The organism is Alkalimonas collagenimarina, assembly GCF_030717845.1.
In the GTDB taxonomy this organism is placed as follows: Bacteria; Pseudomonadota; Gammaproteobacteria; order Enterobacterales; family Alteromonadaceae; genus Alkalimonas; species Alkalimonas collagenimarina.
Window position 1 is genome coordinate 1 of record NZ_JAUZVZ010000025.1, and the last position, 57,671, is coordinate 57,671.

Sequence of the window (57,671 nt, forward strand, 5' to 3'; positions counted from 1 at the left end):
TTTGAGCGGTTTTTTGTATCACAGCGAAGGTGAGACTACGATTAAAAGTCTGCACTGCCAGGTGTTCTGGGGAAGGCAATCACATCGCGGACGTTACCGATACCTGTGACATAACTGACCAGTCGCTCAAAGCCTAAACCAAAGCCGGAGTGGGGCACCGTACCAAAACGACGCAAGTCGCGATACCAGCCATAATCTTCTTTATCCAAGCCCATATCGAGTAAACGCTGGTCCAGATTGTCCAGTCGTTCCTCGCGCTGGCTTCCGCCGATAATTTCACCGATCCCAGGAGCCAATACGTCCATGGCTGCCACAGTTTTGCCATCGTCATTCAGTCGCATGTAAAAGGCCTTGATGTCCTTCGGGTAATTTTGCAATATCACCGGTGCACCTACATGCTCTTCGGCTAAATAACGTTCATGCTCTGATTGCAAATCAATACCCCACTCAACAGGGTAGTTGAAGGTTTTTCCGCTGCTTTTCAAAATCTCGATGGCATCGGTGTAGTCCATTCGCACGAAGCTTGAATCAATCATTTTTTGCAGGCGTTGTATTGCATCTTGATCAACCCGCTCAGCAAAAAAGGCCATATCGTCGGCACGCTCGGTAAGTACCGCTTGAAATACATATTTCAGCATATCTTCTGCCAACTGAGCGATATCAGCTAAATCGGCAAAAGCCACTTCAGGCTCTATCATCCAGAATTCAGCCAAATGACGACTGGTATTGGAGTTTTCTGCACGGAAGGTAGGGCCAAAGGTATAGACCTTCGATAAAGCACAGCAAAAGCTTTCGACATTCAGCTGGCCTGAAACCGTTAAAAAGGTTTCTTTGGCAAAGAAATCTTGCGAGTAATCGACCTTGCCTTGTTCAGTACGTGGCAGGTTTTCCAGATCCAGCGTACTGACCCGAAACATTTCTCCAGCGCCCTCAGAATCTGAAGCGGTAATAATCGGGGTGCTGATCCAGTTAAAGCCGCGCTCATGAAAGAAGCGATGAATAGCTTGAGCCAGACAGTTGCGTACACGAGTGACTGCACCATTGATGTTGGTTCGCGGTCGCAGATGAGCAAATTCGCGCAGATATTCCATCGAGTGGCGCTTGGGTGCCATAGGGTAGGTATCAGGATTTTCAACCCAGCCAACTACTTCAACCTCTGTTGCCTGAATCTCAAATTGCTGGCCTTTGCCTTCAGAGCGGGCAATGGTACCAGTTACAATTACCGAGCAAGCAGTGGTCAGGCGTTTGACTTCATTCTCATAATTAGACAACTCAGCCGGAACCACGGCTTGGACCGCATCAAAACAACTGCCGTCATGAACAGCAACAAAAGAAATACCGGCTTTGGAGTCACGCTTGGTGCGAACCCAGCCTTTGACCGTAACCGTTTCACCTTCGGCGTAACGACCGGCAAGAACATCATGTATAACAGCATGTGACATGCTAATGGCTCCGTTTTAAATCTGGAAAACTTGGCGAATGGATCAAGAGATGTAATGATACTGACGCAGGCGATGAACACAAGTAAAAACTTCAAAGGAATAGCGCTTTGACAGAACATGGTGCTTTTAAAAATGATCGCAGACATGGACCAGATTTAATCCGCCAATTGTTTAGCTGGATGGCAATTCTTGCGTGGCTGGTTTTTATTGTTGCTATTGTGCTTATTCATTATGCCCGACCTGAGCTGGATACTGGTTTGGTAAGGTATTGGCAATTAGACATCAGGCAAGATTGGCATCCACAACTTACCCTTTGGTTGCACTACCTGCTATGGGTTACGGCAGGACTTAGTGGCGTTAGCTTGGTGTTTAACCGATTGAGAGCTCGACGCAAAGAAGATCGGCTGCACTTTAATCTGGTGCTATTGTTATTGACGTCTATTGCCTTGGTACTCTATTTGATGCGCCTTTAACTGCCATTGTTTGATACTTATCTGTTTCCAGTGCTCAGGCCGCACCCACGGCTAAACGCATTGCCGCGGTTAGCTTGGTAAGCTGTTCTGAGCTGATGGTAAAGGGAGGCATGATATAAATTAAGTGATTAAATGGCCGGATCCAAACGCCTTGCTCGACAAACAACTGTTGCAATGCTGCGACCTGAACCGGTTCCGTCATTTCAATAACGCCGATGGCTCCAAGCACTCGTACATCACTTACGCCCTGGCCCAGCCTGCAAGGCGCTAATTCATGCGTTAATTGAGCCTCAATGGCTGCTACCTGCTCGGGCCAGTGATTTTGCCGGATCAACCGTACGCTGGCGTTGGCCACTGCACAGGCCAATGGGTTGGCCATAAACGTTGGGCCATGCATCAAGCCGCCAGCCTCGCTTTGACTGACACCAATCGCCAGCTTATCACTGCATAAGGTGGCAGCCATGGTCATATAGCCACCAGTTAAGGCTTTACCCAAGCACATAATATCGGGGGCAACGTCTGCATGTTCACAGGCGAATAACTTGCCGGTACGTCCGAAACCAGTGGCAATTTCATCTGCAATTAACAGCACATCGTATTCATCGCATAACTGACGGCAGGCCTTTAGATATTCAGGGTGGTAAAAGCGCATACCACCATAACCTTGTACCACAGGCTCGATGATCAAAGCGGCAATCTTCGTGTGGCGCTCTTGCAGCAGTTGTCGCAGTGGTTCAATGCTGTTGGCCTGATAAGGCTGATGAAAGGGGCAATCCGGTGCGGGTAAAAAATGATGCTGTGGCAGTAAGCGCTGAAACATGCTGTGCATGCTATCGACCGGGTCACACACCGCCATGGTGGCAAAGGTATCGCCATGATAGCCCTTGCGTACACTGATCAGTTCGGTTTTATCTGCTTGTCCTACACCCTGCCAATACTGCAGTGCTATTTTAAGCGCCACTTCAACCGCAATGGAGCCGCTATCTGCCAGAAATACTTTACTCAGTGATGCTGGCGTGATGTCAATTAGTTGCTTACAGAGCTCAATAGCCTGAGGATGGGTAATACCGCCAAACATCACATGGGCCATGTGCTGCAATTGTTCGGTAACAGCCTTGTCCAGTTCAGGATGGCGATAACCATGGACGGCTGACCACCAGGATGCAGTGCCATCGACCAAACGCTGTCCGTTCTCCAGAATCAATTCGCAGCCTTCAGCTGCCACCACCGGGTACACCGGCAATGGGTTTAGCATCGAAGTGTATGGATGCCAGATATGCTCTCTATCAAACGCTAAATCGATGCTCATAAATTAACCGCTAGTAAAGTTAAAGGTGGAATACAGATTGACAAGTCAGCACTGGCGGCTAGACTAGCGAAAAATAGCTTTTATCACAACTCAAATGGGAATACCGATGTCCTCTTCAATTCGTCACAACTGGACGCTGGATCAAGTCAACGCTTTATTTACGTTACCTTTTAATGATTTGGTTTTTCAGGCGCAAACGGTTCATCGCCAGCATTTCACGCCGAATGAGGTGCAAGTGAGTACCTTATTATCCATTAAAACAGGTGCTTGTGCCGAAGACTGTAAGTATTGCCCGCAAAGTGGCCACTACAACACCGGCCTTGAACGTGAACGCTTAATTGAAGTGGAAAAGGTACTGACTCAAGCTAAAGCCGCCAAAGACAAGGGTGCTACTCGTTTTTGCATGGGCGCGGCCTGGAGCAATCCGAAACAGCGGGATATGCCATATCTGATTGAGATGGTCCGTGGTGTTAAGGCCATGGGCTTAGAAACCTGCATGACTTTAGGCATGATCGATACCGAACAAGCTGAAACTCTGGCTGATGCTGGCTTAGACTACTACAACCATAATCTGGATACCTCACCAGAATTTTATGGTGAAATCATTACTACCCGTACCTATCAAGACCGCTTAGATACCCTGCAACATGTGCGGGATGCAGGCATGAAAGTATGCTGTGGTGGCATTCTTGGCATGGGAGAGAGTGCCAATGATCGTTCTGCCTTGCTGATGCAATTGGCCAATTTGCCTGAGCACCCAGAAAGTGTACCCATCAACATGTTGGTAAAAGTGCAGGGCACACCATTAGAAAATGTTGAAGATATGGACCCGTTTGAGTTTATTCGCGCTATTGCCGTGGCTCGTATCATGATGCCAGCCAGTCATGTTCGCTTATCAGCGGGACGTTCGCGTATGAATGAGCAGATGCAGGCACTATGTTTTATGGCTGGCGCGAACTCTATTTTTTATGGCGATAAGCTACTTACTACGGACAACCCGGAAGCTGATGCAGATATGCAATTGTTTGCCAAACTGGGTATCAAACCAGAGCAACGTCATGATGTATCGGATGAAGCGCACGAGCTGGCCTTGGCTGATGCCATTAAAGATCAGCAAGAAACTCCTTTGTATCACGCTGCGAACTAAACGATGCAACTGGCCCGATTGCGGCAGGCATTAACGGATCGTGCCGATCAGCAGTTATTGCGCCATACGGTATGCATCGAACCTTTAGCGGAAGGTCGCTTACGAGCTGATGGCAAAGAGTATCTCAACTTCTCAGGCAATGATTACCTTGGTCTTGCTGCTGAGCCTGATGTGCTAAAAGCCAGTGAAGAGGGGCTTCGCCGTTTTGGTTTAGGCAGTACCGGTTCGCCGCTTGTGACCGGGTATCATTATGCGCATCAGGCACTAACAGAGGCGCTCTGTGATTGGCTTGGCTTTGATCAGGTGTTGCTGTTTTCGTCTGGTTTTGCTGCGAATCACGCCATGATCCAAACTCTGGCAGATGCCGACGATACTCTGTTGCTGGATAAACTGAGCCATGCGTCCTTGATTGATGGGGCTCAACAGCGGTCCGGATCGTTTAAACGTTTTTTGCATAATGATTTGGTGTCATTGCAAAGCATTATTGAGCAGCTTCCCGTGGGCAAAAGCATGGTGGTGACAGAAGGTGTCTTTAGCATGGATGGAGACAGCCCGGATTTGGTCGCTGTGAGTCGGTTGTGCCAGCAAGCTCAGGCTCCGCTATTGCTGGATGATGCCCATGGTCTAGGTGTTTGTGGTGAGCGGGGGCGGGGAAGTTGGCAACAGCAAGGGCTTGAGCCTAAGCAGTTGCATGCCTTGATGGCCAATTTTGGTAAAGCGCTGGGGGGCTCTGGTGCCTTTATCGCGGGTTCAAACACCGTTATCGATTACTTGCGACAGTTCGCCCGTCATTATATTTACAGTACGGCATTATCACCAGCACTCTGCTGGGGGGTGTTGGCAGCGATTCGTTGTTGTCAGGCAGATCACTGGCGCCGTGATAAGTTGCAGCACAATATTGCATCCTTTCGTCAATGGGCAAGTGAAGCCGAATTACCGGTAATGACTTCGGCAACTGCGATTCAACCCTTGCTGATTGGTGATACCGTGAAGACGGTGCAATTAAGTCAACAACTAAAGAGCCGTGGTATCTGGTTGACGCCAATACGCCCACCAACGGTTCCCCACGGTAAAGCCCGGTTGCGTATCGCTTTGAGCAGTTCGCATCAGCCAGAGGATATCCTCTTTTTAGTCCAATCGTTGAAGGAGCTGTATTGATGTCTGCTCAATTTCAGGCTGTGGCTGATCATTTTAGCAAAGCCTCAGATAGCTATTTTGCAGCCGCTCGATTACAACAGCAAACTGGTTACGCGGCACTGGAACTATTACCTGACTATCTGGCTGGACAGTTGCTTGATCTGGGCTGTGGTCCTGGCTGGTTGCACCCTGAGCTGACGATACGCTGCCAATCGCTGCTGGCCGTTGATCTGAGTCAAGGTATGCTCGACAAAGCGAAACAACAACAGCTGGCTGCTCATTATATCCGAGCAGATGCAGCGGAATTGCCTTTGGCAGATGCCAGCGTCGACGGTGTATTTTCAAACCTAATGTTGCAGTGGTGCCCTCAGCCTGACCAGGTTAGTCGTGAATTGGCCCGGGTGTGCAAACCCGGAGCCAGTCTGGTCCTCACCACCTTACTTGATGGAACCTTACGCGAGTTGAAACAGGCTTTTCAGCAGTTAGATGCCCGACCACATGTGAATGATTTTTTACCGGCCGATGTGCTACTTGAACGTTTGAAGTCCGCTAGTCCTGATATTGAGTGGCACTTACAAACTCACAGCATGCCATTGCCCTATCCAGATGTGTTGGCTCTGGCTCGTGAATTGAAATCACTGGGTGCCAACTATGTGGTGGGTAAAACGTCAAAAGGACTGACAGGGAAACAATACTGGCAACGCTTGAATGCAGCCTATCCGCTGCATGATACCCATGAGCAGGTACTAGCCAGCTATGAGGTTGGTGTATTGACAGGAACCCGACGCTGATGCACAGCTTTTTTGTGACGGGAACCGATACAGATGCAGGGAAAACCTTTGTAAGTACTGCGTTGTTGCATGGTCTGGCGCAAGCTGGCAAGCACTGTATAGCAGCAAAGCCAATTGCGGCAGGGGTTGAAGCGGACGGTAAAAATCAGGATGCAGTCATTTTACAGCAAGCTGCAAATCTGGTGTTACCTTATGAACTGGTTAACCCGATTTTATTTGCTGAACCGGTAGCACCACATTTGGCCGCGGCCCGTCACCAGAGAGTGATTGATGAGCAACTATTGGATCAAAATCTTCAACAGCTGCAGAGCTATAAGGCAGATTATCTGTTAGTGGAAGGAGCTGGTGGCTGGTTATTGCCCATCTCATCTGAGCGCTATCTGGCTGATTGGGTGATCAAGCAGCAGCTACCCGTTCTGCTGGTGGTAGGGGTCAAGCTTGGCTGTTTAAATCACGCCATGTTAACGGTACGAGAAATTAAACGAAGTGGGGTGCCTTTGTTGGGGTGGGTGGGCAATTGTGTCGACCCAGACATGGCTTTGCTGCAAGAAAATATTGATGATTTGCAGCAACGTATTGCTGCCCCATGCCTTGGTGTTGTGCCTTATTGCATCGATGGCGAGATCCCTGAGTCGATCAATCTGAAGTTGGCGTCTGCTGTTCTCCAATTGAGTCAAGCAACTTGATGGTTCTATAATCAGTGCTAACTCTATCTACCAGGCTATTATCCCGAGCCACTAACACTGCCCACTCATGATGTAAGTTTTGCTTACACATTAAATTGAGCTTGTTCATTGATAATTAAGCTTGAGCCCATATAGTATGCACTAGGTAAGTCCATAAGTTCCTTAAAGAGGTCTGATATGAAAAGAGTGCTGTTGTTTCTAGCGACCAACTTAGCGGTATTGGTGGTATTAAGTATTGCACTAAGTGTTATTTTCTCGGTATTTGGCATTGATAGCTCCAGTATTGGTGGCTTGTTGGTGTTTGCTGCCATTTTTGGCTTTGGCGGTTCTTTTATTTCACTGGCGATGTCCAAGTGGATGGCCAAGCGCTCGACCCGCGCGGTGGTGATAGAGCAGCCAAAGAATGCCACTGAAAAGTGGTTGATGGATACGGTTGCCCGCCAAGCTCGTAAAGCTGGCATAGGTATGCCGGAAGTGGCTATTTACGACTCTCCGGAAATGAATGCCTTTGCAACTGGCATGAAGCGCAATGATGCGTTAGTCGCTGTAAGTACTGGTTTGCTGCGAAATATGCGCGAAGATGAAGTTGAAGCTGTGTTGGCACACGAGGTGTCACACATCGCTAATGGCGATATGGTGACGTTGACGCTGATTCAAGGCGTAGTGAATACTTTTGTAATCTTTCTGGCACGTTTCATTGCTGGCATTATCCGCCAAAATAATCAGCAGCTAGGTACTTTGGCCTATTTTGGCATCGTCATTGTGCTTGAAATTGTTTTTGGTTTTCTTGCCAGTATTATCGTGATGTGGTTTTCACGTCAGCGTGAATACCGGGCCGATGCAGGTGCGGCAAGATTGGAAGGCCCGAACAAGATGGTTGCTGCATTGCAGCGGTTACAGCACAATCATGAAAGCCGGCTGGAAGGCAATATGATGGCTTTTGGTATCGCAGGTGGCGGTAAAAAGTCTGAGCTGTTTATGACGCATCCACCACTTGAGAAGCGCATTGCGGCTTTGCAGAATAGTCGTGAGTTTTAAATTACTGAAGTGACAGTAAAAAGCTGTCAGTTGAGCTTAAAAACGCCAGTTGTCTGGCGTTTTTTTATGGCTGAAAACCATCCGGTAACTGCAAACGCTTCCATGTTTTATGCTTTGTTTTCAGTCGATGAAAAAGCTCTGTGCGTGCCTGTTGGTCACTGGCAAAGACCCATTGCTGGTATAACTGATTGGTGCTATTAAGCTCACTGGCCAGTGCTGGGTTCGACTGAGCCAACCGAGCCAAGGCTTGGCTGACAGGCATACCCTCAGGTTTATAGCGCAAGGCAGGAATAAAACGCAGCATGAGTTGATAGCTTCCTGTTTTTGTTTTCAGTCGGTAGAGGTACCATAACCCGGCCATGCACAATAGAGCTAGCAAACCAGCCACTACATAGAGCCCTGTACGACCATAGTCACGCCATGCGTTATACAGCGATTGCCATAACGCGGTTTGGCGTTGTTGATTAAAGCCAAGCACCCATACCGACCAGTAGTAATCAAGATGCAGTAACTGCAATCGCACCTGATTCAATAATGGAACTGAAGCCAACCATGGCGATGACAATGACAACCTATCGGCATCACTCAATGACTCATCAAGGCCAGATAAAACTCGTTCAGGCGCGATAGCTGCAGTAGGATCCAGCTGATGCCATTGCTCTTCTACCAAATACTCGACCCAGGCGTGGGCATCACGTTGGCGTACCAATAAGTAGTTTTGCTCTGGATACCATAAACCACCTTGGTAGCCTCCAACCACTCTAGCCGGAATGCCAGCTTGTCGCAGCAAAAGCGCCGTGGCTGAGGCATAGTGGCCACAAAAACCGGATCGTGTATTGAATAAGAAGTCGTCAACACTCTGAGCGCCAAGCCGTGGTGGGTTTAATGTGTAGTAAAAGGCTTGTTGGCGAAAATGGTCGAGCACCGCCTCAGCAAAATGGTGTGGCTCTGGGTACCGCTGACTAAGCTGTTGAGCAAAACGGTAGCTTTGTGGGTTATGCTCGCCAATCACTTGATTCAACTCAGATTCCCTCTGATCGGTGCTCATGACCCCTCTTAGTTGACTGCTAAGCCGATAGCTGATGCGTTGTGTGACCGGACGTTTTGCTTGCACCAGCCCAGCGGGTAAGGACTCTATAGAGCTATCTACCTGAGTGGGCGTTGCCAGACTAAATAAACTTTGCTGATAACTGGCTTCAGCAATGATTTGGTAACTTATGCTCTCTACAGCTGATGTCGCAGGATCGGATTGGCGAAGTGAGCGCTTAGAGAAGTCACGTTCCACGGACCAACGTCTTCCATCAAATTGTTCAAATACTTTTGCCCGCCAATATCGCTGAGACTGTGGTGGCGGAACACCGTTATCAAAGCTGACTCTGAATGCGGTTGCGTCGCTTTGCACCAGCTGTTCAATGCTACCCGGTTCAATGTCGTTGGCAAGGCCACTAATGGCTTGTTGGGACGAGGGCAGTTGCCATAGTGGGGAAAGTCGTGGAAATAACAGGAATAATCCAAGCCAAACGGGAATGATCCAGAGTAAATAGGGCGTCGTTCGGCTTAATCGTTTCCATGGCACAGGCTCAGGGCTGAACAATAAATAATGCAAGTGCAGATTCGCTGCAACTGTGCTTAAAATAACGAAGGCAAGCGTCATCGACTGATGAAATAAAAAACTGCAACCAATAATGAAGTAATGCACCCACACCAGTTGTTGCGCCTCACCATGATGGCGTAAGGCCAATAAACGCAATAAAGCAGACAGCAACAGAATATGCATTAAAAAATGCATGGCACCAAATTGACGGATGGATAGCACAAATAAGGTTGCCGTGAGGGCGGCAACAATGTTGGCAGTTTTTAGGCTTAGTTTTGGTACTTTGTCAAAGGATTGCAATGCCGCAAAGCTGATGAAACCAAGCAACAGCAGGAAACTCCATAATGATAAGGCTGGCCATAGCAGAAGCAACAGCGCAAGCTGAAGTAGTGCAGCATGACGTTGGAAATGCAGGTTTAGCATAAGGCTAACCTTTGCAAGCATTGCTGCAAATGCAGTGCACCAGATCCCAGCGCGATCTGGCTGCCTGGGGTCTTCAGGCCATAGCTGATACCAGCTTGCTCTAAGTGCAGCATTTGATGGCAGGCTTCAGATAACGCTTGTTCCAGAGCCGGGCCTTTTAGCTCAGGGATGACAACCCAACGTGGATCCGGGGTGATCTGCTGTTCTGCGGCTCTTACTACAGGAGCATGAGGTTGCCGGGCCAGCCGTTTCCAATACAAATGTCGAACGCTATCGCCACTTTGGTATAGTTTTAACTGATCAGGTAATTGAGGCTGCTGTTGACCATCTTGCTCAGCCTCAATTTGATTTGCTTGTTGGCGAGGTTCGAGTGGCGTGGGGAAAACCCAGTATTCTCCTTGGCTTGGCAAATAGCTCCAGCAACGTATTAAGCCAAATGGAAAATAGCTGATTAATTGAATTCGTGGTAAAGGGAAGCAGCCACGTCTTACTACGGGTAGGGTAAGCTGGCATTTTTCTGAAGTGCCATTAAAGGTGACTTTTTGCTGCTCGCAGATAAAATCCAATGCAACCACAGGATGGGAGCTGCTGCATTTCAATTGGAGTTGGAGTGGCGTACCACAAAACGTACTTTGTTTGCTTGTTAATTGAACGCTTAGCCCGGATAGGTTTTTCCAAGCGAGCCAGATGGTCACTAAGAAAATTGAAAGCAACAGGTAAGCTAGCAACAGTACGAGATTATTCTGATAGTTGGTTCCAAGCAAATACAGCAACAGCAATAACAACAGAAACCAAAAGCCATATCGGCTAGGGAATACCAATAGGGTGCTGTGATTAAATTGATAGCATTCTGGCTTAGGATGGCGCTTTAGCAGCCAACGATCGAGCCGTTGCCAGAATCTGGTTTTCATTTGAGTTTTTAACCAGTTCAAAGCTGACAAGGTGTTTCCTTGAGTAGTAACGCACTCCAGCGAGCATCTGCGGCATGCGACTTAGGCGCCAAGCGATGTTCTGCCACACTGGGGAATACCGCTTGCACATCTTCAGCAGTCACATAATTTCGTTGATGCAATAAGGCCCATGATTTTGCTGCTTGCAGCAGCGCTTTAGCGGCACGCGGTGATAAAGGCAGCATATCGGGGTGTTGTCGGCTATGGCCGACCAGATCGAGAATATAATGTAATAATGGCTCTGCAGCTGTCACGTTAGGCACTTGTTGTTGTAAATGCATTAATTGCTCAATACTTAAAGTGTCACTTAATAACTCTAAACGAGATTGACCACGATCAGAGTCCAGTAACTCAAATTCTGCAGCTCGGCTGGGGAAGCCGAGAGATACACGCATTAAAAACCGATCCAATTGGGATTCAGGTAACGCTGACGTGCCTGATTGATCCAATGGGTTTTGGGTAGCGATGACAAAAAACGGCTTTGGAAGTGCGTGTGTCTCCCCATCGATCGAGACTTGCTGTTCTTCCATTGCTTCGAGCAAGGCACTTTGCGTTTTAGGGCTGGCGCGATTGATTTCATCTGCCAGCAATAAGTGGCTGAAAACAGGGCCAGGTTTGAAACTGAATTGATGTGATCGTGTATCGTAGATGGTCATCCCCAGCAAATCACCAGGCAATAAATCACTGGTAAACTGCACTCGTCGGTACGACAAGCTCAAGCTATTGGCAAGGGCATGGGCCAGTGTGGTTTTCCCCATACCTGGCAAATCTTCCAGTAGAAGATGACCTTTGGCCAGTAAACAACAAAGTGCTAGTTTAATTTGTTGTGGTTTGCCAAGGATGACTTGATTTAAGTGGGTTTCAATCGCGTTGAACTGCTGCAGCACGGTGATATCCTGTAAAGTGGGGCTGTATGTAAGATAGCAAGTTACGAACAAATAAAAAAGGCGACCCGTAGGTCGCCTCTTCAAAGCACCTGGCACATTAGAATTGTGCAACGACCTCTGCCGAGCAGATATCGGTGCCTTCAGCGCATAATTGATACACCACCATATCAGCGCTAGTATTAAAGCGATCACGGTAACGACCATTGTTATCGATGGTAGCTACTTTGACACCATCACGGTACAGATCAAGTTGGCTTTCAGCCCCTGACCAACGCAAATCGACAATACTGGAGCCTGTACGTGCTTGTTGTGCCCGCTGGACCCATAAGTCAATAGAGCTGACCGCATCCGATACTGTGACCGTTTTCGCGACCGTATCCGATAGGCCTGTACTGTCTTCAACCGTCAGGCTTACATTGTAGCTACCCGCAGCATTGTAACTATGACTTGGGCTTTGCTCAGTAGAGCTTATACCATCACCGAAATTCCAGCTCCAGCTAACAATGTCATCGTCATCATCAGTCGACATATCAGTGAAGTTCACCAGCAAACCGGAGGCACTGTAGCTAAAGTCAGCTTCAGGTGCTGAAGGGTCAGGATCAACAATATCGCCATCAGACAAGGCCGTAATAGTGAGATCCCAACTATTCAGGGTTCCGGTATCTAGTGCGGCATTATCCGAAACAAATAGAGTCCAGTCGCCTTGCATAGCTTCGCCGTTAAAGCTGTCTAGTGTCCAGCTTTCAATCAAATCGTCAGCACTGCCACCGGTCCGGTTATGCAAGACATGTTCGGTGCCTTCAGGTGAAGTCAGTGAAACAATGAGATCGCCACGCCAAGTGTGGGTAATATTCACGCCGACTTCAACACCAAAAACATGGCCATCTTGGCCAACCGAAATGATGCTCTCAATGCCTGAACTATCATTATCAGGAATGGCAACTGGGGTGGTATTTTCATACGGGAAATCGACTAAGCCTTGTGGAATGACGGTCAGACCAGCGGTGACTTCACGGACCAACTCACCAGATGCTGAATCTGTAGCATTAACCACCATTTGGTATGTACCCCATGGGGTTTCAGCATCGCTGTCTATCAGCAAACTAATCACATCACCAGGAAAGGCAACGGTGCTTGATAGCGTGGCGCCAGCAAATTCAGGCGTGCTGTCAAGGCTGAGGGTAATTTCATCGTTCCAGCCAGCAACTGAACTGAACTCCAGTGTATACTCGGTTTGTTCACCAGCGATGATTTGTTGATTGCGTGGGTCCAGGCTCATTCTGAAACCAGGAGCCGGGTCAGCTTCTTCCAACGCAGTCGCGACATTCAGGCGCTTCCCTGATACGGTCATGCCTTCCAGGCCATCTAAAGGATCACCTGACTCCATCAGAATGTCTTTCATTTCTAACGCTGGAATGCTGGGATCTAAAGACCAGACCAGTGCAGCGGCACCCGCAACATGTGGGGCGGCCATTGAGGTGCCTGAAAAGGTAGAATAGCCGGCACCAGGCACTGTGGATAAAATGGCTGAACCAGGGGCTCCGAGATCAACACTAACGAGGCCATAGTTCGAGAAACCTGACATGTTGTCGTTACGATCGGTTGAAGCTACAGAGACAATGATATCTGAATCATAAGCCGCAGGGTACATAGGTGCTACATCGGCGTTGTTCCCATCATTACCGGATGCTGCAATGAAGAGAATCCCTGCATCACCACCATCTTCAATGGCTAGTTTTAATGCCTCAGAAAATCCGCCTCCGCCCCAGGAGTTATTGGTGGCTTTGACATCAACACCATGGTTTGTTTTTAGGTCAGTAAAATAGCTGATACATTCAATGGCGCCAGCGGTTGAACCGCCAGTTGGACCCAAAAACTGGCAAGGGATCAATGTGACATTCCAGCTAACACCAGTAACACCAATACCATTATTACCTGAAGCACCAATAGTACCGGCAACATGGGTACCATGGCTGCCACTATCCATTGGATCACCATCAGGATTCAGTGTTGACCAACCAAATTGATGACCTGGGTAGCTGCCATCATTTTCCCAACGGTTGGCAATAAGATCCGGATGGTTGTAATCCATTCCCGAATCAATCACACCAATGACAATATCGTGGCTACCGGTAGTAACTTGCCATGCATCCAACGCACTGATATCGGCACCGACGGTGCCACCACTTTGTCCTGTATTACTTAAGCCCCACAACTCATTAAAACGAGGATCATCAGGTTGTGTTAATGGCTGTACCAGATAGTTGGGTTCAGCGATTTCAATAGCGGGATGTTGCGCAAGTTTTTTGATCATATGATCACGATGGACGCCTGATGGCAATTTGACTTTGGCGATTCGACCATCAGCGATATGCTGCATACGAATATCCCGGCCTTCAGCATCTAGTTCGCGCAAAGATACACCAGCACGCTGCATAACGCTCATACGCTCGGCTTTACCAACCCCGGGTTTAAATACGACCAGAATAGAATCATCAGCAGCTTGTTGCGGTGCAGCTAGCACCGAGCCAGCTACCAGAGCTGCTGAAACCGCGATTGCCAGTTTTTTTAATTGTCGCATATATGAATACCTTATTTTTATACTGTAAATTAATTGCGCATTGTGCGCGCTGTTGATCAATAGCATAAATAAAGTTTTCAATGTGATAACAATTAACCAAATAGTCCTTATGTACTAGTCTTAATGTGCTGCATCTTGTTAACGGATAAGTGCTAAGTGACTGTTAAATGGGCCTAATATTTAATTTGCATGTGTTATATCCAGAAAAAAAATAATTCTTTTATCTAATTGCAGCATATTAGAAATCTTATAGTTTAGTCAGGTATCAAGTGTAAAAGGAGTTCGTTAGATTGTTAATTATCATTAGGTTGTTCGTACTGTCCGTGTTGTTCGTCATGAGCACTACTGCAAAAGCAGAGTTACCATTACCTATTGCTTCGCTGATAGAACGTCAGACGCTGGGTAACCTTGCCGAAATCACTCAGCATGGTTCAGCCAACTCCGTTTGGTTAGAGCAGTTGGGGCAGGCAAATGTTGCTTTGCTGCATCAAGCAGGTTACTTCAATCAATTGGAGCTGATACAGCATGGTCATGGCAATCAGGCATTGATAAGTCAATTTAATCAATCTAATCAAGTGACTATTATGCAGCAAGGTGATTTTAATCTCATTCAGGTTGAGCAGCATGGAAACTCAGGTTTTAGTCTCCAGCAAATTGGACATGGAGCTGAAGTATCCATCATCCAATATTAATTTCTAATTTAAAACAAGTAAGTAAAATAACAGTTGGGAGTACCACATAATGAACAAGAGTCCACGTAAGCATGTTTTGGGAATGGCTATAGCTATGGTGTTATCTGGTTATGCCATGGCAGATAATGAAGCCCTTATTTTACAAACGTCTGCTGCTGGCGCGCTGGAAGGGAATGAAGCTGTCGTTGAGCAAACTGGCAGTATTAATCTTGCAATTGTAGAGCAAGATGGTGAATTAAACTTTACCGATGTAAAGCAAGATGGTGTCTGGCATGAAAGCTATTCATTCAGTGTCGGTAATGACAACTGGATTCGAGTTGAACAAAACGACGATTGGCACATTGCGTTCGTTGATATTGATGGTGAAGAGAATACGGCTACAGTGACTCAGGATGGTTTTTGGAATGTTGCTGAAATCGGTATTAATGGCAGCATGAATGATGCTGCGATATTTCAATCAGGCGATCAAAGTGAAGCAAGTATTAATCTGGTCGGTGATCTGAACTTTGTGGAGTTGCATCAAGAAGGTGATGCAAACTGGGCCAATGCAGGGTTTGTTGGTGATAACAACGAGCTGTTCAGCGTGCAACAAGGTAATGCCAACGAATCTGGTATGTTTAACTTAGTGGGTGATGGTAACCTGATGGAGGTTGAACAGTTTGGTGATGGTAACGTTGGCGGTGTGGTTGGTGTTAATGGTAGCGATAATACCTTTTATGTTCAACAAGATGGCACCAGCAACGTATTTATTGCTTTTGATGTAAGCGGAACCAACAACCTCGTTGATGTCTACCAATCTGGAGCTGATAACACCTTCTTACTGGAGCCGTTAGCTGGTGAAGCCAATACCATTTGGGTGCAGCAAGAGGGCAATGCCAACCAAATTGATGCGCCAATTGGGGTTAGTGGTAACGACAACTTTGTTGATGTATATCAGACGGGCACTGCCAACGTTGCCTTTTTTGCGACCTTTGGTGATGGCCATGATGTCACGATTTATCAGCAAGGTCAGGAGAATATCGGTGAAGTTGTGATGGATGGTGGCGACAATGCTGCAGCAATTAATTCAGTTGGTGATTTCAACTATGCTGGTGCTGGAGCAGTTGGTTTCAATAATGTCATTACCATTGATCAAAACGGTGCAGATAATTACGCTCTGGTTAATGTAGAGCTTGGCTTTGATAATGTCATTGATGTGATGCAAGATGGCGTTGAGAACTTCAGCTACGTCGATATTATTGGCCTTGATAATAACTTTAGTATTGAGCAAACCGGTGATGTAAACGAGGTAGTTGCTACCAGTGATGGTGTGTTATCAGGCCAACAGTTTTCTGCTCAACAGCAAGGTGAATTGAACTTGATTGATGTTCTGTTGGCAGGAAGTGACAATGTGATGAATATCATGCAAAATGGTATGGGTAACTGGGTCACAGGCCACAACGGACCATCGTTTGAGCAAGGTGGTAGTGGTGGCACTGTTTCTATCACTCAATCTGGTAATGATAACTTGGTAATGGGGTCACAAATGGGTGCCGGTAATATTATGACGGTTACACAAATGGGTGACTTTAATACCGCTACAGTGATTCAAAACTAAGCGTTTTAAAGGGGGCGGCTTTGGCCGCCCATAAACTATGTATGAATATAAATAATGTAGTATGAAAATAATCAGCTGGTTTCTTGTCATTTTTTGCCTTTATGTAACGCCTCCCGTATCTGCGAGTGACATTTCATTAAGTGGTTTGGTATTGGATAGAACGATCAGCCGATTTGGTAAGGATTTTGTCTTTTACTACTCCAGCTATTGGCGTGAAATGCCGTCTACTGAAAATATAACGGTGGTGATTTATGAACAAGTGTATCCGCAGGCAGGGACTAGGCTTTGGGTAGAGTTAAATCAGAAAACCATTTATCAGACCTACTTTGGTCGGCGATACAATGACGTCAAAGAAACTGCAGAGCAAGCCGTATTAAATAGCTTAACCGAATTAGCCAGAATTCAAGCCAGCAGAATGCTAGGTGATTCAACTGATGATATATTTAACGAGGAATGACCATGAAGTTGAGGTTATTATTCTTATCCATGTTTGCCTGCTCGGTAAGTGCTACTGAGTTGGTTTATACACCGATTAACCCTAGTTTCGGTGGCAATCCATTAAACGGCTCATTTTTACTGCAAAAAGCACAAATACATCAACCAGCCCGAGCTGAGAAAAGTTTTGTTGACCGTTTTCGTGAGGCCTTAGAGCGAAACATCATTAATACGCTAACCCGACGGATTGCGGATGGTGATATTGTGGATGGCATCTACGATACTGGTGAGTTTTTGGTGGATGTCACTACCGGAACCGATGGTAGTGTTACCGTTACTATCACCAATAACTTTACGGGTGAAGTTACCATTTTAACCATTCCCAGTATAGGCGGCTAGTTCATGAAGTATGTAGTTATTCTGGCAGGCTGCCTTATACTGGCTGGTTGCTCTGCTATGCCAAAACCACGTTTTCATTTGAGTCCCGCAGAAGTGGATCAGCCGAGTCAGTTGATGCAAGAGCTTTGGCAAAAACCCCGGCCTCAGCATGGCATACCTGTCTCTGTTTATGCCTTTAGAGATCAAACCGGTCAATACAAACCACAAGCAAATGTTTCAAGCTTTTCAACTGCAGTCACTCAAGGCGGTACTTCGATGTTGACTCAGATATTGCTGGAGTCTGGCTGGTTTGCGCCTCTTGAACGTGAAGGTTTACAAAACTTACTAACGGAACGGAAGATCCATGGCTCAAGCCGAACATCAACCGAGTTGCCACCATTGCGAGAAGCCCGCCTTTTATTTGAAGGTGGGATTATTAGTTATGAAACCAACCTGACGACCGGTGGTTTTGGTATGGAGTATTTTGGCATCGGTGCTTCTGAATTGTTTCGGGAAGATCAAGTGACGGTTTATTTGCGGGCGATTGATGTTCATACGGGGCAGGTCTTGTTGTCGGTGTCATCCACTAAAAAAGTGTTTTCGCATGAACTTAGGGCGGGGCTATTTCGCTATGTATCAATAAACCGTCTTGCTGAAATGGAAACTGGCTATTCAACCAACGAGCCGGTGCAATTTTCAGTTCGCCAGGCTATGGAGACAGCGGTAGCCGATGTAATTGATAAAGGTCAGCAGCAGGGATTTTGGCGAGCAGGGAGCCAACCCTCACTAGAGTCTGCCGGCTAAAGCGTACGTGAAGGGCTGGACTGTTGAATCCATCGTAGCAGTTCAACCCGATTACGAGATTTTGTTTTTCTGAATATGGAAGACAAGTGCGCTTTTACTGTATGAGCACTGATATTAAGTGCCATCGCAACTTCTTTATTACGCGAACCATCAGCAACCAGTTGAATAATCTTCTTTTCTTGTTTTGTTAATAATTGAATGGCTGATAACGCTTCTGGATCAAAGCCTTGATTAAAGCGTTGTTGCAACACTTCATCAACTAGCTCGGACATAATTGCCCTAGGGTAGTACAGCTCTCCAGCCATCATTGCTTTGATAGCGTTTAATACTCTATCGAGTTGCTCATCACGGTAAATCAAGCCGCGGATACCAATGTTTAATGCGTAATTAGGATCGACAAAACTGCGTTCTACCTGATAAAGAAAAACTGGAGCGAGCTGCATACAATGCTGCAAGTCTTCTGATATGCCTCGTTTTCCTAGCTGTCTACCATAAAAAGGGAAAGCAACTAGAGTGCCATTACGAATACTTTTTCCTTGTAAATCTGGTTTAATGGTTTGTTCAACTTTGATATTAATCGATTCGGCGAGTAGCGCCATATTGGATGTTTGTTCTTTTTCAGTAATGATTAAAAGTTTTGTAAAACGTTCCATCGGTATACCATTCAACTGACCTAGGTCAAAGCTACTAGTCTAATGCCTGCTATAGTGTGCTTTTGTCTTAAAGATTGCAAGTGTAAATTGAACATCAGCAACAGTATAAATCTATGCTTTTTAAAGGCAACAATACATGCATTTTAGAATACTATTTCTTGGTAACATGCTGAATCTAAATCTATAGGCATGGTAGAATAGAGGTTCATGACAGAGCCGAGAGAACCTGAATGATTAAAAAAGTTTTGTTTGTTTGCCTTGGTAATATATGCCGGTCACCAACGGCTCATGCGGTGTTCCGCCAGAAAGCGAAAGAGCGCCGTATATCGGTTGAAATCGAGTCAGCTGGAACTAGTGCATACCATCAGGGTGCGAAGCCCGATCAACGAAGTGTCGCTTTAGGGCTGCAACGAGGCTATGATTTTTCGGCTATTTTTTCACGCCCGGTGAAAGACAATGACTTTGCTTATTATGATGAGATTTATGCGATGGATGCGCAAAATTTGGCTGATTTAGAGCGGCGATGTCCTGCTGACTATAAAAGTAAATTGATGCTTTTTTTACAGTTTCATCCTGAGTATCCAAGACTTCAAGAAGTGCCGGATCCTTATTATGGTGGCACTCGTGGGTTTGAGCGAGTGATGGATTTAATCGAGCAGGGCTGTGACGCTTTACTGGACCAACATCAGCATATCAGCTCATGATTTTGTAACTCAGTTACTTTTTGTTGGCGATAGAGCCACTGAATTGCTAGTTTTCCAGTTTATTTAGCCGTAAAGATTGCTTTTAGTGAGTAATAAATTTACTTTGTGATCAAATTTAATTGATGAGGACATGTACGTGAGCCAATGGACGCCACAAAGCTGGCGGGACTTCCCTATACAGCAACAACCAAAGTATCAAGATAACGCTTTGGTTCGCCAAATCGAGCAGCAATTGCATAAATATCCGCCTTTGGTTTTTGCTCAAGAAACACGTGACTTGTTTAAACAGCTCGGGCAGGTTGCTGAAGGCGAAGCATTTTTGCTACAAGGTGGGGATTGTGCTGAGAGCTTTGCTGATTTTAATGCACCTAAAATTCGTGACACTTTTAAAGTGTTACTTCAGATGGCGGTGGTATTAACCTTTGCAGGGCGCAGCCCGGTTGTTAAAGTAGCTCGTATGGCGGGGCAGTATGCGAAACCTCGCTCCAGCGACCTGGAAACCATTGATGGGGTTAGTTTGCCTAGTTACCGCGGTGATATTATCAATAGCTCCGAGTTTACGGCATCCTCGCGTGAGCCTGATCCGAACCGTTTAGTCACGGCTTATCATCATTCAGCTGCTTCACTTAACCTGCTGCGAGCGTTTGCTCAAGGTGGTTTGGCCGATTTACATCAGGTCAATCGTTGGAATATGAGCTTTGTTGAGAGCAATCCTCTTAAAGACCGTTATCAGGATATTTCTCAGCGGATCCAAGAGGCTCTGCGTTTCATGGAAGTATGTGGCATTACTTCGCAAACTGCGCCTTCCATTCGCGAAACACAGCTGTATACCTCACATGAGGCTCTACTGCTCAATTATGAAGAAGCGCTAACGCGGCGCGATTCTTTGACGGGTGATTGGTACGATTGCTCTGCTCATATGGTGTGGATAGGCGAGCGAACCCGCCAATTGGATCATGCCCATATTGAATTTTTCCGCGGTATTCATAACCCTGTTGGTGTCAAAGTTGGCCCGGGTATGAAAGAAGATGAGCTGATACGTTTAATTGATGCATTGAATCCTGAAAATAAAGCAGGGCGTTTAACTCTGATCACCCGGATGGGAGCAGATAATCTTGCGGATAAATTACCTGCTTTGGTACGTAAAGTTCAGCAAGAAGGTCGCAAGGTGGTTTGGAGCTCCGACCCCATGCATGGCAATACCGTTAAAGCCAGCAACAACTACAAAACACGTGACTTTGAAGCTATTTTACGTGAAATTAGACAGTTTTTTGCTGTGCATCAAGCTGAGGGCAGCCATGCTGGTGGTATTCATCTGGAAATGACCGGTGAGCATGTTACTGAGTGTACTGGTGGTGCTTATGGTTTGAGTGAGCAAGATTTAGCTCAGCGATACTTCACGCAATGTGATCCGAGATTAAACTCTGACCAAGTGCTTGAGCTGGCCTTTTTGATTGCCGATAGCTTACGAACAGGAGCGGTTTAATAGCGGCCCGCAAAGTAGTGTACATAAAAAAGCCCTGGTGTGTTGTGCACTCAGGGCTTTTTTTAAAGTCCATAGCCTTTAATGGCGCTGACGCTTTAGCCCTGTAATCGCCATGATTTTGGCTGACATTTCCTCAATTGAAAGTTGTGATGAATTTAAAAACGGAATCTGTTCTCGTCGGTACAGCTGTTCAACCTGATTTAGCTCATGGCGGCATTGCTGTATAGATGCATAACGGCTATTGGCCCGGCGCTGTTGGCGAATGTCACTTAATCGCTGAGCACTAATAGTCAGGCCAAATAGCTTATTTTTGTTTTTACGTAATACGTCTGGTAGTTGCAACTGCTCCATATCTTCTTCAACGAAAGGGTAATTCGCGGCTTTGATGCCATATTGCAGCGCGAGGTACAAGCTGGTCGGGGTTTTACCTGAGCGGCTCACCCCAACCAAAATGATATCGGCTTTATCAAAGTCTTTCATATTTGAGCCATCATCATTGGCCAACGCATAATTGACGGCATCAATACGATAGTCATAGGTTTTTTCATGCATGCTGTGCGTTCGATGTGTTTTCGGGACTGGCGCCATGCCGAGCTCTTGCTGCACCTTGCTGATTAAACTTTCTAAAAAGTCATAGCACACGCCCTCACTGCCTCGAATCACATCCCGTAACGCTTCATCGACAAAGGTTTGAAATACCAAAGGCCGTTGCCCGCTAGCAGCGAAGCGATCGTTAATCACTATTTTTAATTGTTCTGCTTGCTCGATAGTCTCAATAAATGGAATAGTCACATGTTCAAGTTCGGCAGGAAACAAGGACAATAAGGCATGGCCAAAAACCTCGGAAGTAATGGCGGTGCCATCGGATATATAGAATGCTGTTCTCACCTCAACCTCGCTGATGTTGAATGAACGAAACGTATACCATATTTATACGATACCAGGATGCAATCACTGCAATACAACAGTTTATTTGCAGCGCAGCAGCGTGTAAACTCAAATGTAATTCAAGATGTAAGCTTACAGCACTGGCAACAAAATGGAGATAACACTGTGCAAAAATATGTAATCTGGTATCAGGACCTAGGGATGGGGGATGTCGACCGGGTCGGTGGTAAAAACGCCTCTCTGGGTGAAATGATTAGTAATCTGGCAGGAGCCGGTGTTCAGGTGCCTGGTGGCTTTGCTACAACGGCTGAGGCTTTTAATTTATTTTTAGAGCAAAGTGGCCTTAATGAGCGTATCTATAATCGACTGGATACCCTGAATGTTGATGATGTCAGTGCACTCAATGCTGCAGGTGCCGATATTCGCCAGTGGATTATTGATACGCCTTTTCAACCTGACTTTGAGCAGGCTATTCGCTCGGCGTATCAACAACTTCATTCTGATCCAACCAAAGATTTATCGTTTGCGGTGCGTTCATCGGCCACTGCGGAAGACATGCCAGATGCGTCCTTTGCCGGACAGCAAGAAACCTTTCTCAATGTCCGTGGTTATGATGCGGTAATTGAAGCCATAAAGCATGTGTTTGCATCACTGTTTAATGACCGGGCGATTTCTTATCGGGTGCATCAGGGCTATGACCACCGTGGGGTAGCATTATCCGCCGGTATCCAGCGCATGGTGCGCTCCGACTGTGCAGCTTCTGGCGTTATGTTTACCTTGGATACCGAGTCTGGCTATGAAGATGTCGTATTTATCACTTCCTCTTACGGTCTTGGCGAAATGGTGGTGCAGGGTGCAGTCAACCCAGATGAATTCTATGTGCACAAGCAAACGCTACAAGCTGGACGGCCTGCTGTGGTCAAGCGTAACCTTGGCAGTAAGCTGATCCAAATGGTGTACTCCAACCAACAGCAACATGGCAAGCAAGTGGTGATTGAAGATGTTGAACCTGAGCTACGTAAACATTTTTCACTCAGTGATAGCGAAATAGAGCAACTCGCTCAGCAAGCCATCATCATTGAGCAACACTATAAACGGCCGATGGACATCGAATGGGCCAAAGATGGTATTGATGGCCAACTCTATATCGTACAAGCCCGCCCAGAAACAGTGCGTAGCCGTGATGACAACACGCGGCTTGAGCGCTTTCAACTGAATGAAACAGGGGCCTTACTTATTGAAGGCCGTGCTATTGGTCAACGTATTGGCTCTGGTAAAGCGAAGGTCTTGGCTGGTATCGAACAGATGGATCAAGTTCAGCCGGGCGACGTGCTGGTGACCGATATGACCGATCCTGATTGGGAGCCGATCATGAAACGTGCTTCAGCTATCGTAACCAATAGAGGCGGCCGAACTTGCCATGCCGCCATCATTGCGCGTGAGCTCGGGATCCCTGCGGTCGTAGGCTGTGGTGATGCGACCAAGAAAATTACTGATGGCTCGGATGTTACCGTATCGTGCGCCGAAGGCGACACTGGCTTTGTTTATCAAGGCTTATTGGACTACAAAATTGTGAGTTCAAATGTCGACAAAATGCCTGAACTTGGCATGAAAGTGATGATGAACGTGGGTAATCCAGAGCGGGCCTTTGCTTTTTCACGCTTGCCAAATGCCGGTGTTGGGTTGGCTCGGCTTGAGTTTATTATCAATCGCATGATCGGAGTTCACCCCAAAGCGTTAATCAACTACAGCGAACAGGATGCCGAGACTAAATCCCTGATAGATGAAGTGATGGCTGGATACAGTAGCCCTACAGAGTTTTATATTGCCAAACTGACCGAGGGGATTGCAACTCTGGCTTGTGCTTTTGCGCCACAAAAAGTCATTGTCCGAATGTCTGATTTTAAATCGAACGAGTACGCCAACTTAATTGGTGGTCGAGCATACGAGCCGCACGAAGAAAACCCGATGATTGGTTTTCGTGGCGCTGCTCGTTATATTTCTGAAAACTTCCGTGATTGCTTTGCCCTGGAAGTTGAAGCGTTAAAGCGAGTACGGAATGAGATGGGTTTTCACAATGTAGAAGTGATGATCCCCTTTGTTCGTACTTTAGAAGAAGCACAAGATGTTACGCGATTGCTGGCAGAGCATGGATTAAAGCGTGGCGAGCATGGGCTGCGGTTGATCATGATGTGTGAGTTGCCATCCAATGCCTTGCTAGCGACTGAGTTCTTGCAGTATTTTGATGGTTTCTCCATTGGTTCAAACGATTTGACGCAGCTGACATTGGGACTAGACCGAGACAGTGGCTTAATAGCGCACTTATTTGATGAGCGTAATCCTGCCATTAAAAAGTTATTGGAAATGGCTATTCAAGCATGTAAGGCGGAAGGTAAATATGTCGGTATTTGTGGTCAAGGACCATCCGATCATGATGATTTTGCCGCCTGGCTGATGGAGCAGGGCATTGATAGTGTTTCGTTAAATCCGGATACCGTTGTCGAAACATGGCTCTATCTGGCCGATAAATACGGCCAGTAAAGGTTTCGTATGCACATCACATATAGCCTGCTTGTATAAGCAGGCTTTTTTCATCACAAAAAATAAGTCAATGACAGCATAACCACCAGGTCTGTGTAGCGGTTCTTGTTGAACTGTGGCAGAGTAATACCTTCAGATAAAACAATAAAAAATTTTAGGGGAATACCATGGAAGCCTTTGTTAGTTTCCTGAATGGGATCATTTGGAGCCCGGCACTGATTTTCTTGTGTCTGGGTGCAGGTTTGTTCTATTCAATTTTAACGCGCTTTGCTCAGGTGCGTCATTTCAGAGAAATGTGGAGTTTGTTGTTTAGCTCCTCAGAATCCGCCAAAGGGATTTCGTCGTTTCAGGCACTTGCCGTTACCTTATCCGGTCGGGTTGGTGTCGGTAATATTGCGGGTGTGGCTGCTGCCATTGGTTTTGGTGGCCCCGGCGCAGTATTTTGGATGTGGGTAGTCGCCTTTTTAGGGGCGAGTACTGCGTATGCTGAATCCACGCTTGGCCAAATATATAAAGTAGAAGAAGATGGCCAGTATCGTGGTGGCCCAGCGTATTACTTTGAGCGCTGCCTTGGGCAAAAATGGTTGGCCATTTTATTTGCCATTTCTGCCATTATAGCCTGTGGTATCTTCTTGCCAGGTGTGCAAGCTAATGCGGTTGGTAACGCAGTGACTCAGGTGTTTGGTGACGGCACTATGGTCAGCACCGATTACGGCGAAGTTGGTGTTCATAAGTTAATCGCTCTTGCTATCATTATGATCGTGCTTGCTTTCATTATCTTTGGTGGTATTAAGCGCATTGCCCACTTCACGCAAATTGTGGTGCCTTTTATGGCGTTGGGCTACATCGTAATGGCATTGATCATTATCTTTTTAAACCTGAATCAGTTACCAGGTATTATCTCACTGATCCTTTCCGATGCCTTTACCGCGCAAGCGGGCTTCGGTGCCGCCATAGGGTGGGGAGTTAAACGCGGTATTTATTCGAATGAAGCAGGTCAGGGAACAGGCCCTCATGCTGCATCTGCTGCAGAGGTTGATCACCCAGCGCAGCAAGGCTTAGTGCAGGCCTTTTCGGTCTATGTTGATACATTATTCGTCTGTTCAGCCACGGCTTTCATGATTTTGATTACTCAGCAGTTCAACGTACAAACTGAAGACTTCAACGCAGTCACTGGTGCTGGCACCATGATTATACAAAATGTTGATATTACAACTGAAGTGGCTTCGCCTGCCTTTACCCAGATGGCACTGAATAGCGTGTTTGGTCAGTTTGGTCAGGTGTTTGTTGGTATTGCTATCTTCTTCTTTGCCTTTACCACTATTCTGGCGTACTACTACATTGCGGAAACCAACGTCGCATACTTGAATCGCTTTTTCAGAAACCGCTTCTCGTTGCTGGTAGTCAAGCTGATGATCATGTTTATGGTGGCCTATGGTACGGTAAATAGCTCCGGTTATATTTGGGGCTTGGGCGATGTCGGGGTAGGGTTAATGGCCTGGATCAACATCGTCGGTATTCTGGTCATATTCTTCGTAGCTAAGCCAGCTATCATGTGTCTACGTGATTACGAAGCACAGTTGAAGTCCGGCCAACCGATTACCTTTGACCCGGTAAAGCTAGGTATTAAAAACGCAACCTTTTGGGAGAAGCGATTAGCCAAGTCGAGATCTACCGAAGGGTCTGCACCAGCACCACAAAAAGCTGAATAAAATACTACCCTTGACTGGATAAGGGGCGATAACTATCGCCCCTTATTATTATGCAGTTTAGGTTACTCGACACCAATAAAACCACCCGTTTGATGCGCCCAGAGCTGAGCATAAATTCCGCCCGATCCAATAAGTTCTGCATGTGTTCCTTGCTCAACAATACGTCCCTCATCCAGCACGATTAAACGGTCCATTTGTGCGATGGTGGATAATCGATGCGCAATGGCGATCACGGTTTTGCCATCCATTAATTTGTTTAAGCTAGCCTGAATAGCAGCCTCCACTTCGGAATCCAGCGCGGAAGTGGCTTCATCCAGGATCAGAATGGGAGCATTTTTCAGTAATACTCGTGCAATCGCAATCCGTTGGCGTTGGCCACCAGATAACTTAACTCCGCGCTCACCCACTTGAGCATCAAAGCCAACGTTGCCTTTAGGGTCGGTCAGGCCATGGATAAAATCCATGGCTTCAGCTTGCTCAGCTGCTTGAATAAGTTCTGCTTCGGTAGCATCCGGTTTACCATAAATAATATTGTCGCGAACGGAGCGGTGCAGCAAAGATGTATCTTGCGTTACCATGGCAATCTGCTGACGTAAGCTTTCTTGACTCACCCGGCTGATATCCTGCCCATCAATTAGAATTTGCCCTGACTCGATATCGTAAAAGCGCAATAATAGGTTCACCAGTGTTGATTTACCCGCCCCAGAACGGCCAACCAAGCCCACTTTTTCTCCGGCTTGGATGTTAAGGTTTAATTGTTGCAACACGGTCGATTGGCTGTCGCTGGCTTTATCTTTACCATAATTGAAGTTGACCTGATTAAAGTCGATACGGCCTTGACTGACCTGCAATGGTTGAGCGTTAGTACTGTCTTCCACCGTAGCTGGTTGTGACAAGGTGGTGATACCATCAGCCACAGTGCCAATATTTTCGAACAAGCTACTAACTTCCCACATGATCCACTGTGACATACCATTCAAGCGAAGCGACAAGCTGACGGCGATAGCGATGGCGCCAACCGTCATAGCACTGCTGGTCCATAACCATAATGAAAGGGCCGCCACACTAAAGACCAGTAAGTAATTTAAACTTTGCACGGAAACATTGAGCCAGGTGGCTAACCGCATCTGTTGGTACACCGGCGTGAGGAACACTTGCATGCTGTCTTTGGCATAGCTCTCTTCGCGTTGGGTGTGTGAAAACAGTTTAATGGTGGTGATGTTGCTGTAGCTATCGACAATTCGCCCGGTCATTTCAGAGCGGGCATCGGCTTGACGGCTAGCCACTGCTTTTAATCGCGGTACAAAGTAAAACTGCAAAGCAATATACAAAACCAGCCATACCAGCATCGGAATAATAAGCCGAACATCCGCTTTGGCGACGTAGTACAGCATGGCGCTAAAATAGACCAGTACATAAATCATCACATTCAACAGCTTCATCACCGTTTCACGCACAGCCAATGAGGTTTGCATCACCTTGGTGGCAATACGACCGGCAAAATCATTTTGATAAAAACTGACACTCTGGCGTAGCAAATAACGGTGTGCCAACCAGCGAATAGACATCGGATAATTGCCTAATAGGGTTTGATGCACCACAGCAGAGTGTAAAAAAGTCACCAGAGGTAATAAAATAACGGTGACGGCCGCCATACCAAGTAGCTTAGCTCGTTCATCGACAAAAAAAGTGTCCGGATCTTTCTCCACCAACCAATCGACCAACTGCCCCATAAAGCTGAACAGTGTAACTTCGAGAATGGCAGCACAGGCCGCCAGTATGGCCATTACTGCTAATGAGCCCTCCATTCCTCTAGTGTAATGCCGACAGAAAGCGAATATCCCTTGAGGCGGTTGCTCTGGTTCAGCGGCAGGAAAAGGGCGGGTGATGCGTTCAAACCATCCAAGCATGAAAAGTGTCCAATCAATGAGTGAATTGCTATTTTAACGCACTGGAGCAGAAAAGTTGTCATCTTATGTGATAATATACCGAGGTATCATTTTGTTATGAGATCTCTGGATGAAGCTTAAACTCGTTGCCTCTACCTTGTTACCTACCCCTTTTGCTGAGTTTCAATTGCATGGCTTCGAAGCGCCCAATGGAAAAGAGCATGTTGCTTTAACACTTGGTGATGTGACAACCAAGGAACCGGTACTGGCTCGCGTGCATTCTGAATGCCTAACTGGCGATGCTTTGTTCAGCTTACGCTGCGACTGCGGACCGCAATTAGAGGCCGCTATGCAAAAAATAGCCAAAGAAGGTCGTGGTGCTATATTGTATTTACGGCAAGAGGGCCGGGGTATTGGCTTGCTGAATAAAATACGTGCTTATGCCGAGCAAGATAAAGGCTTAGATACGGTTGAAGCGAATGAAATTCTGGGCTTTTTACCTGATATGCGTGAATACGATATTGCCGCAGAGATGCTGACACAGCTGGGAATTGATCAAATCCGCTTGTTAACCAACAACCCCCGTAAATTAAAGGCCTTGGAAGAAGCTGGGGTCAACATTCTTGAACGCGTACAGCATCGGGTTAAAACCACAGCTCATAGTCATCGCTATCTGGCGACTAAAGCGGCCAAAATGGGCCATATGCCGTAAAACCCTCGTCCTGGTGTTAATAAAACGAGTTAGTTAGTGGTATACTGATGGTCACTTTGTACCAGCCATTTGTGACGTATGATCCCAAAACTAGCCCCTGAAAGTGCTCTTGATGCGAGTGTAGTTGCTTTTTGTAAAGCATTAACGACAGCCGGTTTCACTGGTGATATCGAAACCAGTTATGGCAGTCGATTGGCAGTTGCTACCGATAACAGCATTTATCAGGCGCTGCCTCAAGCGGTACTGCTGCCTAAAAGTACCGATGATATCGTCTTATTGACATCGTTATCTCAAACCTCTAGTTTTCGACACTTGAAGTTCAGTCCACGCGGTGGTGGTACGGGGACTAACGGTCAATCGTTAACCGAGCATCTGGTCGTCGACTTATCCCGTCACATGCGAGGCATTCTTGACATTAATGTCGAGCAGCGCTGGGTGCGTGTGCAAGCTGGGGTGATTAAAGATCAACTGAATGCTTTTTTAAAACCCTATGGTTTTTTCTTTGCCCCCGATTTATCAACTTCTAACCGGGCCACCATAGGTGGCATGATCAATACTGATGCATCGGGTCAGGGCTCGTTGGTGTATGGCAAAACCAGTGATCATACCTTAGCGTTAAAAACGGTTTTGATTGATGGCACAATTTTGGAAACCACACCAGAGTCGATTGCTGAGGCTGAATCTAAAGCGGAACAACATGGCGCTCTTGGTGCCATTTATCGTCAGGTATTAAATAGTTGCCGTGATTTCAGGCCACAAATTCTGGAAAAATTCCCGCGTTTAAATCGGTTTTTAACTGGCTACGATTTAGAGCATGTGCTGAATGAGGATGGCAGTCAGTTTGATTTGTCTCGCCTAATCACAGGCTCCGAGGGCTCCCTTGGCTTTGTAACAGAAGCTAAGCTTAACCTCACTCCGATTGCTCCTTTTAAATGCTTGGTAAATATTAAGTACGACAGTTTTGAAAGTGCATTGCGCAACTCACCTTTTCTGGTCGCGGCCGAGGCTACATCCGTTGAAACGGTCGATAGCAAGGTGCTTGATTTAGCTCGTAGCGACACGATTTGGCAGCAGGTGAATGAGCTTATTACCGATGTGCCCGGCAAGGATATGCAGGGCCTGAATATGGTGGAGTACAACAGTGAGCAGCAGGAGGATATTGAGCAAAAAATTACGTCTTTAACTGCCCGGCTTGATGATGCCATAGCCAACAACGCCCATGGCATCATTGGTTATCAATTAACCTATGATACCGAGTCAATAGGGCACATCTATGCCATGCGCAAGAAAGCAGTCGGTTTGCTTGGCAACACCAAAGGCAGACAAAAGCCGATTGCCTTCGCCGAAGATACCGCAGTTCCACCTGAACATCTTGCTGATTTTATTATGGAGTTTCGGGCTTTACTCGATGAGCATGGTCTGCAGTATGGCATGTTTGGCCATGTTGATGCTGGTGTACTGCATGTCAGGCCAGCGCTTGATATGTGTGACCCGGAACAAGAGCGATTGCTCCGAACCATCTCCGATCAGGTAGTAGCATTAACGGCCAAATATGGCGGCTTGATGTGGGGAGAGCATGGCAAGGGGTATCGCAGTGAGTACGGCCCTGAATTTTTTGGCGATGAATTATTTGCCCAGCTGAGGAAAATTAAAGCGGCTTTCGACCCATTCAATCGGGTAAATCCAGGCAAAATATGTACACCTTGGCAAAGTAGCGATGAGCTGGTCAGTGTGGATGGGCAGAAACGCGCCTGGTTTGATAGACAAATCTCGGTGCAGGTCAAAGATAGTTTTGACAGTAGCCTGAACTGCAATGGAAATGGACTTTGTTTTAATTTCGATACCAATTCACCGATGTGTCCTTCAAGTAAAGTCACCGGTGATCGTCGTCATAGTCCAAAAGGGCGGGCCGGTTTAATGCGAGAATGGTTGCGTTTAACTGAGCAGCAAGGCATGGACATTCTCGCACAGGAGCAGAAGCTGGTTCAGGCTTCATCAGGATTTCATGGGACATGGCAGCGGCTAAAGAACCAATGGGCTAAGCGGCAAGGCGAAGCAGACTTTTCGCATGAAGTCATGGATGCGATGGAAGGTTGTCTGGCTTGCAAAGCTTGTGCAAACCAATGCCCGATTGGGGTCGATGTGCCTTCATTTCGCTCGCGTTTCTTGCAGCTGTATTACAGCCGCTATCTGCGACCAGCAAAAGATTACATTGTCGGCAATATCGAACGTACCGCGCCATTACTAGCCAAGGCACCGACTCTGGTAAATTTCTTTTTAAAGCAGAAGTGGCTGCAAAAAACCTTAGAACATACGGTTGGCTACGTCGATACGCCTTTACTATCGGTACCAACCTTGTCCGAGCGGGTACAAAATCGTTACGCGTTCAACATGCAACAGCTGACATCGCTCACTGCAGAGCAGCGTAAAAGAACCGTGCTGTTAGTACAAGATCCTTTTACCAGCTTTTATGAAGCTGAATTGGTAGCAGATGCGTTAGCTCTGATTGAGCGATTGGGCTTTCAACCAGTCTTGTTGCCATTTCTGCCCAATGGCAAGCCGCAGCACGTGAAAGGTTTCCTTCGTCAGTTTGCTCACACAGCTCGAACAGCGGCAGATTTTCTGAACCAGCTTGCTGAACTGGATCTGCCGATGTTAGGGCTGGATGCATCCTTGGTGTTGGTTTACCGTGATGAATACAACAAGATACTCGGTGATGAACGTGGTCATTTTCAGGTGCAGTTGGTGCACGAATGGCTAAGTCAGCAACCGATACCTCAAGTGAAGCAACCACAGGGCTTTAGCTTGTTGGCACACTGTACCGAGAAAACCGCTTTACCTGCGACAGAGAAAGCGTGGCAAGCTATTTTTAGCAAAGCAGGGTTATCGCTTACCCCTATTAGTGTAGGCTGTTGCGGCATGGCAGGTACCTATGGCCATGAGCAGCAGAATTTATCGAACAGCCAAGCTTTGTTTGATATGAGTTGGCGTCATCCAATTGAAACTCATGGCACCGATCGAATTCTGGTAACAGGCTTTTCATGCCGTAGCCAAGTAAAGCGCTTAGTGGGGGATAAACCAAAGCACCCATTGCAGCAATTATTGCAGTGCATTGGCTAGGTGGTGATTTTTTGTACAGCGATGTTGTATACGCTATACTTGTGCCATGCTGTCTAAATGTTTTGTGAACGATGCCATCAGCGTTAGATCATCGCTACTCAAGATAAATGAGAGTGGTGTGTGATTTGGTGTAGATAAGGAGGCTGACTATGATTGCTGTAACCGGAACTGTGACTTCTGCCGCCTTTGCGGAGTTGAAGCAACAGATGGCACTTCGTACTGCGGAGCAAGCAGAGCGAGAGGCAAAGTCATTGAAGTCTGAAGCAGCGGATAAACGCCAAGAAGCAAGAGACATTGCCGAAGAAGCTCGTAATTTGCAACTGGCCTCAGGTCAAGCTCAGAACCGCGCTGATAGTGCGATAGCATCTCTACCACCCGAGAACTTATTGCAACGGCTGGACAGTCAGTTTTCTTCAATTATCTCTGCTCAAGAGCCACAAAATGAAGTTGCTGCTGAGTCTGAGCAAATCGGCTCTGAAGATAATGCACCGGGCAATTCTCCAGGCAACGTCGAAACTTCCGTACAAGGTGGGTCGGCTCGCTCCATTAATATGCTAGGGCAGGCAACTGGTGGCACCATTGATATACTCGTTTGAAAAGCCAGATAGAAAATACAAAAGCCTCCGGTTGGAGGCTTTTTCATTAAGCTATTAAACGTTAAGGTAACTTAGAAGCTGTAACGGCCTTTCAAGTACCACATGCCACCATTGATCCCCATGGGGGAGGTTTCAAAGTATTTGGCACCTAAGATAGAACTCATATCTGCAGGCAGACGCTCTGGCTTTGCATCAAAGACATTTTGCGCACCAACAGCAACTGAAAAAGCATCGTTGATGGCGTAATTCACTTCAACATCAAAAGTCAATTTAGCCGACGCATCCAGATTTAAGCCATCCGAGTCCGCATGAACACCCTGGAAGCTGCCATAATGATTGGCACGGACAAACATCGAGACATCATCCCATTGCTGATTCCATGCTAACGTGGCTCGATGCTTGGGTAAGTCTTTTTCTAAACGCGATACTTTAAAAGCACCGGTAATGTCAGAAAACTTGGTGACTTCGGTGTCATTCCAGTTATAGGCCAGGCTAAAGGTTGAGCGGCCTGCCAACAGGTTTGCACTGTAATTCATGACAATATCCAAGCCACGCGTAGTGGTGGAGAAATCATTGGTATAGAACGAAATCAATGACAGAGAGTCTACGCCACGAATACCAGAGGCTCGCAGTTGTTCTTTTTCAGCTTCGGTAATTGGAATTTCAGCAGACTGGCTAATACGATCATCAACCTCAATGCGATACAAATCTGCCGTCATAAAGAAATCATACCCCGAATAGACCAAACCTAAAGCGTAACTGGTTGATGTTTCAGGCGTTAGTTCAGTGGCACCGAACAACTGAGAGACTGGGTTGGTTGGTGAGAGTAATGCAATATCAACCAAATTACCTTCAGCCACAGCCGTTCTTACGTTACTGATATTGGCCTGCCCAACCGTTGGCGCACGAAAGCCCGTGCTTGTCGAGGCACGAATAGCAAAATCATCGGTAAGGCGGTATTGACCGGTCAACTTATAGTTGGTTGTGGTACCAAAGGTCTCATAGTCCTCATGGCGCAGGGCAAAACCAAGTAGTAAATCTTCGGTAAACTCTGCTTCTAAGTCGATATAAGCGGCCCAGTGGCGACGAACATAAACACCGGCATCATCCGGTTTAAAACCGGGGAAACCATTGGAGCCAATGCTAAAACCATCATCGATATAGGGACCGATTTCCCAAGAGGCGACATCACCGGCAATGATTTCAAAGCTTTCTTCTGACCACTGTAAACCGCCAGCTACCGCCAAATCCTCAAATAACCCAACTGGTACATAACGATAGAAATCTGCATTGAAATGTTTTTCAAGTTGAATATAGCGACCAGGATCAAATTCAGTCGGGCTATCTGGGCCCATTGAGGCATTGACGGTATTAACGATACTAAAACTGGCTTCGCTACGACCAACGGTTGCGCTAAAGTCATACATAGTGCCAGCTAAGGGGCCGGATAAAAACTCCCCCTTAGTACCACCTACCAGTGAGGTGTCGGTTATATTACCGCCAAAGTTTGGCGTGAAGCCACCGGGGAACTCAGAAAAGAAGGTAAAACAATGAGCAGGAAGTGCGCTTACCTGACTATTAACCGCATCGAAGCTGGTATCTGCCAATGATACAGTGGGGCAGCCACCGAGCGACGGATCCGTATTAGCTATTAATAACGTTTCACCTTCATCATTCGAGAAAACACCACCACGAGTATAGGGATCTCGGTAATAGAAGCCGCCCAATACATCACGCTCTGAATAGTTACCAAACAGATACGCATCACGGCCATTCCCTAAATCCAAGCCTGCATTGGCAAAAATAGCGATGTCATCGTTGATTTCCGGAGAGCCCCAAATCTGGACGGCAGGTTCAATAATGAATGGGTTACCATCGGCAATGTGTTGTAAAGCATCGCCACGCTGCACACTACGGCTGGTTGCATCGGATGTCTTGTACTGCGCACTGACATTAAAAAAGCCAGCGCTGCTTAACGGCATACCAATATTGGCATTCACTTCTGTCGAGGTACCATCGCCAGCATAAAACTCGCCGCGTCGTACTTCGATATGACCACCTTGGTCACTGTCATTCAGTACGAAGTTAACCACACCGGCAATGGCATCAGAACCATATTGCGCTGCCGCACCATCTCGAAGAATTTCAACTTGTTTTAGAGCAGCACCAGGGATAGCGGATATATCCGGCCCTTGTGCACCATCATTCAAGCCGCCACCTAGCATGGTAATAACCGCTGAGCGATGACGGCGTTTACCATTCACCAGAATCAACGTACTATCCGAAGACAGGCCGCGCAGATTCATTGGGCGGATCAAGGTTGCTGCATCACTAATTGGATGAGAGTGAACGTTCATGGATGGCACGGTAGTTGCCATCATATTTAGCATATCGGTACTGCCGTTTTTCATCAGTTCGTCACCACCGATGATATCGACAGGAACCGGTGAATCAGCAACCGAGCGAGGGGCTGAGCGACTGCCGACGACAGCAATGCGTTCAACGCGTTCTTGCGCTACTGTTTCAGTTTGTTCCTCTGCGTTTGCCCACACAGGTGCTGTCAAAGCTAGCGTGGTAACGCCAGCAATAGCACAACGGATACAGGTTGATAACCGACTATAGTTCTTAGTTTGCATAGTTGTTCTTCCTGGTTTCTATTATAGGTTTCTTGTTAAGGGGTTTGTTGTTTTTATCCCCCTGGCTAACATAGGTTATTTGAAAAACCTTGTCTATCCTATTTTATGGTGAACTTGTCGCAATGCATTTGGATTTGGTATGATTTTTGACCACCTTGTTTGGCTTATGGGGAAATAGCATATTTTCCAGTTCAGGTTGGGACTTTAATTGACTTTATAATGCTACGGAGTACCTCATGTATATACGTCCTTACCGCTCCATCGATGCGGAGTCGCTACTTCAGTTGGCGACAAAGGTGCATGGAGACGGTTATCTGGATAAACAGACATTGCAACAGTTCGTTGAGTTGGGCTGTGCTCAGGGTATTAATGCCAGCTTTGTTGCGTATCAAGATTCAATCTTAGTGGGGTACCGGCTAAGTTTTTCGGCTGGTCGTTGGCAAGCTGATAGATGGTGTAGTCCTCAGCTTTGGCCGGTAGCAGCAGCGGATATGGCTTATTTTAAGTCGGTGGCGGTTGAGCCAGGTTGTCAGGGGCAGGGCATTGGCAGCGCGTTATTGCAGGCGTCGGTGGACGTGTTGCAGCAGCAAGGAGCAAAAGCAGGCTTAGCTCATTTGTGGCAGCAAAGTCCTGGTAACAGTGCTGTTCGTTACTTTACCAAGGCGGGTGGGAAGTTGATTGCTGTGCATCAGGATAAATGGTTGGCTTTATCATTGAACGATGGATATTTTTGCCCGGTTTGCCAAGGCGAATGCCATTGCAGTGCGGCTGAGATGGTACTGCAGTTTTAAATGTTACGGCCTCAAGAAGAGGCCGTAGATACAAATACTCTATCGTGACTAAGCAAGTACTTAGAAACGAGCACGTAATCCGACGGTAATGGCCCGGCCAGGTAAAGGTGCATCGTCTTTAATAAATGAGCTGTGGACAAAGCCAAGTTGATTGGTCAAGTTCGAGCCCCGTACAAATGCAGTCATGTCGACTTCAGTAAAGTTGAAATAGTAATTAAAGGTCGCATCCAACAGTGTATAGCCCTTGGTGCTGGACTCTAACTCACTCACTCGGTTTTGTTTGGCGTAACGGGTAATACCAACTTCAGCACTCCAGTCTTGTGATTGATAGCGGTATTCTGCTCCCAATTTCATTGGGGGGATACGCGGCAGGTTATCACCTGAGCGAATGGAAGCGCGAACATGATCGGCAAATACATGTAGTGATTGTGCTTGATCTAAATAGTATGCCAATTCAAACTCGAAGCCATATAAGGTGGCATCTGCTTGCGCATACTGTAGTACCGGGAAACTGTCATGATCAGCATGGCCGTGATCGTCATGCCCATGATCGTCGTGTCCATGATCATCATGCCCATGGTCATGGTCATCATGGCCCCCCAAATCGTCCATACGCAAACCAGTATTTGACAGGAAGATGTAGTTGTTGACCCTATTGTAAAAAAAGTTGTAGGTAAAGCTTAAATCACCATCAAACTTGCGGAACGTCAGATCTAAATTATTGGCGGTTTCTTTACGGAAACGCCCACGATATGGGTCGATATCACCATCATGATCGTCAAGTACATAAGCCAAGCCTAACTCATAGGTGCTGGTAGCGATGTGAGCGCCGTTCGAGTACAGCTCGGCAGAGCTTGGTGCCCGTTCGGAGCGACTGGCTGCCAAAGCCCACGAAAATCCGGGTTGAAACTCCCAAACTAGCCCGGCAGAGAGGCTGTATGCGGTAAATCGAGCATCTACATGCTCGTGATTGCCTTGGTCATGCCCATGATCATGCCCGTGGTCGTCGTGCTCATCGAAACCAAAGACAATCCCATCGGCATGATACTCAACTCGCTCTAAGCGCCCACCTAGCTGCGCAGTGAGTTGACCAAACTTTTTCTCTTCTAATACAAACAAGGCATGACTGGTGGTTTCTGTATCAGGCGTGAACGCTTCTTCACCGGAGGCCGTGTAATCATTTTTAGTAAAATGGTAGCCAACTAGCCCATGCCAGCCCGCCAGAGGTTCATGCTCAAGTGTAAATCGGCTTTCCAGCGTTTTACTACTAAAAAAGGTGGCATCAAAACCATCTTCAATTTCACTGTGAGTATAATCGGTATAAGCTGTATTAAACGCCAACGTCTCGATACCGGCAAAAGGAGTATAGTACTCACCAGCAAGATTAAAACGATTCTGACGGGCTTTGGCAAATACATCATCGTCGTGGTCATCGTGACCATGATCATCGTGCCCATGTCCATGGTCATGCCCGCCATGGCCGTGATCATCGTGATCGTCATGACCATGAGCGTGGTCATGTCCCGGAATGCCGTATTCGGATTCGGTACGGCCAGCATGAAAACCAATCAAGCCTCTTGAGCCTATATAGCTTAAGCCTGCATTCAGTGAGCTGGTTTCAAGCCAACTATTATCAATTTCTTTTTCTCTGTCGCCATCATCGTTGGTGAACGCTGGTACTTTGTAATCATCCGACTGGCGGTGCAAGGCATCAAGATGCCATGCAATGGCATTCTGACTACCGTCATGGTTGAATGCGACCGTTTTTTCGTCAGAGACTGAATTGTAGCGTGTTTCAATAGCGGTATCGGCTTCTGGACGCAATTGACGCGGGATGCGGTTATCCACCACATTGACGACGCCACCAATGGCACCACTGCCATACAATAAGGTCGCAGGGCCACGTAATACTTCTATCTGCTCGGTGGTCATGGCATCAGCCATAATGGCATGATCCGGGCCTATACGCGAAACATCACCAGTATCCAATCCATTATTTAACACACGAACTCGAGGACCATCCAAGCCCCGGATCACTGGGCTGGAGGCTACCGGGCCGAAATAATTGCCATGGACACCGGGTTGTTTTTTCAGGGTTTCACCGATGGTAGGTTCCGTGCGACGTGACAATTGCTCTCCGGCTAAAACACTGACCGGCGTAGCCATATCAAGGTTGTACTTATGCAAGCCTGAGGCGGATACCACCATGCGCTCAATATGACCACCGGGCCGTAGCTGAATCGAAAGTGGAGTCGTTTGATCGGTTACCTGAAGGTAGTGACCATCAAAGCCCGGAGCTGAAATGTGCAACTCAGAATTCAATGGTGCGGATACAACGAAGCGACCTTGCTGATCGGTATAGACATATTGCTGACGACCATGAACATGGATGCGAGCATTTTTGACGGGCTCGCCAGCTTGATCCACGATAGTGCCTGTCACTGGTTGAGTAGCCTGAGCATGAGTGGATAAAGAAAGAGACACCAACAGCGCCAGTGCAGATGGTTTCAGGATGAGCTTAGTACGACGCATCTTTGATCCTTTTGTTGTGATTGTTTGTGATGTTATAACATTTTACAGGATTTGCGTTTTTCATCAAGCCCAGAACCGAGCAATCCACCCTTGAATAAGATGAAATGTCTATTTTCTTCGATCAACGCTTGAGCAAGGAAGACACTTTTGGCTTTGCCATTGCCGCAAGCATTCGTTGCAGCGTACAATGCTTTTTTCTATTCATTTCTCGTGCTTATGAACTTTTGGTCTGAATTCTTTTTAATTATGGTCGTGCACTTTATGGCCGTGGCGAGTCCGGGGCCGGATTTTGCTATCGTGCTTCGCTATGCGGTTCGATATGGCAAAAGAGCCGCATTATCAGCCAGCATTGGTATTGGGCTGGCTATTCTACTGCATGTCACCTACTCATTGGTGGGGATTGGCTTACTGATCAAAACCACACCATGGTTGTACATGGCATTTAGTGTGGTAGCAGCGTTGTATTTAGTATTTCTTGGCATGCAAGCGCTCAGAAGCAAAGCACCCGATGTGAAGGAGGCGATGGAACATGAGCAAGTAGAGTCAAGTCTAAGCTCAAGAAAAGCGATGCTGACTGGTTTTATCACCAATGGCTTGAACCCTAAGGCGACGTTATTCTTTTTATCTTTGTTTGCGGTAGTGATTTCAGTGAATACGCCTTTTCACTATAAATTGGTCTATGGTATCTATATGGCTATAGCAACTGCAGCGTGGTTTAGTTTGCTCTCTTTGGTGTTGACTCGTGCGAAGGTACGGGGATTCTTGTTGTTGAAAGGGTACTGGTTTGACAGAGCGATGGGGTTGTTATTATTGGCATTAGCCTTGCATTTAATCTGGGGAGTGTTCTGAGTTTGAACCAGACTCAATGAAGTAACCTATATGCCGATACAGTAAATGAAGGAGGGACTGATGATGTTGATGAGCTCCAAAGTGATCAGACTCGATTTAAATTACAGTTGCGCTCAACACCATCACTTTGAGCAGCAGCGCCATTATCTTGCACCTTATCCTGATGAGGAAGCTGAGCATTTCGCCCGTCGTATCTTGGCATGGTTGAGTTTGTATGAACAAAAACCCGTGATGTCTCCTTTGCATCGCGCTGGCAAAGACCCTGATTTATTTATTCAAGATGATCAGCAGCATTTTACATTATGGGCCACTGTCGATTTATTGGATGAAAAACGTTTTCGCCGGGCTTGTCATTTGGCTGATAAGGTTATGTTGTTTTTAAATGACTCTGATCAGGACAAACTCGATACCTTACCGTTCAATGTTAAATCCAGTTGCTGTTTATTCGAAGCTGAGCAACTGGAGTTGTTGTGTGCCATGTTAAAGCCACATATGCAGCTGAATGTATGGCGAGAGGACAATGCATTATTGCTGACGGATGGTGAGTATTGTTTAGATATGACCATGCATAACACCCTGCCACATTGAAACCTTTTCAGTCTCTGTAAAGATCGTTATAATTCATCGCTTCTATTTTCTTGTCTTGGTTTTACCATGGCTCTTGCCCTGGATTTGCGATCCAGCTTAGCAAAAAGGTGATGTATGTTCGTTGTAGCTGCTCTGTACAAATTTGTTCGTTTGCCCGATTATCAACAATTGCGTGATAAGTTGTATCAACTGTTAGTTGAGCATAAAGTGAAAGGTACTTTATTGCTTGCTGAAGAAGGGATCAATGGCACTATCTGTGGTCAACGTGCCGGCATTGATGCGGTAAAAGCATGGTTGGCCGCAGAAGGGCGTTTTGATCAGCTAAGTTATAAAGAATCCTTTGCTGATGAACCCGCTTTTTACCGCACCAAAGTTAAACTTAAAAGTGAAATAGTCACCATGGGCGTGCCCGATGTAGACCCCGCTCATATTGTCGGGACCTATGTCAAAGGGGAGCAATGGAATCAACTGATCAACGACCCGGATACCCTTGTGATTGATACGCGTAACGATTATGAGGTGGCTATCGGCAGCTTTAAGAACGCTATCAATCCCAACACCACTTCATTCCGTGAGTTTCCAGAGTGGGCTGCTAATCATTTGGACCGTACGCAACATAAAAAAGTGGCTATGTTTTGTACCGGTGGTATTCGCTGTGAAAAATCGACTGCATTTCTAAAAGAGCAGGGGTTTGATGAGGTGTATCATCTGGATGGTGGCATCTTAAAGTATCTGGAAGAAGTGCCGGAAGAGCAAAGTCTTTGGCAGGGTGAATGCTTTGTGTTTGATCAGCGGGTCGCAGTTAAACATGGTTTAGAGCAGGGTAGTTATGATCAATGCTATGCTTGCCGCATGCCACTATCTGCCGAAGATATGAAATCCAAACACTACATCAAAGGCTTAAGCTGTCCCCACTGCTATGACAGCACCACAGCTGAGCAAAAAGCATCATTTGCTGAACGTCAAAAGCAGGTCGAATTGGCCAGGCAGCGTGGTGAGCAGCATATTCGTGATGGAAAGCTAGAGTCATAGCCAGTTACACTACCAGACATAAATCTGTCATACTCGGCGGATTGATGTTGAACCGTTGCTTTGGGATCCATTATGCGCTGCACTTTGTTTTCACAGCCTGCTTTTGCTCGGGTAGGCTTTACACCTTTACTACTCATTGGCACCTGCTTACTGACTGCGTGCGGCAGTATCGTTGAGCAGCAGAGCTCTGAGCATGATTTTACTTTGGCAATTGCCCATATCAACGATCACCACTCTAATTTATCCGCTAAACAGCAAATATCGCTGCGGTTAGCTGGCGAATTTACCGATGTTGAAGTAGGGGGCTTTCCTCGTGTGGCGGCAAAAATTGCCTCATTGGAACAACAGCATCAGCACTTTTTAAAACTACATGCCGGCGATGCCATCACTGGTGATTTGTACTACAGCCTGTTTCAAGGGGATGCCGACGCGCATTTCATGCGTGAAGTGTGTTTTGATGCCTTTGTCATCGGCAACCATGAATTCGATGATGGTGATGCGCATCTGGCTAATTTTCTCAGAACCTTGCGCGATGATGATTGCCGCACCCCGGTGATATCGGCCAATATTCAGCCTGAAATTGGAACTCCATTGGCAGAAAATGAACTATGGGAGCTGTTTAGCCCTTATGTGATCCATCAGTTGGGTGAGCATCAAGTTGGTATTATCGGCCTAACCGTTGCACAAAAAACAAAACAATCCTCTCAGCCATTGGCCAGCACAGTATTACATGATGAGGTGGAAACGGCCCGGTTTTATATTGAAGAGCTTCGTCAGTTAGGTATTGGTAAAATTGTATTATTGACCCATTATGGTTACGACAATGATATTGCATTAGCACAGCAACTGCCTGAGGTGGATGTGATTGTTGGGGGTGACTCGCATAGTTTATTAGGAAACTTTACTGAAGTCGGCTTAACCTCCGATGGCGATTATCCAACCATGGTAACCAATCAGGATGGTGACCCGGTTTGTATTGTACAAGGTAAAGATTACTCACAGGTAGTTGGTGAGTTAATCGTTCATTTTTCTGGTGACAAGGTGGCGCATTGTGAAGGGCGGCCGCATTTGCTGGTGGGTTCCAATTTTAACCGGAACGGCGTCGCTGTATCTGACGAGGATACTCAAAAAATTCAGCAGTTTATTAAGCAATCAGCAACGCTGAGTTTAGTAAAGCCAGAGCCGCGTTTGCAAAGTCTGCTTGAAAGTTACAGCGTACGCATCGATGAGCTTGCGGCTCAAAGTATCGCCATGGTGCCAGAGCGCTTGTGTCGGATGGACCCAGGTATTGCCAGAGAACAAAGCTGTGGTGAAGCAACGCAGTCGGATTTGCACTCGGTAGTGAGTGAAGCTTTTTTACGGCAAAGTCGTCATGCTGATATTGCATTACAAAATGGCGGGGGGGTTCGCACCGACTTACCAGCAGGTGAATTATCGATTGCTCAGGTCTATCAACTGCTGCCATTTTCTAATACGCTTTTTCATCTTGAAATGACAGGAGATGAAATTAAACAAGTGTTGGAAGATGCGATTGGCTATTCTCAAACGCTTGGTGGATCGCTTGGTGCTTATCCGCATGGTGCGGGTATTCGATTTGATGTTGATTTAACTGCTGCGGATAATAACCGGGTGAGTCGGTTGGAGGTTTTCCAACAGGGTGAGTGGCAGCCTCTACGCGCAGAGCAAAGCTATATCGTGGTCACCAATAGTTTTATTGCTTCCGGCCAAGATGGTTGGGCAACGTTTGCAGATATCGTGGCTAGTGGTCGCTATCAGGATACCTACATCAATTATGCACAGGCCTTTATTGATTACGCCCAGCAACAAAAAGTGCTTGAGCGGCCCGATCCAAGCAGACACAGTACTCGCCGTATCCGCCTTACTCAGTAATTCTGCAGCATACTGCGGCTATCTGGCCGCAGCTTTCTAAAAAATAGAACTAATTAAGCCTTTATTTGCGCTTTATTTGCCAATTTAACACTGTATTCTGAACGTATAAATTTGGAAACGCACAGTGTCTATGTTTAAGAATACCTCTTCTCGTTATGGTCTGGTCAGTATACTGCTGCATTGGCTAACAGCGCTTACTGTCATAGGGCTTTTTGCTTTGGGCTTTTGGATGATAGACCTGAGTTACTACGACAGTTGGTATCGAACGGCGCCGCACATTCACAAGAGCATTGGTATTTTGTTATTTATCGCCATGACCACAAGGTTACTTTGGCGTTGGTACTCACCGGTCCCCCGCTCATTGTCGAGCCATAAGCCTTGGGAGCAATTGATCAGTAAATGCACTCATGTACTTTTGTATCTGTTGATCTTCATTATTATGATGACCGGCTATCTGATATCGACATCGGATGGACGTGCCATTCAAGTATTTACCTGGTTTGAAGTACCAGCTCTTGGTGAACTATTTCCGCGTCAAAGTGACATCGCAGGCGATTTACACAAATGGCTCGCTTACACCCTGATTGCTTTGGTGGTACTTCATGCCATAGCAGCTATTAAGCATCATCTGATAGACAAAGATGCGACTTTGCTTCGTATTTTTGGTCGAGACAAAAAAAATTAACCCTTAGGAGCAATCTATGAAAACGATTTATTTAGCGTCATCACTTACCGCATTACTGGCCAGTGCCGCATTAGTACCAACGACTACGCAAGCAGCTAACTACGTCATTGATACTCAAGGAGCGCACGCTTTTATACAGTTTCGTGTTAATCACCTTGGTTATAGCTGGCTGTATGGCCGCTTCAATACTTTTGAAGGTACGTTCAGTTATGATGCCGATGATCTGGCAGCATCCAGTATTCAATTGACCATTGATACCCGAAGTGTGGATAGCAACCATGCCGAGCGTGATCGTCATTTACGTAATGAAGATTTTTTAAATACCAGTCGTTATCCTGAAGCTACTTTCAACAGCACGAGTGTTGTTGCCAAAGCCGATGGCCGTTTTGATCTGCATGGTGAGCTAACACTTAATGGTGTCACCAAAGCGTTGGTCATTGATGCAGAAAAAATGGGGGAGGGCACGGATCCATGGGGTGGACATCGTGCCGGGTTTTCAGGAACCACCGAATTTGCACTGAAAGATTTTGGTATCAATTATGATTTAGGGCCTGCAGCAACGCATGTGTATCTGGATCTGACCGTTGAAGGTATCCGTCAGTAATCTACTTATTCTTAAGTGATTATGCTCAAGGCTGATTGGTTGGTGTAATTTCCAGCTAACCGGCCTTGTGCTAACCAAGTTTTATGGCAGCTCAATATCGATATCGCTGTCCGGAACACTACAGCAGGGTAAAAACTCCCCCTTTCGAACAAAAGCGAGTGGCTCATACAAATAACGTATTGAGCCACTCACTAATGTGCAGCGACAAGCGCCGCAAAACCCTTCCCGACATTGGTAATTCATCGGCTGTTTTGCTTGCTCAAGGGCATCTAACAAATTTGCTTGCGAATCAAACTCAAGTTCAACTCCTGAAGTCAGCCGAACTTTTGGCATAACCGTATCACTGTTTTACAGATCTCCGCCACTTTACAGATCAAAGTCATCAAATTCATCGGTATCTACCTGATTGTCGATCTGGCCGACCAGATAGGAACTAATCTCAGCTTCCTGCGGTGCGACCTGCACATTATCAGAGACCAGCCAGGCATTGATCCAAGGGATGGGGTTTTGTGTGGTTGAGTATATCGATTTAAGACCAATCGCTTGCATACGGATATTGGTAATGTACTCGACGTACTGACACAAAATATCTTTGTTCAAGCCAATCATGGAGCCATCTTTGAATAAGTAGGCCGCCCAGGCTTTTTCCTGCTCAGCCGCTTTTTGGAAAATAGCAATGGCATCTTGCTGGCACTCTTTAGCGATTTCACCCATTTCAGGGTCATCTTCACCGGCTGCTAAAATATTCAGCATATGTTGAGTACCGGTCAGGTGCAGTGCTTCATCCCGGGCAATAAGACGAATAATCTTTGCATTGCCTTCCATCAACTCACGTTCAGCAAAAGCAAAGCTACAGGCAAAACTGACATAAAAACGGATCGCCTCAAGTACATTGACCGAGAGTAAGCACAGATAGAGCTTTTTCTTCAGGTCGCGCAAGCTGACACTTTTCGTTTCACCATTGACGGTATGGCTACCAGCGCCACATAAGTTGTACAAATTAAAGGAGTCAATCAGCTCATCATAGTAACGCGTTACATCATCCGCGCGTTCCATGATGTTCTCATTCAGCATAATATCATCGAACACCTTATGAGGCTCTGAGCTGATGTTGCGGACAATATGTGTATAACTACGGCTGTGAATGGTTTCGCTAAAAGCCCAGGTTTCAATCCAGGTTTCCAGTTCAGGAATAGAAACCAATGGCAGCAAGGCTACATTTGGCGAGCGACCTTGTACCGAATCAAGTAAGGTTTGGTACTTCAGGTTGCTGATGAAAATATGTTTTTCGTGCTCCGGCAGGTTTTGATAGTCAATGCGATCTTTGCTGACATCAATCTCCTCCGGGCGCCAGAAAAAGGACAGCTGCTTTTCAATGAGCTTTTCAAAAATAGGATATTTTTGCTGATCGTAACGGGAAACATTGACCGGATTACCAAAAAACATTGGCTCTTTCATTTGATCATTAATCGTACGATTAAAGGTGGTGTACGCCATGGCGTGTTTCTCTTCCTAAAAGCAATGGTTTTAAGCGGGCACTTTTGTACCCGCATCATTCGTTATATTTTACAAGCACCGCCTGCACAATCGTCTTCTTCTTCCAGCATATCTTCTTGCATGTCAGAAGCGCCATCTCTGGTGTTGTGGTAGTACAAGGTTTTTATCCCTAGTTTGTAGGCAGACAATAAATCTTTCAGCAGCTGCTTCATGGGTACGCGGCCACCTTCATAACGGTTCGGATCGTAATTGGTATTGGCTGATATCGTTTGATCAACAAACTTCTGCATGATGCCAACCAGCGCCAAGTAACCATCATTGTTTGGCATATCCCACAACAGTTCATAACTGTCTTTTAAGCGGTCGTATTCAGGCACGACTTGTTTCAAAATACCGTCTTTACTGGCTTTGACACTGACATGGCCTCGTGGTGGCTCAATGCCGTTGGTTGCATTGGAAATTTGCGATGAGGTTTCTGATGGCATCAGCGCAGACAAGGTCGAGTTGCGTAACCCATGGGTCACCATATCCTGGCGAAGTGTATCCCAGTCCAGTTGCAACGCTTCGGTGCACACTTTATCCAAATCTTTCTTGTAGCTATCGGTTGGTAAAATGCCCTGCGAATAGGTGGTTTCATTAAACTTAGGGCATGGGCCGAATTCTTTGGCTAGTTGTACCGATGCTTTCAGCAAATAGTACTGAATGGCTTCAAAGGTACGATGCGTTAAACCATTGGCTGAACCATCCGAGTAACGCACACCATTTTTAGCCAAATAATAGGCATAGTTGATCACGCCGACGCCTAAGGTGCGACGGCCCATGGTGGCATTGCGGGCAGCTGGAATAGGGTAATCCTGGTAATCGAGCAGGCTGTCCAGAGCGCGGACAATCAACTCAGACAGCTCATCCAGCTCATCAAGGCTCTCCAAAGCACCCAGGTTAAAGGCCGACAAGGTACAAAGTGCAATCTCGCCATTCTCATCATTGACGTGATTTAGTGGTTTGGTCGGCAATGCAATTTCTAAACACAGGTTGCTTTGGCGCACCGGTGCCAACTTCGGGTTGAATGGGCTATGGGTATTGCAATGATCGACGTTCTGTAAGTAAATACGGCCGGTACTGGCACGTTCTTGCATGAAGAGTGTGAAGAGCTCAATGGCTTTAATACGTTTTTTACGAATGCTATCGTCCGCTTCATACTGAACATACAGTCGCTCGAACACTTCTTGATCTTCAAAGAATGCATCGTACAAACCCGGTACATCGGATGGGCTAAACAAAGTAATGTAATCGTCTTTGATTAAGCGCTGATACATCATCCGGTTAAACTGCACACCATAATCTAGATGACGGACCCGGTTTTCCTCGACACCGCGGTTGTTTTTCAAAACCAACAGCGATTCCACTTCCAAATGCCATAATGGGAAAAATAAGGTGGCCGCGCCACCACGTACGCCGCCTTGTGAGCAGCTCTTTACTGCGGTCTGGAAATGCTTGTAAAACGGAATACAGCCCGTGTGAAAGGCTTCGCCATGGCGAATAGGGCTGCCCAATGCACGAATTCGACCGGCATTAATGCCGATGCCGGCGCGCTGACTGACGTATTTCACAATAGCACTTGAGGTGGCATTAATGGAATCCAGGCTATCGCCACATTCAATCAAGACACAGGAGCTAAACTGTCGGGTTGGGGTGCGAACACCGGCCATAATAGGCGTTGGTAACGACAGCTTGAACAGTGAAATAGCATCGTAGAAGCGGCGTACATAGCCAAGGCGTGTTTCTTTTGGATAATTAGCAAATAAACAAGCCGATACCAGCATATAAAGAAACTGCGCACTTTCGAAAATTTTACCGGTCACCCGGTTTTGCACCAAATACTTACCTTCCAGTTGCTTGACTGCAGCGTAGCTAAAATTCAAGTCACGGCCATGATCAATAAAACTGTCCAGCTGCTCTAGTTCGCTCTTGCTGTAATCTTGCAATAAATGAGCATCGTAGCGGTTGTGCTCCACCATACTAACGACATGATCATACAGTGCGGGGGGCTCAAATTGACCAAACGCTTTTTTGCGCAAATGAAACACAGCCAGACGAGCAGCCAGATACTGGTAATCAGGCGTGTTTTTAGCAATCAGATCGGCAGCAGCTTTGATGATGGTTTCATGAATATCTGCGGTTTTAATACCATCGTAAAATTGAATGTGTGATTTTAGCTCTACCTGAGACACAGAAACACTCTGTAAACCCTCAGCTGCCCAAGCAATGACTCGATGGATTTTATCGAGATCTAATGGTTCACGGTTACCATCACGTTTCGTTACATACAATGTATCAGTCATGCTGTTCTACCCATCTGTTGCATTCCATTTCAAACTCGCATGCCGCTTGGTGTAATTGGTGGTTATTTTTTGCACCCAAACTGATGCATCAATACACAATATATAGGGGCGGCGACTAAACAGATCACAAGATAGTGTGGATTCACTGTATTTGCAAGCGTTCAAAAACCTTAATTATGGTACAGGCTTTGCAACGGTTTTAGGGGAGTGTGCTGCCAGCCCAACTCTGCTTTGGGCTGGCTCGAAAGCAAGTATTTTTTGCCGAAATAAAACTTTTTTTTTCGTAGGAAAATAGCAATGATTACGCTGGTTTTTTTGCCACCACAAAATAGTTCACATCCACTCCTTGCCCTACTTTAAATTCAGAAGTAAGTGGGTTGAAATGCAAACCGCTGGCACCGCAGATAGTAAGGCCAGCATCCTCGGCCCAACGCATCAGTTGAGAAGGACGGATGAATTTAGCATAGTCATGGGTGCCTTTTGGTACCAGCTGCATGATGTACTCTGCGCCTAGTATGGCCATGGCATAGGCTTTCCAGTGCTTATTGATGGTGGAAAAGATAACGGTACCACCCGGCTGCACTAAATCGGCGCAGGCTGTGATGACAGAGGCAGGATCAGGCACATGTTCAAGCATCTCCATGCAGGTGACCAATTCAAACTGATCAGCATGGTTGGCAGCAAACTGCTCAGCGGTACTTTGTTGGTAATGTACAGCGACACCGGCCTCCATCGCATGCAAACGTGCGACCATCAATGCTTCATCAGCCATATCAATGCCAGTTACATTGGCTCCGGCTCTGGCCATGCTTTCTGCCAAAATACCGCCACCACAGCCCACATCAACCACCGATTTGCCAAATAATCCGGCCATTTGATCATTGATGTAGCCTAACCGAGTTGGATTCAGTAGATGCAGTGGTTTAAATTCACCATCCGGATCCCACCAGCGTGATGCAATGTCATTAAATTTGGCAATTTCAGCAGGATCCACGTTCGTTTGCAGTGGATCAGAGGGGGATAAGGCCATGATATGCTCTCCAGAATGTTTCGGCTATTATAGGGTGAAGCACGTCCGCTGCAAGCAACTCCACACAATCCGTTCACTTTTCAACCAACAGCACCGATCAGCCATGGCAACTGTCATTTTCTGTGGTAGAATCCAGTGTTGTCCCGCCACTTACAATATTGAAAAAAGCGGGTTATCTATTTGATTCAAGGGAAAAAACGCTAATATGACTGAGCTGGCCAAAGAAATAGTTCCCATCAATATTGAAGACGAACTGAAGAATTCGTATCTCGATTATGCCATGAGCGTTATTGTTGGACGGGCTTTGCCTGATGTCCGCGACGGATTAAAGCCTGTGCATCGCCGAGTCCTTTTTGCCATGAAAGAACTGGGCAATGACTGGAATAAGCCGTACAAAAAATCGGCGCGTGTCGTCGGTGACGTGATCGGTAAATACCATCCTCATGGTGACAGTGCGGTTTACGACACCATTGTCCGGATGGCACAGTCTTTCTCCTTACGCTACATGCTGGTTGATGGTCAGGGTAACTTTGGCTCCATCGATGGCGACTCTGCCGCAGCCATGCGTTATACCGAAGTGCGGATGGCGCGTATCGCGCACGAGTTACTCGCTGATTTGGATAAAGAAACCGTCGACTTTGTGCCAAACTACGACGGCACTGAACAAATTCCGGCTGTGCTTCCAACCAAGCTACCTAACTTATTAATCAATGGCTCATCCGGTATTGCTGTCGGGATGGCAACCAATATTCCGCCGCACAACTTAACGGAAGTCATTGATGCCTGTCTGGCTCTGATCGACAACGAAGACATCACCATTCCTGAGTTGATGCAGTTGATGCCAGGCCCGGATTTCCCCACGGCCGCTATTATTAATGGCCGCAAAGGTATTGAAGAAGCGTATCGGACGGGGCGTGGCAAAATTTACATTCGTGCCCGCACCGAAATAGAGACCGATGAAAAAACCGGTCGCGAAACCATTATCGTCAACGAGCTGCCTTATCAGGTTAATAAAGCCCGTTTGATTGAAAAAATTGCCGAGCTGGTCAAAGAAAAGCGTATTGAAGGCATTTCAGCACTGCGCGATGAGTCTGATAAAGACGGTATGCGGGTGGTGATTGAGCTGAAGCGTGGTGAATCCTCCGACGTGATGCTGAACCATTTGTATACCAATACTCAGATGCAGACGGTGTTTGGTATCAACATGGTGGCATTGGATCAAGGCCAGCCGAAGATACTTGGCCTGAAAAAAATGCTCGAATGCTTCGTGTTGCACCGCCGCGAAGTAGTGACCCGCCGTACCGTTTACGATTTGCGTAAAGCGCGTGACCGTGCTCATATTTTGGAAGGTCTGGCCATTGCACTGGCTAATATTGACGAAATTATTGAACTGATTAAAACGTCACCCAGCCCGGCTGATGCGAAAAAAGGTCTGACCGAACGCAGTTGGCAGCTAGGTAGTGTCAGTGCGATGTTAGAGCGGGCAGGGCAAGACGCCGCCCGGCCAGAGTGGTTGGAAGAACACTTTGGTATTCGGGATGGTCATTACTACCTGACTGAACAGCAAGCTCAAGCGATCCTTGATTTACGTCTGCACAAATTAACCGGCCTTGAACACGAAAAAATTCTGGCTGAATACAAAGATTTGTTGGAGCTTATTGCCGAGTTGCTGCATATTCTGGGTAGTTCTGAGCGCTTGATGGAAGTCATTCGTGAAGAGTTGAATGCTGCCAGAGAACAATACGGTGATGTGCGCCGTACTGAGATTCAGGACAACGAACTTGATATCAATATCGAAGACTTGATCACAGAAGAAGATGTGGTGGTCACGCTGTCACACCTTGGCTACGCCAAGTATCAACCACTGACCGATTATGAAGCTCAGCGTCGTGGTGGTAAAGGCAAAGCCGCTACCAAGGTGAAAGATGAAGACTTCGTCGATCAGCTGTTGGTAGCAAGTACTCATGACACGATTTTATGTTTCTCAGATCGGGGTCGTTTGTACTGGATGAAAGTGTATCAATTGCCTCAGGCCAGCCGAATTTCTCGTGGCAAGCCCATCGTGAACCTGCTGCCGCTGGAGCAAAATGAACGAATTACCGCTATTTTACCAGTTCGTGAATACGAAGAAGGTAAGTTTGTCTTTATGGCCACGGCCAAAGGCGTGGTGAAAAAGACCGCCTTAACCGATTACTCTCGTCCACGCAGTAACGGCATTATTGCCGTGAATCTGAACGATGGTGATCAACTGATCGGCGTCGGTCTAACCGATGGCAGCAATGAAATCATGCTGTTCTCGGATGATGGCAAAGTGGTACGTTTCCCTGAAGAACAAGTTCGTGCGATGGGCCGCACCGCCACTGGTGTACGCGGTATAAAGCTACGTGAAAATGGTAGCGTGGTGTCCTTGATCATCCCTAATGGAGAAGGCGCCATACTTACCGTGACGGAAAATGGTTATGGTAAACGTACCAGCCTGACCGAGTATCCAGCGAAGAGCCGTGCGACACAGGGTGTGGTTTCCATTAAAGTATCCGAGCGCAATGGTTTGGTAGTCGGAGCCGTTCAAGTGAACGAGTCCGATGAAATCATGCTTATTTCCAACAAAGGAACCTTGGTACGTACCCGGGTTCAGGAAGTGTCTGAAGTAGGTCGGAATACCCAGGGCGTTATCTTGATCCGCACCATTGCTGATGAACTGGTTGTTGGCGTGCAACGGATTGATGAAATTACTGAAGAAGAGTTGTCTGAGCTAGCCGAAGGTGAGGAAGGTACTGAACCAAGTACTGAACAAGGTACCGAGCCGGCAGCAGCTACTGATGCAACCGAACAAGATGCCGACCAAGGCGACCAAACACCGGAACAACCAACCGAGGATGACCAAGTATAACACTCAACCAAAACGAGCGCACTGGCGCTCGTTTTTATTACTGTCTTTGAGTGTGGAGTAATACACAGCATGACCACTTATAATTTTTGTGCCGGCCCAGCTATGCTTCCTGTGGACGTGATGAAACAGGCACAAGAGGAATTAATTAACTGGCAACAACACGGCTGCTCAGTGATGGAAGTTAGTCACCGTAGTCCGTCCTTTATGGCAGTCGCAGAAAAAGCGGAACAGGATCTCCGTGATTTATTGCAGATCCCGGCCAATTACAAAGTGCTGTTTATGCACGGCGGTGGTCGAGGCCAATTTTCTGCGGTTCCACTTAATTTGCTTAGCCCTACGGGTCAGGCTGATTATGTGATTTCAGGCTCCTGGTCGCAAGCTGCTGCAGAAGAAGCCGCGAAATTTGGCCGGGTTCAATCACTGGATATTCGCCAGAAACAAAGCGATGGTCTTCGTACGATTCAATCTCCCGCTGAGTGGTCGCTTTCCGCACAAGCCGATTACGTGCACTGCTGCCCGAATGAAACCGTAGATGGGATCGAGTTCGTTGGTTTACCGCACACAGAGAAGCCGATTATCGCCGATTTATCTTCGACGATTTTATCGCGTCCGATTCAAATCAGTGATTACGGTCTGATTTATGCTGGTGCACAAAAGAATATCGGCCCGTCAGGACTGACGCTGGTTATTGTACGCGACGATTTACTTAATACGGCTCACCGAACCATTCCTTGCATTCAGGATTACCGTCTGACTGCGCAGCATGACAGCATGTTTAATACGCCACCAACCTTTGCCTGGTATCTTGCAGGACTTGTCTTTGACTGGTTAAAACGTCAGGGAGGCGTGGCGACTATGGCAGAAAAAAACCAGGCAAAAGCTGATTTACTGTATGGCTACCTGGATCAAAGCGATTTTTACCGCAATGATGTCGCGCCAGAGTTTCGTTCATGGATGAATGTGCCATTTTTTCTGGCTGATGATGGCCTGAACAGCCGTTTTGTTGAGCAGGCAGAAGCCAATGGCTTATTGGCTTTAAAAGGGCACCGCTCTGTTGGAGGTATGCGAGCAAGCATATACAACGCCATGCCGATTGAAGGGGTGCAAGCCTTAATCTCCTTTATGCAACAGTTTGAGCGGAGTCATGGATGAAAACCTTAACGTTACAACCTATTTCTCACGTATCTGGTACCGTGCACTTGCCTGGCTCTAAAAGTATTTCTAATCGCGTGTTGCTCCTGGCTGCGCTGGCAAAAGGGACTACCACTATTCGCAACCTGCTGGATAGCGATGATATCCGCCACATGTTGACGGCTTTATCGCAACTAGGCGTTTCTTACCAGTTGAATGCCGACAAAACAGAATGCACGCTGCAAGGTTTAGCTGGTTTTTTTAGCAGTCAGCAACCACAGACTTTATTCCTTGGCAACGCTGGCACCGCTATGCGGCCGTTAACTGCAGCGCTGGCTGCTTCCGATGTTACCGCTCACCTAACCGGTGAGCCGCGGATGTACGAGCGGCCCATCGGCCATCTGGTGGATGCGCTGCAGCAATGGCAAGCCGATATCGACTACGAGTTGCAGGATGGCTTTCCACCATTGACGATTCGCGGTAAAGCACTGCAAGGTGGCTTGGCGCGGGTCAATGGCAGCATTTCCAGCCAGTTTCTCACCGCATTGCTGATGGTCGCACCTATGCTGGATGGCGATAGTGAGATTGAAATTATTGGTGACCTGGTATCAAAACCTTACATTGATATTACGCTGGCTCTGATAGCTCGATTTGGTGTACAGGTTGAAAATATCGATTACCAGCGCTTTAAAATTCGCGGTAAGCAATGCTATCAAAGCCCAGGTAGCATTTTGGTCGAAGGAGATGCGTCTTCAGCTTCGTATTTTTTGGCTGCTGCAGCCATCAGAGGCGGCACGATTAAAGTAACCGGTATAGGCAAGCATGCCGTGCAAGGCGATATCCATTTTGCTGATGCGTTAGCCGAAATGGGAGCCGATGTGGAATGGGGCGATGATTATATTTCCGTAACACGTAACCAGCTGCATGGCATCGATAAAGACTTTAATGCGATTCCTGATGCTGCCATGACCATTGCCACCACGGCTTTATTTGCACAAGGGCCAACCTGCATTCGCAATGTGTACAATTGGCGGGTGAAAGAAACCGATCGTTTGGCAGCTATGGCTACCGAGTTGAAAAAAGTAGGTGCCGCGGTAGAGGAAGGGCATGACTATCTGCGGATTACTCCTCCCAGCCAATTGCAACATGCCAGCATTGCTACCTATGATGACCATAGGATGGCGATGTGTTTTTCTTTGGTCGCACTCAGTGAGACCGCTGTGACTATTGAAGATCCAGATTGCACCGCCAAAACCTTTCCGAATTACTTCACTTTATTTCAATCGCTTTCAGATTGAATCAGCTCACTGGTTGTGGGGAGCAAAGGACCAAGCTCATTTGGTCACTCCCCTAGACGATACAAAAACTTCACAGGTATTTTTGTACAAAACCCTGTATACTATGGCGCTGAAATTTATCTATTACGACCTGGAGGGTTGAATGCCACATGAAGCTGCCGTCATTACGATTGATGGACCAAGCGGTTCTGGAAAGGGCACTTTAAGCAGACTCCTCGCCCAAAAACTAGGGTGGCATTTTTTGGATAGTGGCGCGATTTATCGCGTGTTGGCGTTGGCGACTATTCATCACCACATTGATCCAGAAGATGAAGATGCTGTACAGCCTTTGGCGGCTCATCTTGATGTTCAGTTTAATACCGACGAGCAAGGCGAAGTGCGCATTATTCTGGAAGGTGAAAATGTTAGTTCTGCCATTCGGAGCGAAGAAGTCGGTATGACAGCTTCTAAAGTAGCAGCATTACCCCGGGTTCGCGAGGCCTTGTTGCGTCGTCAGCGGGCCTTTCGGGATACTCCTGGCCTGGTTGCAGATGGCCGTGACATGGGAACTGTGGTGTTTCCTCAGGCCAAAGTAAAAATATTTTTAACAGCAAGTGCAGAAGTTCGTGCTGAGAGACGCTATTTGCAGTTGAAAAACAAGGGTTTCGATGTTAAAATCGGCGACCTTTTGAGCGATATCAAAGCTAGAGATGAACGCGATACCAATCGAGCAGCGGCTCCACTGGTGGCAGCGGAAGATTCACTGATGCTGGATTCCTCTGAAAAAGACATTACTCAGGTGTTGGACGAAGTGTACCAGTACGCTAAAAGCAAACTGGATCTCGCTTAATATTTGGGTCAATTCCTGTCTCATGGAAGAGATTGGACAAACTGGTAACCCCACTGCGCAGGATGTAATGTGGAGCAAATGAAACTGAAAACTAACCTATGACTGAAAATTTTGCACAATTATTTGAGGAAAGCCTCAAAGCCATCGAAACTCGTCCGGGCGCCATTGTAAAAGGCACCGTTGTAGCTGTTCTGAAAGACGTCGTCATGGTTGACGCTGGCCTTAAATCAGAAGCCGCTATCCCAGTCGAGCAATTCAAAAACAACGCCGGCGAATTAGAAGTCAGTGTTGGCGACATCATCGATGTTGCGTTAGACGCTATCGAAGACGGCTTTGGTGAAACTCTGCTTTCACGTGAAAAAGCGAAGCGTCATGAGTCTTGGCTGCGTCTGGAAAAAGCTTGTGAAGAAAAAGAAACTGTTCACGGTATCATTACTGGTAAAGTGAAAGGTGGCTTCACAGTTGAGGTCGACGGTATTCGTGCATTCCTGCCTGGTTCTCTGGTTGATGTCCGTCCTGTACGCGACACGCTGCACCTTGAGAACAAAGAGCTTGAATTCAAAGTAATCAAACTGGATCAAAAGCGCAACAACGTGGTCGTTTCACGTCGTGCGGTGATCGAGTCTGAAAACAGTGCTGAGCGCGATCAACTGCTGGAAAACCTGGAAGAAGGCATGGAAGTCAAAGGTATCGTTAAGAACCTGACTGACTACGGTGCATTCGTTGATCTGGGTGGCGTTGACGGCCTGCTTCACATCACTGATATGGCTTGGAAGCGTGTTAAGCATCCAAGTGAAATCGTCAATGTTGGCGATGAAATCCCAGTTAAAGTCCTGAAGTTTGACCGTGAGAAGCAACGTGTTTCTCTGGGTCTGAAGCAAATGGGTGAAGATCCATGGGCAGCTATCGCTTCTCGTTACCCAGAAGGTGCGAAAATCAGCGGTCGTGTGACTAACCTAACTGACTACGGTTGCTTCGTAGAAATCGAAGAAGGCGTTGAAGGTCTGGTTCACGTGTCTGAAATGGATTGGACGAACAAAAACATTCACCCATCCAAAGTAGTTAATCTGGGTGATTCAGTTGAAGTAATGGTACTGGAAATCGACGAAGAACGTCGTCGTATCTCTCTGGGCCTGAAACAGTGCAAACCAAACCCATGGGAAGAGTTTGCTAAAGGCTTCAACAAGAATGATCGTGTTAGCGGTAAAATCAAGTCGATCACCGATTTCGGTATCTTCATTGGTCTTGACGGCGGCATCGATGGTTTGGTCCACTTGTCTGATATTTCCTGGAATAGCAACGGCGAAGAAGCCGTACGTGATTTCAAGAAAGGCGACGAAGTCCATGCCGTTGTGTTGCAAGTTGACCCAGAGCGCGAGCGTATTTCTTTAGGGATCAAGCAACTGGATGACGATCCTTTCAATGGTTACCTTGCTGACAACAAGAAAGGTGCTATTGTTAAAGGTGAAATCACTGCAGTTGACGCTAAAGGCGCAACCGTAGCACTGGAAGGTGGCGTTGAAGGCTACATCCGCGTATCTGATATCGCTCGTGAGCGTATTGAAGATGCAACTTCTGCACTGAAAGCTGGTGAAGAAGTCGAAGCTCGCCTGATGGGCGTTGATCGCAAGAACCGCGTGATCAGCTTGTCTATCCGTGCGAAGTTCGAAGCGGAAGAGAAAGAAGCTGTTGAAAGCATCAATAAGCAGGAAGATACTGACTTTGGTGCCAACGCAATGGCTGAAGCCTTTAAAGCTGCTAAAAAAGATCAGTAATCAGGCTCGTATCGTGGGCTGGCTGCTGCCAGCCCACACTATGACCGTTTAAGGAGATATCATGACTAAATCTGAGTTGATTGAAAAAATGGCAACAGATTTTCCTCATATCCAAGTCAAGGATATGGAGTCATCGGTCAAAGAAATTCTGGAACAGATGGTTCAGTCACTGGCTTCAAACGAGCGTATCGAAATACGTGGCTTTGGTAGCTTTTCGTTGCATTATCGCGCTCCGCGCATAGGCCGCAACCCTAAAACTGGCGAACGTGTTGATCTGGATGGAAAATATGTACCACACTTTAAGCCAGGTAAAGAACTGCGCGATCGAGTGAAAGGTAATATCTAGTCAGACCCTTGTCGACCAAGTTCAACTGTTTGCATGATGTTCCATGGAGTGAACCTTGGCCAATATTGTCTATCTTATTCTGATTGTGCTGGTGGTACTGGCCGGTGTTTTATTTGGCGCAGCAAACCAGCAACTGGTTGAATTGGATGTACTGGTAACACAATTCGAACTACGACTTGTTGATATCACCGTCCTTTCACTTCTACTTGGCGTCGTGCTAGGTATCTTTATCAGTATTCTCTTTCGTTTACGAAGCCGCTT

Annotated in this window: 47 protein-coding genes (1 of these 47 running past the window's edge); 32 read left to right on the forward strand and 15 right to left on the reverse strand. The window is 46.8% G+C overall.

Going from position 1 to position 57,671, the window contains the following annotated elements:
* Positions 1-41 precede the first annotated feature (41 nt).
* The gene (gene asnS, locus Q3O60_RS14585; protein ID WP_305894680.1) at positions 42-1,442 is read right to left on the reverse strand and encodes an asparagine--tRNA ligase; all 1,401 of its coding nucleotides are present in this window, start codon (positions 1,440-1,442) and stop codon (positions 42-44) included.
* Positions 1,443-1,549: 107 nt separating this feature from the next.
* Here asnS and Q3O60_RS14590 point away from each other — a divergent pair, with 107 nt between their 5' ends.
* Complete coding sequence (locus Q3O60_RS14590; protein ID WP_305894681.1) at positions 1,550-1,915, forward strand: hypothetical protein; 366 nt, start codon at positions 1,550-1,552, stop codon at positions 1,913-1,915.
* A 34-nt stretch (positions 1,916-1,949) separates the two neighbouring features.
* Here the strand turns inward: Q3O60_RS14590 and bioA are convergent, their stop codons facing one another.
* Positions 1,950-3,224: an adenosylmethionine--8-amino-7-oxononanoate transaminase gene (gene bioA, locus Q3O60_RS14595; RefSeq protein WP_305894682.1), complete on the reverse strand. Its 1,275-nt coding sequence runs from the start codon at positions 3,222-3,224 to the stop codon at positions 1,950-1,952.
* A 106-nt stretch (positions 3,225-3,330) separates the two neighbouring features.
* On the opposite strand from bioA, the gene bioB reads away from it, so the two are divergent.
* From bioB to htpX, 5 genes are all read left to right on the forward strand, one after another.
* Positions 3,331-4,371, forward strand: a complete 1,041-nt coding sequence (gene bioB / locus Q3O60_RS14600; RefSeq protein ID WP_305894683.1) for a biotin synthase BioB — start codon at positions 3,331-3,333, stop codon at positions 4,369-4,371.
* A gap of 3 nt (positions 4,372-4,374) precedes the next feature.
* Entirely contained in the window at positions 4,375-5,529 is a 1,155-nt protein-coding gene (locus Q3O60_RS14605; protein ID WP_305894684.1) for an aminotransferase class I/II-fold pyridoxal phosphate-dependent enzyme, read from the forward strand.
* On the forward strand, positions 5,529-6,299 hold the full coding sequence (locus Q3O60_RS14610) for a methyltransferase domain-containing protein (protein WP_305894685.1): 771 nt from the start codon (positions 5,529-5,531) through the stop codon (positions 6,297-6,299). The genes Q3O60_RS14605 and Q3O60_RS14610 overlap by 1 nt, the downstream gene beginning before the upstream one ends.
* Positions 6,299-6,985, forward strand: coding sequence for a dethiobiotin synthase (gene bioD, locus Q3O60_RS14615; RefSeq protein WP_305894686.1), 687 nt, complete (start codon positions 6,299-6,301; stop codon positions 6,983-6,985). Before Q3O60_RS14610 ends, bioD begins: the two co-directional genes overlap by 1 nt.
* 177 nt (positions 6,986-7,162) lie before the next feature.
* The gene (gene htpX / locus Q3O60_RS14620; protein WP_305894687.1) at positions 7,163-8,023 is read left to right on the forward strand and encodes a protease HtpX; all 861 of its coding nucleotides are present in this window, start codon (positions 7,163-7,165) and stop codon (positions 8,021-8,023) included.
* Positions 8,024-8,087: 64 nt separating this feature from the next.
* On the opposite strand, the gene Q3O60_RS14625 is transcribed toward htpX, so the two are convergent.
* From Q3O60_RS14625 to Q3O60_RS14640, 4 genes are all read right to left on the reverse strand, one after another.
* Positions 8,088-10,040: a transglutaminase TgpA family protein gene (locus tag Q3O60_RS14625; protein WP_305894688.1), complete on the reverse strand. Its 1,953-nt coding sequence runs from the start codon at positions 10,038-10,040 to the stop codon at positions 8,088-8,090.
* Positions 10,034-10,981 carry a DUF58 domain-containing protein gene (locus Q3O60_RS14630; protein WP_305894689.1) on the reverse strand — a complete coding sequence of 316 codons (948 nt, stop codon included), beginning with the start codon at positions 10,979-10,981 and terminating at the stop codon, positions 10,034-10,036. Before Q3O60_RS14630 ends, Q3O60_RS14625 begins: the two co-directional genes overlap by 7 nt.
* Positions 10,969-11,877 (reverse strand): AAA family ATPase, encoded by a 909-nt coding sequence (locus tag Q3O60_RS14635; RefSeq protein WP_305894690.1) that lies wholly within the window; start codon positions 11,875-11,877, stop codon positions 10,969-10,971. The genes Q3O60_RS14630 and Q3O60_RS14635 overlap by 13 nt, the downstream gene beginning before the upstream one ends.
* A gap of 97 nt (positions 11,878-11,974) precedes the next feature.
* Entirely contained in the window at positions 11,975-14,458 is a 2,484-nt protein-coding gene (locus tag Q3O60_RS14640) for a S8 family serine peptidase (RefSeq protein WP_305894691.1), read from the reverse strand.
* Between the two features lie 290 nt (positions 14,459-14,748).
* On the opposite strand from Q3O60_RS14640, the gene Q3O60_RS14645 reads away from it, so the two are divergent.
* The 5 genes from Q3O60_RS14645 (at position 14,749) to Q3O60_RS14665 (ending at position 18,364) form a co-directional block, all read left to right on the forward strand.
* Positions 14,749-15,150, forward strand: a complete 402-nt coding sequence (locus Q3O60_RS14645; protein WP_305894692.1) for a curlin subunit CsgB — start codon at positions 14,749-14,751, stop codon at positions 15,148-15,150.
* A gap of 49 nt (positions 15,151-15,199) precedes the next feature.
* Entirely contained in the window at positions 15,200-16,747 is a 1,548-nt protein-coding gene (locus tag Q3O60_RS14650; RefSeq protein ID WP_305894693.1) for a hypothetical protein, read from the forward strand.
* Between the two features lie 61 nt (positions 16,748-16,808).
* Positions 16,809-17,204, forward strand: coding sequence for a curli production assembly/transport protein CsgE (locus Q3O60_RS14655; protein WP_305894694.1), 396 nt, complete (start codon positions 16,809-16,811; stop codon positions 17,202-17,204).
* Entirely contained in the window at positions 17,201-17,581 is a 381-nt protein-coding gene (locus Q3O60_RS14660) for a curli assembly protein CsgF (protein ID WP_305894695.1), read from the forward strand. Before Q3O60_RS14655 ends, Q3O60_RS14660 begins: the two co-directional genes overlap by 4 nt.
* A 3-nt stretch (positions 17,582-17,584) precedes the next feature.
* Entirely contained in the window at positions 17,585-18,364 is a 780-nt protein-coding gene (locus Q3O60_RS14665; protein ID WP_305894696.1) for a CsgG/HfaB family protein, read from the forward strand.
* Here the strand turns inward: Q3O60_RS14665 and Q3O60_RS14670 are convergent.
* Positions 18,361-19,017 carry a response regulator transcription factor gene (locus tag Q3O60_RS14670; protein ID WP_305894697.1) on the reverse strand — a complete coding sequence of 219 codons (657 nt, stop codon included), beginning with the start codon at positions 19,015-19,017 and terminating at the stop codon, positions 18,361-18,363. The two genes, Q3O60_RS14665 and Q3O60_RS14670, sit on opposite strands and share 4 nt — an antisense overlap.
* Before the next feature lie 230 nt (positions 19,018-19,247).
* Here Q3O60_RS14670 and Q3O60_RS14675 point away from each other — a divergent pair, with 230 nt between their 5' ends.
* Positions 19,248-19,721: a low molecular weight protein-tyrosine-phosphatase gene (locus tag Q3O60_RS14675; protein ID WP_305894698.1), complete on the forward strand. Its 474-nt coding sequence runs from the start codon at positions 19,248-19,250 to the stop codon at positions 19,719-19,721.
* A gap of 136 nt (positions 19,722-19,857) precedes the next feature.
* Entirely contained in the window at positions 19,858-21,207 is a 1,350-nt protein-coding gene (locus Q3O60_RS14680; protein ID WP_305894699.1) for a class II 3-deoxy-7-phosphoheptulonate synthase, read from the forward strand.
* Between the two features lie 78 nt (positions 21,208-21,285).
* Here Q3O60_RS14680 and ppsR read toward each other — a convergent pair whose 3' ends face one another.
* On the reverse strand, positions 21,286-22,095 hold the full coding sequence (ppsR, locus tag Q3O60_RS14685) for a posphoenolpyruvate synthetase regulatory kinase/phosphorylase PpsR (RefSeq protein WP_305894700.1): 810 nt from the start codon (positions 22,093-22,095) through the stop codon (positions 21,286-21,288).
* A gap of 165 nt (positions 22,096-22,260) precedes the next feature.
* Here ppsR and ppsA point away from each other — a divergent pair, with 165 nt between their 5' ends.
* Positions 22,261-24,636 (forward strand): phosphoenolpyruvate synthase, encoded by a 2,376-nt coding sequence (ppsA, locus tag Q3O60_RS14690; RefSeq protein ID WP_305894701.1) that lies wholly within the window; start codon positions 22,261-22,263, stop codon positions 24,634-24,636.
* A gap of 167 nt (positions 24,637-24,803) precedes the next feature.
* Complete coding sequence (locus Q3O60_RS14695) at positions 24,804-26,348, forward strand: alanine/glycine:cation symporter family protein (protein WP_305894702.1); 1,545 nt, start codon at positions 24,804-24,806, stop codon at positions 26,346-26,348.
* A gap of 62 nt (positions 26,349-26,410) precedes the next feature.
* Here Q3O60_RS14695 and Q3O60_RS14700 read toward each other — a convergent pair whose 3' ends face one another.
* Positions 26,411-28,258 carry an ABC transporter ATP-binding protein gene (locus tag Q3O60_RS14700; RefSeq protein WP_305894703.1) on the reverse strand — a complete coding sequence of 616 codons (1,848 nt, stop codon included), beginning with the start codon at positions 28,256-28,258 and terminating at the stop codon, positions 26,411-26,413.
* Positions 28,259-28,367: 109 nt separating this feature from the next.
* Between Q3O60_RS14700 and ribA the strand changes: the two genes are divergently transcribed.
* The 3 genes from ribA to Q3O60_RS14715 all read left to right on the forward strand — a co-directional run bounded on the left by ribA (position 28,368) and on the right by Q3O60_RS14715 (position 32,665).
* Positions 28,368-28,949: a GTP cyclohydrolase II gene (ribA, locus tag Q3O60_RS14705; protein WP_305894704.1), complete on the forward strand. Its 582-nt coding sequence runs from the start codon at positions 28,368-28,370 to the stop codon at positions 28,947-28,949.
* 78 nt (positions 28,950-29,027) lie between these two features.
* Positions 29,028-32,069: a D-2-hydroxyglutarate dehydrogenase YdiJ gene (gene ydiJ / locus Q3O60_RS14710; protein ID WP_305894705.1), complete on the forward strand. Its 3,042-nt coding sequence runs from the start codon at positions 29,028-29,030 to the stop codon at positions 32,067-32,069.
* Between the two features lie 149 nt (positions 32,070-32,218).
* Positions 32,219-32,665 carry a hypothetical protein gene (locus Q3O60_RS14715; protein ID WP_305894706.1) on the forward strand — a complete coding sequence of 149 codons (447 nt, stop codon included), beginning with the start codon at positions 32,219-32,221 and terminating at the stop codon, positions 32,663-32,665.
* A gap of 71 nt (positions 32,666-32,736) precedes the next feature.
* On the opposite strand, the gene Q3O60_RS14720 is transcribed toward Q3O60_RS14715, so the two are convergent.
* Complete coding sequence (locus Q3O60_RS14720) at positions 32,737-35,301, reverse strand: TonB-dependent receptor plug domain-containing protein (RefSeq protein ID WP_305894707.1); 2,565 nt, start codon at positions 35,299-35,301, stop codon at positions 32,737-32,739.
* A 236-nt stretch (positions 35,302-35,537) separates the two neighbouring features.
* On the opposite strand from Q3O60_RS14720, the gene Q3O60_RS14725 reads away from it, so the two are divergent.
* Positions 35,538-36,092, forward strand: a complete 555-nt coding sequence (locus tag Q3O60_RS14725; protein ID WP_305894708.1) for a GNAT family N-acetyltransferase — start codon at positions 35,538-35,540, stop codon at positions 36,090-36,092.
* Between the two features lie 60 nt (positions 36,093-36,152).
* Here the strand turns inward: Q3O60_RS14725 and Q3O60_RS14730 are convergent, their stop codons facing one another.
* Entirely contained in the window at positions 36,153-38,624 is a 2,472-nt protein-coding gene (locus tag Q3O60_RS14730; protein WP_305894709.1) for a TonB-dependent receptor, read from the reverse strand.
* A gap of 216 nt (positions 38,625-38,840) precedes the next feature.
* Between Q3O60_RS14730 and Q3O60_RS14735 the strand changes: the two genes are divergently transcribed.
* The 6 genes from Q3O60_RS14735 (at position 38,841) to Q3O60_RS14760 (ending at position 44,272) form a co-directional block, all read left to right on the forward strand.
* Positions 38,841-39,473 carry a LysE family translocator gene (locus Q3O60_RS14735; RefSeq protein ID WP_305894729.1) on the forward strand — a complete coding sequence of 211 codons (633 nt, stop codon included), beginning with the start codon at positions 38,841-38,843 and terminating at the stop codon, positions 39,471-39,473.
* Positions 39,474-39,533: 60 nt separating this feature from the next.
* Positions 39,534-40,061, forward strand: coding sequence for a YaeQ family protein (locus tag Q3O60_RS14740; RefSeq protein WP_305894710.1), 528 nt, complete (start codon positions 39,534-39,536; stop codon positions 40,059-40,061).
* A gap of 114 nt (positions 40,062-40,175) precedes the next feature.
* Positions 40,176-41,093 (forward strand): oxygen-dependent tRNA uridine(34) hydroxylase TrhO, encoded by a 918-nt coding sequence (gene trhO / locus Q3O60_RS14745; protein WP_305894711.1) that lies wholly within the window; start codon positions 40,176-40,178, stop codon positions 41,091-41,093.
* Between the two features lie 72 nt (positions 41,094-41,165).
* Entirely contained in the window at positions 41,166-42,983 is a 1,818-nt protein-coding gene (locus Q3O60_RS14750; protein WP_305894712.1) for a 5'-nucleotidase C-terminal domain-containing protein, read from the forward strand.
* A gap of 130 nt (positions 42,984-43,113) precedes the next feature.
* The gene (locus Q3O60_RS14755) at positions 43,114-43,668 is read left to right on the forward strand and encodes a cytochrome b (RefSeq protein WP_305894713.1); all 555 of its coding nucleotides are present in this window, start codon (positions 43,114-43,116) and stop codon (positions 43,666-43,668) included.
* A gap of 16 nt (positions 43,669-43,684) precedes the next feature.
* Positions 43,685-44,272, forward strand: a complete 588-nt coding sequence (locus Q3O60_RS14760) for a YceI family protein (RefSeq protein WP_305894714.1) — start codon at positions 43,685-43,687, stop codon at positions 44,270-44,272.
* Between the two features lie 81 nt (positions 44,273-44,353).
* Here the strand turns inward: Q3O60_RS14760 and yfaE are convergent, their stop codons facing one another.
* The 4 genes from yfaE to ubiG all read right to left on the reverse strand — a co-directional run bounded on the left by yfaE (position 44,354) and on the right by ubiG (position 49,141).
* The gene (yfaE, locus tag Q3O60_RS14765) at positions 44,354-44,605 is read right to left on the reverse strand and encodes a class I ribonucleotide reductase maintenance protein YfaE (protein WP_305894715.1); all 252 of its coding nucleotides are present in this window, start codon (positions 44,603-44,605) and stop codon (positions 44,354-44,356) included.
* Positions 44,606-44,638: 33 nt separating this feature from the next.
* A complete protein-coding gene (gene nrdB, locus Q3O60_RS14770) occupies positions 44,639-45,769 on the reverse strand; it encodes a class Ia ribonucleoside-diphosphate reductase subunit beta (protein ID WP_305894716.1) in 1,131 nt (376 codons plus the stop codon).
* Between the two features lie 62 nt (positions 45,770-45,831).
* A complete protein-coding gene (gene nrdA, locus Q3O60_RS14775) occupies positions 45,832-48,111 on the reverse strand; it encodes a class 1a ribonucleoside-diphosphate reductase subunit alpha (RefSeq protein WP_305894717.1) in 2,280 nt (759 codons plus the stop codon).
* A 301-nt stretch (positions 48,112-48,412) separates the two neighbouring features.
* A complete protein-coding gene (ubiG, locus tag Q3O60_RS14780) occupies positions 48,413-49,141 on the reverse strand; it encodes a bifunctional 2-polyprenyl-6-hydroxyphenol methylase/3-demethylubiquinol 3-O-methyltransferase UbiG (RefSeq protein ID WP_305894718.1) in 729 nt (242 codons plus the stop codon).
* Between the two features lie 205 nt (positions 49,142-49,346).
* On the opposite strand from ubiG, the gene gyrA reads away from it, so the two are divergent.
* The 7 genes from gyrA to Q3O60_RS14815 form a co-directional block, all read left to right on the forward strand.
* Positions 49,347-52,031 (forward strand): DNA topoisomerase (ATP-hydrolyzing) subunit A, encoded by a 2,685-nt coding sequence (gyrA, locus tag Q3O60_RS14785; RefSeq protein WP_305894719.1) that lies wholly within the window; start codon positions 49,347-49,349, stop codon positions 52,029-52,031.
* Between the two features lie 69 nt (positions 52,032-52,100).
* Entirely contained in the window at positions 52,101-53,183 is a 1,083-nt protein-coding gene (gene serC / locus Q3O60_RS14790; RefSeq protein WP_305894720.1) for a 3-phosphoserine/phosphohydroxythreonine transaminase, read from the forward strand.
* On the forward strand, positions 53,180-54,460 hold the full coding sequence (aroA, locus tag Q3O60_RS14795) for a 3-phosphoshikimate 1-carboxyvinyltransferase (protein ID WP_305894721.1): 1,281 nt from the start codon (positions 53,180-53,182) through the stop codon (positions 54,458-54,460). Before serC ends, aroA begins: the two co-directional genes overlap by 4 nt.
* A 142-nt stretch (positions 54,461-54,602) precedes the next feature.
* Positions 54,603-55,289: a (d)CMP kinase gene (gene cmk, locus Q3O60_RS14800; protein WP_305894722.1), complete on the forward strand. Its 687-nt coding sequence runs from the start codon at positions 54,603-54,605 to the stop codon at positions 55,287-55,289.
* Between the two features lie 98 nt (positions 55,290-55,387).
* Positions 55,388-57,064 (forward strand): 30S ribosomal protein S1, encoded by a 1,677-nt coding sequence (rpsA, locus tag Q3O60_RS14805; protein ID WP_305894723.1) that lies wholly within the window; start codon positions 55,388-55,390, stop codon positions 57,062-57,064.
* 61 nt (positions 57,065-57,125) lie between these two features.
* Positions 57,126-57,410: an integration host factor subunit beta gene (gene ihfB / locus Q3O60_RS14810; protein WP_305894724.1), complete on the forward strand. Its 285-nt coding sequence runs from the start codon at positions 57,126-57,128 to the stop codon at positions 57,408-57,410.
* Positions 57,411-57,465: 55 nt separating this feature from the next.
* Positions 57,466-57,671: the 5' portion of a lipopolysaccharide assembly protein LapA domain-containing protein gene (locus Q3O60_RS14815; RefSeq protein WP_305894725.1), read on the forward strand. 34 nt of this gene lie beyond the right edge of the window; 206 of the gene's 240 nt are visible here — the first part of the coding sequence; it begins with the start codon at positions 57,466-57,468; its stop codon lies beyond the right edge, outside the window.

What these genes read in the sequence shown, in the direction of transcription:
- asnS (WP_305894680.1), bottom strand. Translation starts at nt 1,442, where the DNA reads ATGTCACATGCTGTTATACATGATGTTCTTGCCGGTCGTTACGCCGAA.
- bioA (WP_305894682.1), bottom strand. Translation starts at nt 3,224, where the DNA reads ATGAGCATCGATTTAGCGTTTGATAGAGAGCATATCTGGCATCCATAC.
- bioB (WP_305894683.1), top strand. Translation starts at nt 3,331, where the DNA reads ATGTCCTCTTCAATTCGTCACAACTGGACGCTGGATCAAGTCAACGCT.
- Q3O60_RS14605 (WP_305894684.1), top strand. Translation starts at nt 4,375, where the DNA reads ATGCAACTGGCCCGATTGCGGCAGGCATTAACGGATCGTGCCGATCAG.
- Q3O60_RS14610 (WP_305894685.1), top strand. Translation starts at nt 5,529, where the DNA reads ATGTCTGCTCAATTTCAGGCTGTGGCTGATCATTTTAGCAAAGCCTCA.
- bioD (WP_305894686.1), top strand. Translation starts at nt 6,299, where the DNA reads ATGCACAGCTTTTTTGTGACGGGAACCGATACAGATGCAGGGAAAACC.
- htpX (WP_305894687.1), top strand. Translation starts at nt 7,163, where the DNA reads ATGAAAAGAGTGCTGTTGTTTCTAGCGACCAACTTAGCGGTATTGGTG.
- Q3O60_RS14625 (WP_305894688.1), bottom strand. Translation starts at nt 10,040, where the DNA reads ATGCTAAACCTGCATTTCCAACGTCATGCTGCACTACTTCAGCTTGCG.
- Q3O60_RS14640 (WP_305894691.1), bottom strand. Translation starts at nt 14,458, where the DNA reads ATGCGACAATTAAAAAAACTGGCAATCGCGGTTTCAGCAGCTCTGGTA.
- Q3O60_RS14650 (WP_305894693.1), top strand. Translation starts at nt 15,200, where the DNA reads ATGAACAAGAGTCCACGTAAGCATGTTTTGGGAATGGCTATAGCTATG.
- Q3O60_RS14655 (WP_305894694.1), top strand. Translation starts at nt 16,809, where the DNA reads ATGAAAATAATCAGCTGGTTTCTTGTCATTTTTTGCCTTTATGTAACG.
- Q3O60_RS14660 (WP_305894695.1), top strand. Translation starts at nt 17,201, where the DNA reads ATGACCATGAAGTTGAGGTTATTATTCTTATCCATGTTTGCCTGCTCG.
- Q3O60_RS14665 (WP_305894696.1), top strand. Translation starts at nt 17,585, where the DNA reads ATGAAGTATGTAGTTATTCTGGCAGGCTGCCTTATACTGGCTGGTTGC.
- Q3O60_RS14670 (WP_305894697.1), bottom strand. Translation starts at nt 19,017, where the DNA reads ATGGAACGTTTTACAAAACTTTTAATCATTACTGAAAAAGAACAAACA.
- Q3O60_RS14675 (WP_305894698.1), top strand. Translation starts at nt 19,248, where the DNA reads ATGATTAAAAAAGTTTTGTTTGTTTGCCTTGGTAATATATGCCGGTCA.
- Q3O60_RS14695 (WP_305894702.1), top strand. Translation starts at nt 24,804, where the DNA reads ATGGAAGCCTTTGTTAGTTTCCTGAATGGGATCATTTGGAGCCCGGCA.
- Q3O60_RS14700 (WP_305894703.1), bottom strand. Translation starts at nt 28,258, where the DNA reads ATGCTTGGATGGTTTGAACGCATCACCCGCCCTTTTCCTGCCGCTGAA.
- ribA (WP_305894704.1), top strand. Translation starts at nt 28,368, where the DNA reads ATGAAGCTTAAACTCGTTGCCTCTACCTTGTTACCTACCCCTTTTGCT.
- ydiJ (WP_305894705.1), top strand. Translation starts at nt 29,028, where the DNA reads ATGATCCCAAAACTAGCCCCTGAAAGTGCTCTTGATGCGAGTGTAGTT.
- Q3O60_RS14715 (WP_305894706.1), top strand. Translation starts at nt 32,219, where the DNA reads ATGATTGCTGTAACCGGAACTGTGACTTCTGCCGCCTTTGCGGAGTTG.
- Q3O60_RS14720 (WP_305894707.1), bottom strand. Translation starts at nt 35,301, where the DNA reads ATGCAAACTAAGAACTATAGTCGGTTATCAACCTGTATCCGTTGTGCT.
- Q3O60_RS14725 (WP_305894708.1), top strand. Translation starts at nt 35,538, where the DNA reads ATGTATATACGTCCTTACCGCTCCATCGATGCGGAGTCGCTACTTCAG.
- Q3O60_RS14730 (WP_305894709.1), bottom strand. Translation starts at nt 38,624, where the DNA reads ATGCGTCGTACTAAGCTCATCCTGAAACCATCTGCACTGGCGCTGTTG.
- Q3O60_RS14735 (WP_305894729.1), top strand. Translation starts at nt 38,841, where the DNA reads ATGAACTTTTGGTCTGAATTCTTTTTAATTATGGTCGTGCACTTTATG.
- Q3O60_RS14740 (WP_305894710.1), top strand. Translation starts at nt 39,534, where the DNA reads ATGATGTTGATGAGCTCCAAAGTGATCAGACTCGATTTAAATTACAGT.
- trhO (WP_305894711.1), top strand. Translation starts at nt 40,176, where the DNA reads ATGTTCGTTGTAGCTGCTCTGTACAAATTTGTTCGTTTGCCCGATTAT.
- Q3O60_RS14750 (WP_305894712.1), top strand. Translation starts at nt 41,166, where the DNA reads ATGCGCTGCACTTTGTTTTCACAGCCTGCTTTTGCTCGGGTAGGCTTT.
- Q3O60_RS14755 (WP_305894713.1), top strand. Translation starts at nt 43,114, where the DNA reads ATGTTTAAGAATACCTCTTCTCGTTATGGTCTGGTCAGTATACTGCTG.
- Q3O60_RS14760 (WP_305894714.1), top strand. Translation starts at nt 43,685, where the DNA reads ATGAAAACGATTTATTTAGCGTCATCACTTACCGCATTACTGGCCAGT.
- yfaE (WP_305894715.1), bottom strand. Translation starts at nt 44,605, where the DNA reads ATGCCAAAAGTTCGGCTGACTTCAGGAGTTGAACTTGAGTTTGATTCG.
- nrdB (WP_305894716.1), bottom strand. Translation starts at nt 45,769, where the DNA reads ATGGCGTACACCACCTTTAATCGTACGATTAATGATCAAATGAAAGAG.
- nrdA (WP_305894717.1), bottom strand. Translation starts at nt 48,111, where the DNA reads ATGACTGATACATTGTATGTAACGAAACGTGATGGTAACCGTGAACCA.
- ubiG (WP_305894718.1), bottom strand. Translation starts at nt 49,141, where the DNA reads ATGGCCTTATCCCCCTCTGATCCACTGCAAACGAACGTGGATCCTGCT.
- gyrA (WP_305894719.1), top strand. Translation starts at nt 49,347, where the DNA reads ATGACTGAGCTGGCCAAAGAAATAGTTCCCATCAATATTGAAGACGAA.
- serC (WP_305894720.1), top strand. Translation starts at nt 52,101, where the DNA reads ATGACCACTTATAATTTTTGTGCCGGCCCAGCTATGCTTCCTGTGGAC.
- aroA (WP_305894721.1), top strand. Translation starts at nt 53,180, where the DNA reads ATGAAAACCTTAACGTTACAACCTATTTCTCACGTATCTGGTACCGTG.
- cmk (WP_305894722.1), top strand. Translation starts at nt 54,603, where the DNA reads ATGCCACATGAAGCTGCCGTCATTACGATTGATGGACCAAGCGGTTCT.
- rpsA (WP_305894723.1), top strand. Translation starts at nt 55,388, where the DNA reads ATGACTGAAAATTTTGCACAATTATTTGAGGAAAGCCTCAAAGCCATC.
- ihfB (WP_305894724.1), top strand. Translation starts at nt 57,126, where the DNA reads ATGACTAAATCTGAGTTGATTGAAAAAATGGCAACAGATTTTCCTCAT.